Genomic DNA, 52,015 nt, shown 5'->3' with positions numbered 1-52,015 from the left:
CCTGGCAGCCGGCATCTGGCACAACTGGACCACCAACGCCAAGACCAAACGATCCCTGATCGCCTACGACCACTGAGAACATCGGACTCACTCATCTAATCGCCCGAACCGGCCGTCCCCGACCGCCCACCGGCGTACCGGGGGCCGGGCGCCGGTCAGCGGCGCCGTGTTCGCGCCGGGCCGCTGACCGCCTCGACCAGGAACCAGCCCACGACGGCCGCGAGGACCGCTGCCGGCGCGGAGACGCGCACGGCGACGAGCAGGGCGGTGTGCCCCTCCAGGAGTCCGCCGAAGCCGACCATGGACAGGCCCAGGACGCCGAACAGGCACAGCGTGACGCCGAGGGCCGCCACCGGGCCGGACGCGGTGCGGGGCTCGGCCGGGCCGCGGGCGGCGGCGGGCCGCTCGAAGCGCCGGAAGGCCGCGACGAGCAGCGCGGTGACGGCGGTCGCCGCCGCGATCCGCAGCGGGACCTGCGCCCACCACCCTCCGGTGGCGGGCTCCGGCAGCGGTACGCGCAGGGCGAGCAGCGCCCCGTACACGCCGAGCATCGCGGTGAGGTGCCACAGGAACGCCGTCATCGCGACGCCGTTCGCGGCGACCACGCCGCGCCATACACGGGGGCGGGCCAGCAGCCGTCCGGCCGGGCCGCGCAGCAGCTCGACCGCGCCGACGAGCCACAGCCCGTGGCAGAGCAGCGCCGCCGTCGGCGGGGACATGTTGCTGATCTTCTCGCCGGGCATCCCGACCATGGACAGGGGGTACGGGCCCGCGGCGACGAGCGCGACGGCGCCCGCGAGGCCGGTGAGGGCCAGCGCCGCCGGTACGCGCAGACCGCGGGCGGCGAGGCGGCCGTCGGCGCGCAGGAACCCGAGCTGGTGGACGGCGAGCCAGACGAAGGCGAAGTTGAGGAACTCCACGTACGGGACGCCGAGGGCGAAGCGCAGCACGTCCACGGCGGCCGCCGCCGCGACGAGCGCGCCGAACGCGCCCCACCCGTAGCGTTCGTGGAGCCGCAGCAGCGGCGGGGTGAAGGCGACCATCGCCAGGTAGATGCCGATGAACCAGAGCGGCTGCGCGACGAGCCGGGCGGCCACGCCGGTCAGCGAGCCGTCCGCGCCGAGGAGTTGGACGCTCAGCGCGCCCGCTCCCCAGACGCCGATGAAGACCATGGTGGGGCGCAGCAGCCGCTGGAGCCGGGCCCGCAGGAAGGCGGCGTAGAGGGAGGCGCCGGGTTCGCCGCGGCGGGCCAGGGACCGGTAGGACAGGGCGTGCGAGAAGCCGCCGACGAAGAAGAAGACCGGCATGATCTGGAGGAGCCAGGTGAGCGGCTGAAGGGCCGGTTCGACGGCGAGGAGGTTGCCCACGCTCGCCTCGCCGTGTCCGTCGACGGTCACGGCGGCCATCAGCCAGTGGCCGAGCACGACCGTGCCGAGCGAGGCGACGCGGAGCAGGTCGATGTAGCGGTCGCGGCCGCTGGGCGTGGCCTCGGCGAGTGCGCGTACGCCCGTACGCTCCGCGGCCGGTCGTCGGGGGCTCTTACCGGGTCTCATACGGGCACGATCGCCCGGCGGGCGGCCCTTACGGCACGGTGCCGGTACTCAAATCCCCCGGCGGGGTGTGAGTACCGGTACTCATCTCGCGCCGCGCGTCAGCCGGTGGGCAGTACGGTCGCGCCCGGCGCCGGGCCGGTGGCGACGCGCGCCGTGCGGCAGGTGCCGGAGGCGAGGAGGGCGTCGGCGACGGTACGGGCGGAGGCCGCGTCCTTCGCCAGGAACGCGGTGGTCGGTCCGGAGCCGGAGATCAGCGCGGCCAGCGCGCCGGCGGCCGTGCCCGCCGCGAGGGTGGCGGCGAGGGAGGGGCGCAGGGAGACGGCGGCGGGCTGGAGGTCGTTGCTCACCGCCGCCGCCAGGGCGGCCGGGTCGCCGCTGCCGAGGGCCGCGAGGAGCGCGGGCGACGGGTCGGGGTCGGCGGGGAGGTCCGCCGTGGTCGCGCCCGTGCCGGCCGCCTCGCGGAGCCGGTCGCACTCGCCGTAGACGGCCGGGGTGGACAGGCCGCCGTCGGCGACCGCGAACACCCAGTGGAAGACGCCGCCGACGTCGAGGGGGGTGAGGAGCTCGCCCCTGCCCCGGCCCAGCGCCGCGCCGCCGAGCAGGCTGAACGGCACGTCGCTGCCCAACTCGGCGCAGATGTCGAGGAGTTCGGCCTGGCCGGCTCGGGTGCCCCACAGCGCGTCGCAGGCCGCGAGGGCGCCCGCGCCGTCCGCGCTGCCGCCGGCCATGCCGCCGGCGACGGGGATGTCCTTCGCGATGTGGATGTGCACGTCGGGCTCGCGCCCGTACCGTCGCGCGAGGGCGATCGCGGCGCGCGCCGCCAGGTTGGTGGCGTCGAGGGGGACGTGGTGGGTGTCGGGCCCGGAGCAGGTGACGCGCAGGGCGTCGGCGGGCGTCACGGTGATCTCGTCGTAGAGCCCGACGGCCAGGAAGACGTTGGCCAGCCCGTGGAACCCGTCGTCCCGGCGCCCGCCCACGGCGAGCTGCACGTTGACCTTGGCGGGGACGCGCACGGTGACGCCGGGGCCGGGGGCGGGGCGGGCGGGGACGCTCATCGGCCGCCCTCCGCGTCGGCGCCGGCCGGGCCGCGGCCGTCGGCGGGCGGTCCGTACGTGCGGTGGCCCGCCGCCCGTCCCGTGCTGTCGCCGGCGGCGGCCGGCTTCTGTTCGGCGATGGCGATGAACTCCTCGACGGTGAGGGATTCGCCGCGGGCCTGCGGGGAGACGCCCGCGGCGGTCAGCGCGGCCTCGGCGGCGGCGGCGGAGCCGGCCCAGCCGGACAGGGCGGCGCGCAGGGTCTTGCGGCGCTGGGCGAAGGCGGCGTCGACGACGGCGAAGACGTCGCGCTTGGCGGCGGTGGTGCTGATCGGCTCGGCGCGGCGGACCAGGGAGACGAGGCCGGAGTCGACGTTGGGGGCGGGCCAGAAGACGTTGCGGCCGATGGAGCCGGCGCGCTTGACGTCGGCGTACCAGGCGGCCTTCACGGACGGCACGCCGTACACCTTGGAGCCGGGCTGCGCGGCGAGCCGGTCGGCGACCTCGGCCTGGACCATGACGAGGCTGCGCTCGATGGTCGGGAACGCCGCGAGCATGTGCAGCAGCACCGGCACGGCGACGTTGTACGGGAGGTTGGCGACGAGCGCGGTCGGCGGGGGGCCGGGCAGTTCGGCGACGCGCATCGCGTCGGAGTGGACCAGTTCGAAGCGGTCGGCGCGCTCGGGGAGCCGGGCGGCGACCGTCGTGGGGAGCGCCGCGGCCAGCACGTCGTCGATCTCGACGGCGGTGACCCGGTCGGCGGCCTCCAGCAGCGCCAGGGTCAGGGACCCGAGCCCGGGGCCGACCTCGACGACGACGTCGTCGGGCCGGACGCCGGCGGTCCGGACGATCCGGCGGACGGTGTTGGCGTCGATGACGAAGTTCTGGCCGCGCTGCTTCGTCGGGCGCACGCCGAGCGCGGCGGCCAGGTCGCGGATGTCGGCGGGGCCCAGGAGGGGGCCGGGATCGTCTGTGGTGGGGCTGGAGCTCACCCCTGGAGTTTACGGCCGCAGACGGGCCACGGACTCGCCCCCCGGCTGACGTACAGCTTCTTGGCCCGGAAGGTCTGCTCCGCGGCCGGTGCGTCCTGCGGCCGTCCGCTGCCGCCGAGCGCGTGCCAAGTGCGGGTGTCGAACTGGTAGAGCCCGCCGTAGGTGCCGGAGGGGTCCACGGCGTTCGGCCGCCCGCCGGCCTCGCACTGGGCGAGCCCGTCCCAGTTCAGGCCGTCGGCCCCGGTGGGCCGGGGCCTGACGCCCACCCGCACGATCTGGGCGCGGGGCTCGCTGACGGTCTCCGTGCGGATCCTCCGCGGCTTCTGCTTGACGCCGTTGACGGTCCGCAGTTCGTAGGTGACGCGCCGTACGCCCTGCCGCCCGGCCGTCTCGACGGCCTCGGTGCCCTTGAAGAGCGTCGGGTCGTCGCGGCGCTCCGTGCGGAAGGGGATGGCTTCCTCGCGCGCCTCCTCGCCGGCGGTGATGCGCATGACGGAGATGGTCTGGCCGTCGCGGGGGAAGCTGTCGGGGGCCACGGAGGTGGAGTCCTGGCCGTGCAGGGCGATGCCGGCCGCGGCGACGGCCTCGCGGACGGTCGCCGCGTTGGTGGCGACGGTGTGCTCGCGGCCGTCGGCCATGAAGGTGACGGTGCGTTCGGTGCGTACGGCCAGGTCGAGGCCGCCGCGGGCGATGGTCCGCGAGGCGGCGACGGAGAGGTGGGCGCCCTCGGCGCGCACGCCGAGTTGGCGCAGCGCCCCGGCGACGGTGCGGGCGGTGGTCCACACGCGGTGGTGCTCGCCGTCGAGGTCGAGGGTCAGCGGCCGGCCGTAGCGGACGGTGATCTCGTCGCCGGCGGTGAGCTCGTGGTGGCGGCCGGGCGCGACGACGTCGTGGGCGCCGAGGGGCACGCCCTCCTCGGCGAGGAGTTCGTCGACGTCGTCGGCGAAGGTGTGCAGGGTGCGGGGGGCGCCGTCGACGTCGAGCCGTACGGCCTTGTCGCTGGCGACGAAGGCGGAGGTGCCGCCCGCGAGGAAGGCGACGACGAGGGCGCGGGGCACGAGGCGGAGCAGCCCTTCGGGGCGTCCGGAGGGGCGTTTGCGGCGGGCGACGCGGCGCGCGGCGGCCCGCCCGCCGCCCGGCTCGGGGAGCGCCGGGTCGGCGGCGGCCGGCTCGCAGGGCCCCGCGTACGGGTTCTCGTGCGGGTTCTCGTACGGGCCCGGGTGCGGGCTCTCGCACGGCTCGTGAGGCCCGTACGCGGCCGGGCGCGCCGACTGCCGGGGCAGTTGCGGCTCGGCCCGGCGGGCGGGGGCTTCGGCGCCGCGGTACGCGGCTCGGTGGCTGCCCTGTGCTTGACTCACGCGACGCTCCACGGGGTCCGACCGCTGGTCCGGCTCCAGGCCCGGCCCGGCGGCCCGGCTCTGGCCGGGAATCTAGCGGAGCGTCGCGTCACTCTCCAAAGTCGGCCGGTCACACAGTGTGGCGCGGCTCCGGGTAGCCGAAGGCGCGGGCGGTGTTGCGGGCCACGGCGGCGGCGAGTTCGTCCTCGTGCAGGCCCTTGACGTCCGCCATGGCGCGGAGCGTGACGGGGATGAGGTACGGCGCGTTCGGGCGGCCCCGGTACGGCATGGGGGTCAGGAACGGCGCGTCCGTCTCGACGAGGATCAGCTCCCGCGGGGCGACGGCGAGGGCGTCGCGCAGCGGCTGGGCGTTCTTGAAGGTGACGTTGCCGGCGAAGGACATGTAGTACCCGGCGTCCGCGCAGACCTTGGCCATCTCGGCGTCGCCGGAGTAGCAGTGGAAGACGACGGTCGCGGGGGCGCCTTCCTCTTCGAGGACGCGCAGCACGTCGGCGTGCGCCTCGCGGTCGTGGATGACGAGGGCCTTGCCGTGCCGCTTGGCGATGTCGATGTGGCGCCGGAAGGAACGCTCCTGGGCGGCCATGCCCTCGGGTCCGGTGCGGAAGTGATCGAGGCCGGTCTCGCCGACGCCGCGGACGTGCGGGAGGGCGGCGAGCCGGTCGATCTCGGCGAGGGCGGCGTCCAGGGCCGCGTCCCCGCCCGCCGGGCGGGCGCCCTGGCGGGACCGGCCGTCGGGGTCGCCGAGGACGATGCGGGGCGCCTCGTTGGGGTGCAGCGCCACGGTCGCGTGGACGTTCTCGTGGGCGGCGGCCGTCTCGGCGGCCCAGCGGGATCCGGCCAGGTCGCACCCGACCTGGACGACGGTGTGCACGCCGACGGACGCGGCCTTGGCGAGGGCCTCCTCGACGGTGCCCCGCTGCATGTCCAGATGGGTGTGCGAGTCGGCGACGGGCACGTTCAGGGGGGTCGGGAGCGGCGGTGGGACGTCCTGGTCCTTGGGGTCGCCGCTCTGCTTGCCGCTCTTCGGTGCTGTTGCCGCCATGCTCGCGATTCTATGAGCCCTCACGGGCCGGCCGGGGCGGGGCTCACTTCCGGTGGTGGAAGGGCTTCAGCAGGTCGGCGAGGTGCCAGTGGTGGTGCCCGGCGCGGAGCGCGGGCTCGGCGGGCGCCTCGCTCCCGTCGCGTCCGCCGTGTCCGCCGCGGATCAGCGGTTCGGGGCTCGGGGCGCTCGCGACGGAGGCGCCCGGTGCGGCGTGCGGAGGGCTGTGCAGGGCCTCGGTGACCATGGAGACCCGGCCGGAGCGCATGATGCGCACGACGTGCGCGCCGCAGTTCGCGCAGGTCGGGGTGGTCAGCGGGGACGGGACCCGGGCGCCGTCCGCGTAATAGACGACGAAGGCCCGCCCGTGGGTGTCCACGTGGTGCTCTATCTCGTAGCTCTGCTCCCAGCCGTGCCCGCATTTCATGCACGCGAAGGCGTACGCCTCGTGGGCGTTCTGATCCGATGCGCGCCTCGGGTGGGCGATGGGGTGGACACCACTTGAGGTTCCTGCGATCTCGCTCATGGCAGCTCCTCTTGTCCGTAGACAAGTCTCTCCGGGAACGGACGTCCCACCTCCAGAGAACGCCTTTCCCGGCGGCGGCGCGAGCGCCCTTCCGCGTATTGGGAAAAATTTGGCGACTTGATATCGCAAACGCGCGGCTGCCATGCCTGAGCTTTAGGTTTTCACGATCGTCCTTTGCCCTCCGCGGTTCCCTGCCGGGCGGCGTTCTTCGCCGCGACGACCGCGTCGAACACCTCCCGCTTCGGCAGCCCGGCCTCGGCCGCGACGGCGGCGATGGCCTCCTTGCGCCGCTCCCCCGCCTCTTCCCGTACGAGCACCCGCCGGACCAGTTCGGCGGGGTCCAGGTCCTGCGGCCCGGCGGCCGGGGCGCCCTCCACGACGACGGTGATCTCGCCGCGCACGCCCTCGGCGGCCCACTCGGCCAGCTCCTTCAGCGGGCCGCGCCGGACCTCCTCGTATGTCTTGGTCAGCTCGCGGCAGACGGCGGCGCGGCGGTCCTCGCCGAAGACCTCGGCCATGGCGGCGAGGGTGGCGTCGAGCCGGTGCGGGGCCTCGAAGAAGACGAGGGTGCGGCGCTCGTCGGCGGACTCGCGGAGCCGGCCGAGGCGCTCGCCCGCCTTGCGGGGCAGGAAGCCCTCGAAGCAGAACCGGTCGACGGGCAGCCCGGAGACGGCGAGGGCGGTCAGCACGGCGGACGGGCCGGGGACGGCGGTGACCTTGACGCCGCGCTCGACGGCGGCGGCGACGAGGCGGTAGCCGGGGTCCGAGACGGACGGCATCCCCGCGTCGGTGACCAGCAGCACCCGCGCGCCGCCGGTCAGCGCGTCGACGAGTTCGGGCGTGCGGGCCGACTCGTTGCCCTCGAAGTAGGAGACGACGCGGCCGGTGGTGTGCACGCCGAGCGCCTGGGTGAGGCGGCGCAGCCGCCGGGTGTCCTCGGCGGCGATCACGTCGGCGGCGGCCAGTTCGGCGGCGAGCCGGGGCGGGGCGTCGGCGACGTCGCCGATGGGGGTGCCGGCGAGGACGAGCACGGCGGGGGCGCTGGCGGGGGTCTCAGTGGATGCGGCGTTCACCGTTCCATCCTCGCAGGGGCGGGCTCCCCGCCCGGCCGTACGGGCCTCCGTGCGCGGTGCGCCCGCGCCGCCCCACGCCGAGCCGTGCGCCGCCCCGCGACTCGCACAGATGAGTTCCCTACGATGGCGCGGTGACCAGTGACACCGCGACGCAAGCCCAGCGGGGCCGGGCCGCCGACGATCAGCAGCGGAACTGGCGGCGGGGGCTGCGCCGGTTCGGCTACGCGGGCCGGCCGCGTACGGACCTGCGGGAACGGCTCGTGCCGCCGTTCCCCGAGCCCGGCGTGCGGCTGTGGGCCGCGCTCGGCGTCGGTCCCGGCGCCGCGCGGCGGCTGGCGCGCTGGACGGGGTGGGGCGGGCCGCTGCTCGTCACGCTCCTCGCGGGGCTGCTGCGCTTCTGGCGGCTGGGGTCGCCGCGCTCGGTGATATTCGACGAGACGTACTACGCGAAGGACGCCTGGTCGCTGTGGAAGTACGGGTTCGAGGCGTCCTGGCCGAAGGACGCCAATGACCAGATCCTCCAGACGCCGCAGCACATCCCGGTCAGCGACGCCGCGTCGTACGTGGTGCATCCGCCGGTCGGCAAGTGGGTCATCGGCCTGGGCGAGCAGGTCTTCGGGCTGACGCCGTTCGGCTGGCGGTGCGTGGTGGCGCTGCTGGGGACGGCGTGCGTGCTGATGCTGTGCCGGATCGGGCGGCGGCTGCTGCGCTCCACGTTCCTGGGGTGCCTGGCGGGCACGCTGATGGCGGTGGACGGGCTGGCGTTCGTGATGAGCCGCACCTCGCTGCTCGACTCGGTGCTGGTCTTCTTCGTGCTGGCGGCCTTCGGCTGCGTGCTGGTCGACCGGGACCGGACCCGCGCGCGGATCGCGGCGGCCCTGCCGGTCGGCCCGGACGGGCTGGCCCGCCCGGACGCGGACGTCGGCGACCGGCTGAAGCTGGGGTGGCGGCCGTGGCGGCTGGCGGCGGGCGTCTGCCTGGGCCTGGCGTGCGCGACGAAGTGGAACGGCGCGATCTATCTGGCGGCGTTCGGCCTGCTGGCGGTCCTGTGGGACGTCGGCTCGCGGCGCCTGGCGGGGGCCTACCACCCGTACCGCTCGGTGCTGCGGCGCGATGTGCCGTGGGCGTTCCTGTCGACGGCGGTCGTCTCCGTCTGCGTCTATCTGGCGTCGTGGACCGGCTGGTTCGCCAAGAGCGGTACGTACAGCAAGTCGGCGGGCTGGCAGCACAGCGGCTACTTCCGGCACTGGGCGGAGACGGAGGGCGGCTACAGCGCGGACGGCTTCCTGGCCGGGGTGCTCAATCCGCTGCGCAGCCTGTGGCACTACGAGACGGAGGTCTGGAAGTTCAACACCGGCCTCACGTCGCCCCACACGTACCAGTCCAATCCGTGGAGCTGGCTGATCCAGGGCCGTCCGGTCTCGTACTTCTACGAGTCCCCCAAGCCCGGCCAGGACGGCTGTCCCAAGGACGCGGTGGGCAAGTGCGCCCGCGAGGTGCTGGCCCTGGGCACCCCGCTGCTGTGGTGGGCGGCGTGCTTCGCGCTGCTGTATCTGCTCTACCGCTGGGCGTTCAAGCGGGACTGGCGGGCCGGCGCGATCCTGTGCGGGGTCGCGGCCGGCTATCTGCCGTGGTTCAACTACCAGGAACGGACCATCTTCCTGTTCTACGCGGTGGTGTTCCTGCCGTTCCTGTGTCTGGCCCTGGCGATGATGATCGGCGCGCTGCTGGGGCCCGCGGGCTCCTCGGAGCGGCGGCGGGTGGTGGGCGCGGTGGGCGCGGGCGCGCTGGTCCTGCTGATCGTGTGGAATTTCATCTACTTCTTCCCGATCTATACGGGGCAGGCGATTCCGCTGGACGCGTGGCGGAACCGGATGTGGTTCGACAGCTGGATCTGAGGCCGTTCCGGGGGCCCGTAGGCGTGCACCCCGGCTCACACCACGCGCCTCTCACGTCGCGTAGAGTGCGCGCTGTCAAGTTTTAATCAGATGATTAAAACCCGGTGGGGCCTGAGGGGGGCTGGGACATGCGCACTGGTGTGAAGATCGCGGTCGGCGGGACGATCGCCGTGGTCGTCGGGGTTGCCGGGTACGGCGCCTACAACATGATCGACGGCATCTCGGACAGCAGCACGGCGGCGCACAGCGAACCGGCCGCCGACCGCACCGGGCCGCCCAGCGCGGACGAGATCCACGAGACGGCCAAGGGCTTCCTCGACGCGTGGGCGGACGGCGACCCGGAGAAGGCGGCGGACTTCACGGACAACGCGGGGGCGGCCGTGACCGCGCTCACCGGGTACCGCGAGGACGCCCATGTGAAGAAGGTGTCCTTCAAGCCGGGCGCGGCCGTCGGCTCGAAGGTGCCGTTCGCGGTGACCGCCGAGGTCTCCTCCGGGGAGCACCACGCCACATGGACGTACGACTCCGCCCTCACCGTGCACCGCGGGAAGAACAGCGGGCGGGCGCTCGTCGACTGGAAGCCCGCCGTGCTCCACCCGAAGCTGCAGCGCGGCCAGCACCTGACGACCGGCGGCTCCCACCCGCAGATCACCGCCGTCGACCGGCACGGCAAGGAGCTGAACGACAAGGACTATCCGTCGCTCGTCGCCGTGCTGCCCCAGCTGCGCGAGAAGTTCGGGGACAAGGCGGGCGGCGAGGCCGGACTGGAGGTGTCGATCGAGCCGGACGGCCAGCACACCCCCGGCCCGGTCCTCTTCACGGTCTCCAAGGGGAAGCCCGGCAAGCTCCGGACCACCCTGGACGCCGCGGCTCAGCGGGCCGCCGAGAAGGCGGTGAAGGCGCAGAAGGAGGCGTCGGTGGTCGCGGTGCAGCCGAGCACCGGCGAGATCCTGGCGATCGCCAACTCCAAGAAGACCGCGTTCAACCCGGCGCTGATGGGGCAGACCGCGCCGGGCTCGACGATGAAGGTCATCACGGCGGCGACCCTGCTGGAGCGGGGCAAGGCGTCGCCGGGCAAGGCACTGCCCTGCCCGAAGTACGAGACGTACGGGATGAAGTTCCACAACGTGGAGGGCGCCGCGAACCCCGGCGCGACCTTCGCCCAGGACTTCGCCGCCTCCTGCAACACGGCCTTCATCTCGCTCGCCAAGGACATCCCGGACGACGCGGTGTCCGGCGTCGCGAAGGACGTCTTCGGCATCGGGCTGGACTGGAAGACCGGGCTGTCGACCTTCGACGGCAGCGTGCCGAGCGACACCGGCGCGGGCAAGGCCGCCGCGATGATCGGCCAGGGCCGGGTGCAGATGAACCCGCTCACCATGGCCTCCGTCGCGGCCACCGCCCGTACCGGCTCCTTCCACCAGCCGTACGTCGTCGCGCCCTCGGTCGACGACCGCGAGCTGGCCAAGGCGGCCCGCTCGCTGCCCGGCCCGGTCGCCAAGGACCTGCGGTCGATGATGAAGCTGACCGCGACCCAGGGCACGGGCCAGGGCGCGATGGCCGGGCTCGGCTCGGACGTCGGGGCCAAGACCGGCTCCGCCGAGGTCGACAACCAGGCCCGCTCCAACGGCTGGTTCACCGCCTACCGGGGCGACGTCGCGGCCGCCGCGGTCGTCCCGCAGGGCGGGCACGGCGGGGACTCGGCCGGGCCGATCGTCGCGGCGGTGCTGCGCGCCAAGTGACGGGGCGAGCGGCGCGGGAAGGGTGGGCGGCCGGCGGCCTCCGGGTGACGGAAACGACCTCGCGTGGCCCGTACACCGAGCGCTAGCGTCGGGGCATGAGCACACCTGACACCGCCCACCCCCGCTTCACCGAGGCCCTGCGCGAGCTGAGCCCCGACGTGGCGGTCCGCCGCTTCCCCGACGCCACCCGCACCGCCGTCGAGGCCGCCGCCGCGGTCGGCTGCGAGCTCGGCCGGATCGTCGAGTCCCTCGTCTTCGAGGCGGCCGGGGAGCCGGTGCTGGTGCTCATGGACGGCTCCTCGCGGGTCGAGCACGCGGGCGGGGTCCTCGTGCGCGAGCGCGCCGCGTGACGCCGCTGATCGCAACGGCGGTGCTCATCGCCGCCATCACGCACGCCAGTTGGAACGCCATCGCCCACGGCATCAAGGACCAGCTGATCGCCTTCACGCTGGTGGGCGGCGGCGGGGCGGTCATCGGCGTCGCGCTGGCCTTCTTCACGCCGCTGCCCGCGTCGGGGGCGTGGCCGTATCTGCTCGGCTCGGCGGTGCTGCACGTCGTCTACCAGGCGCTGCTGATGCGGTCCTTCTCGCTCGGCGACTTCGGCCAGATGTATCCGATAGCGCGCGGCACCGCGCCGCTGGTGGTCACCGTGCTCGCGGCGGTCTTCGTCGGGGAGCTGCCGGACGGCTGGCAGACGACGGGGGTCGTGGTGGCCTCGGCGGGCCTGGTGGGCGTCGCGCTGTGGGGCATCCGCGGCGCGCGCCCGCACTGGGCGGCGATCGTCGCCGCCGTCGCCACGGGCCTGGCCATCGCCTCGTACACGGTCGTCGACGGCGTCGGCGTACGGGCCTCGGGCACCCCGCTCGGCTATATCGCCTGGCTGATGATCCTGGAGGGGGTCGCCATCCCCGCGTACGCGCTCGCCTCCCGGCGCGGCGAACTGGGGGCGCAGCTGCGCCCGTACGCGGCGCGCGGGCTGGCCGGCGGACTGCTGTCGGTCTTCGCGTACGGGCTGGTGCTGTGGGCCCAGACGCGGGCCGAACTCGCCCCGATCGCGGCGCTGCGGGAGTCCTCGATCATCGTGGGCGCGGCCATCGGGGCGGTGTTCTTCAAGGAGCGGTTCGGCGCGCCCCGGATCGCGGCGGCGGGGCTGATGGTGGTGGGCATCGGGTTGATGCTGCACGCGAGTTGAGGCCCGCGCCCGTATCAGCCCGGTCGGCCCGCGCGCCCGCCCGCATGCGCCCCCTTTCCCGAAAATGTGACGCGTATCACCAAGCCCTTCGAAGCGACTCGCCACCCCGTGGGCGAATTGCCGGGGTTGCAGTAGTTCACTTCAAGACATGCCGTGTGCATGATCCCGGTGAAGGTTTCGGGCCAGGGGGTGCGATGGAATTCCGTCAGCTGATCACGTTTCAAAGAGTGGCGTCGTTAATGAGCTTCACGCGCGCCGCCGAGGAGTTGAGCTACGCCCAGTCGAGCGTGACGAGTCAGATCCGCGCGCTGGAGACGTCGTTGGACGTCGAGCTGTTCGACCGGCTGGGCGGCCGGATCAGGCTGACGGAGGCGGGTGAGCGGCTGCTGGAGTACGCGGAGCAGATCCTCGCCCTCGCCGACGAGGCCCGCTCGGACGTCGCGGGCCGCGACGGGCCGGCGGGCACGCTGGTCATCGGCACGATGGAGAGCATCACCTCCTACCGCATGCCGCCGCTGCTGGAACTCTTCCACCACCGCTACCCCCGGCTCCAGCTCTCGCTGCGGCCCAGCCTCTGCGCGGAGACCTGCCACGCGCTGCGGCAGGGCACCTTCGACGTCGGCTTCCTCATGGAGGAGCAGACCGACCGGCCGGGCCTGGAGACGATGATGCTGGCGGAGGAGCCCCTGGTGCTGGTGTCCGCGCCCGGCCACCCGATGACCGCGATGGGCGAGCTGACGCTGGACGACCTGCGGGGCGCCTCGGTGGTGGCGACGGAGGCCGGCTGCGCCTACCGCGATCTGTTCGAGGAGGAGCTGAAGGGCGCCGAGACGGCGTCGTTCCTGGAGTTCGGGACCATCGAGGCGATCAAGCGCGGCGTGATGGCCGGGCTCGGGGTCTCGCTGCTCCCGAAGATCACGGTGGCCGCCGAGCTGGCGCGCGGGGAGATGACGGTGCTGCCGTGGCAGCCGCCGTTCAAGGTGTTCACCCAACTGGCCTGGCGGCGCGGCAAGCGGCTGTCGCGCGAGATGAAGCTGTTCATCGACCAGACGGCCCGGCTCATCAAGGAAGAGCCGTCGGCGACGGCCTGCTGAGCGCCGCCTGCCGCGGGCGCGCGCGGACGCCCGTACGGCCGAGGGGCCCTGACGCGGTCGGCTGCGACCGTGCCGGGGCCCCTCGGCCGAGGGCTGTCCGTTCTGGCAGTGCTGTCGGGGCTGGTCGTGCTGTTGGGGCTGGTCGTGCTGTTGGGGCTGTGAACAAAATCAGTAAGAGACTCAGTAGTGGACGCGACGGTTCTCCGGGGTCTGGCGGTAGCGGATGCTCCACTGGTTGCGGCGGACGTAGGTGCGCTGGAGCCAGCGGTCCGCGCCGTCGTAGCGGGCGGTGAACTGGGTACGGGCGTGCAGCCCCTTCCGGTTGTTGATCAGCAGCGCCTCGCCGGGCCGCAGGAAGACCTCGTGGGCGACCTCGCGGCAGGCCGACTGCACCCGGTCGAGCGCCGCCTGCGCCGCACTGGTCATGGCGCGCACCCCGTTGGCCGACGAGGAGATCTCCGGGGAGTCCTCGGGGCCGCTGATGATCGCCACGGGATCGGAGAGCACCTCGGTGTCGCCGGCCACGTCGCGTACGTAACTGCCCGGCGCGTTCAGCCGGAACAGCGGGCTCCGCAGCAGTTCCAGGGTGCGGTCGTCGAGGACCCGCACGATGTCGCGGGCGTCCGCGTAATGGGTGGCGGCGATCCCCTCATGGTCGGCGCGCAGGCAGCTCAGGACGAGGAAATCGGGGTTGCTGACGTCATAGCGGCCGATGAGGTCGTGAACGATGTCGTTGTGGAAGTTGAGGAAGACGGTGGAGCCCTGGTTGGTCTGGGTCATGGCGCCGCCGGGCACGGGGATCACGTCGTGGACGAGCTGCCCGTTCTTCTCCGTGCGGAAGCCGACCGGCTCGCCCAGCAGCCCCGACAGCGCCAGCAGCACGCCCTCGGCCACGAAGGTGGGCTTGTCGCGGGCGGGCCCGCCGTCGCCGGGCGTCTTCGGCAGGTGCTCGTCCACGGGCAGGTTCTGGAGGTAGCCGACGCCCGGGGTGTCGGTGTGCCGACCGAAGTCGAGGATCTGCTGGAGCAGGTCGACCGGCAGGGTGGCGAAGATCTGGTGGTAGCGGGCCATCGCGTGGTCGATGCGGTCGTTCGGATCGGGCTCGGCCGCCAGTTGCCGGCCGATGGCGTCGCGCACCGCGTCCGGCAGCACCATGTGCCCGAGGGTCTGGGCGGGCCGCCGCGCGGCGGGGGCCGTCCGGCCGCTCGAAGTGGTCTCGGTGGTCGGGCGGTTGTCGACGACGGGCGTGCTCATGGCGGTACTCCTTCGGGGTAGGTGCTCGGTGGTGGTACGTGCTCGGTGAGGTGCCGTGCTCGGTGATGTGCCGTGTTCAGTGATGGGCCGTGTTCAGCGGCGGTACGTGCCCGGCGGCGGGCCGTGTGCCCGGCGTCCTCAGAGGGGCCGGATGCCTTCGCGCGGTACGGGCAGGGAGTCGTGCAGCTTCTGGGCGAGCTCCTGGGCCTCGGTGTCGTCGGCCGCGATATGGGTGGTCACGCGGCTGCCGGTGATCTCGGCCACGGGGATGCCCACGAGCCGCGACTCGGGCAGTCCGTGCTGCCGCTGGAAGTGGTCGAGGTCGAGATAGCCGCCGATCAGGGCCAGGTGCGGGCCGTCCTCCAGCCGCACGGTGTCCACCCCCTGGGCGTGGAAGAGGCTGTGGGCCCGGTCGGCGTAGGCCGCGTCGGCGTAGGCAAGTACGCGCGAGTGCCGGTTGAGGATCACCGCGGCGGCGGGGGCGCCGTCCGCGCCGATGACGGTGCCCTCCTCGAAGGGGGCCCGGTTGCGCCGGCAGACGAGGGTGATGCCGTGCTTCTTGGCGGTCCGCACGGCCCGGCGGTGCAGCACCTTGGCGCCGTGCAGCGACATCAGCGAGGCGGCGTCGTAGGCCATCTGCCGCAGCAGCCGGACGCCGGTGACCAGGTTGGGGTCGGCGCTGTAGACGCCGTCCACGTCCGAGTGGATCTCGCACCGGTCGGCACCGACGGCCGCGGCGACGAGGACCGCCGAGAGGTCCGAGCTGTTCTTGCCGAGCCAGGTGGGCCGGCCCTCGGCGTCGGCGGCCTGTCCGCCGGGCACGACCACGATGTCGTGGTCCTCCAGCGCCTGCCGCAGCGGCCGCGGGTCGAGGTCGCGGACCTTCGCCCACATGTAGGTGCTGTCGGTGGTCAGGCCCAGCTGGTGGCCCGCGAGCACGGTGGCCGTGAGGCCCTGCTGGTGGAGGGCGGTGGTCAGGAGGTGGGCGCTGACGGTGTCGGCGAGGGTCAGCAGTCCGGCGACGCTCGCGTCCTGGGGGTGCTCGTGGACCTGGTGGAGGCGTTCGCGCAGCCGTTCCGTCTCGCCCGGCATGGCGCTGACGACGACGGCCAGCGGCCGCTGCTCGCTCGCCTTGCGCGCGGCCAGCGCCTGGGCGAGTTCCGGGTACGAGCGGTGGGTGGCGAAGGTGGAGCCGCCGAACTTGAGGGCGATGGGCGTGGTGTTCACAGTGGTCCTGTCGTTCGCGGCGGTACGGGCGGGTTCGGCGGTCACAGCACACCTCGCTCGACGAGCGCCTCGGCGATCTGGAGGGCGTTGAGGGCCGCCCCGATGCGCACGTTGTCCGCCACCGCCCAGAGCCAGAAGGCGCGGGGGTTGTTGCGGGTGACGCGGACGCGTCCGACGTGCACGTGGTTGGGGTCGCCCGCGGTGCGCGGGGTCGGGAAGGCGCCGAGCTCCTCCCGGTCGTGGACGGTGACCTCGTCGAGCGCGGCCAGGGCCCGTATCAGCTCGTCGCGGTCGACCGGGGCGTCGCACTCGATCCAGGCGGCCTCCGAGTGGCTGTTGACGACGGGGACGCGGACGCAGGTGGCGGTGATGTCGAGGTGCGGCAGGCCGAGTATCTTGCGGGACTCCTGGAGCATCTTCTGCTCCTCGAAGGTGAATCCGTCGTCGAGTCTCCGGTCGATGCTGGGGATGACGTCGAAGGCCAGCGAGGGGCTGAAGGTCTTCGAGACGCCGGGGCTGTCGGCGTCGGCGAGGACGGCGCGGGCGCCGTCGCGGAGTTCGTCGATGCCGGAGTAGCCGGCGCCGGAGGCCGCCTGGTACGTGGAGACGACGGCCTGCCGGATGCCCCAGCGGTCCTCCACCGCGCGGAGCAGCCGGACCAGCGGGATGGTGGAGCAGTTGGGGTTGGCGATGACGCCGCTGACCGGGCGTTTCTCCAGTACGTGGGCGTTGACCTGGGGGACGACCAGGGGGGTGTCCGGGTCCATCCGGAAGGCGCTGGTGTTGTCGATGACCAGCGCCCCCTGGGCGACGGCCTTGGGCACCCAGGTGGTGGAGACGGAGCCGCCGGCGGAGAAGAAGGCCACGTCGACGGCGGAGAAGTCGAAGCCGTCCAGGTCGTGCACCCGGTGGGCGCGGCCCTCCACAGTCACTTCGCGGCCGGCGGAGCGGGCGGAGGCGACGAGGTCGATGGAGCGGTAGCGGAAGCCGCGTTCCTCGATGAGCTGGATCAGGGTGGTGCCGACGACGCCGGTGGCGCCGACGAGCGCGATGCGGGGGGCTGTGGGGTCGGTGACGAGCGGCATGGTGTCCTCCTCGGGTCGCGGTGCGTTGAGGTGCGTCTGCTGTATGCGGTGCCTTTTCGGACGGTGGTGCGGTGCGGTGGTTCGGGGGTGTCAGGGGTGCCGGGAGTGCTGGGGGGCCGGGGCCCGCGGTCCGCGGGCCCGGTGACCGGGCTCAGACGCCGGTGCGCTCGGTGGTGCTGGGGGCGGGGGCCTGGAGGGCCTTGGAGGCGGCGGGGACGTAGCCGGCCGGGGTGCGGCGCAGCCGGGGGTGCCAGCCGAGGTTGATGCCGAGCGAGGCGCCGACGATGAGCGGGATGCCCAGGGCCTGCACCCAGCTGATGTGGTGTCCGTAGACGGCCCAGTCGGCGACCATGGCGGCGGCCGGGTAGATGAAGGCGAGGACGGCGATCTTCGAGGTGGGCAGCTTCTGGTAGGCGGAGTACATCAGGACGTACATGACGCCGGTGTGGATGAGGCCGAGGCCCACCAGCCAGGCCCAGCCGCTGCCGAAGTGCGCGCTCTCGCTCAGGGTGGCGAAGGGGAGCAGCAGCGGGATGCCGAGGACGACCTGGACGAGGGCGATCAGGTGCGGCTTGACTCCGGTGACGCGCTTGGTGATGACGGTGGACAGGCCGTAGAAGAGGGCCGCCAGGAGCGCGTAGCCGAGGCCGATCATGTACGTGCTGCCGCCCTTGAGGTCGGACGAGGAGACGCCGGCGACCAGGACGAGCCCGATGAACGCGACGGCCAGCCAGCCGGCCTTGTGTGCCGTGATCTTGTCGCGGAACAGGATGGCGCCCAGGAGCACCACGAAGAACGGCTGTGTGTGGTAGACGACGGTGGCCACCGAGATGGATGTGGCCTGGTAGGACTCGAACAGGAACGCCCAGTTGAAGACGATGAACACGCCGCCGAGCGCGGCGAGTCCGAGCTTCTTGGGGGTGAAGCCGTGGTTCTTGAAGAGGCCGCGGATCAGGCAGTAGAGGCCGAGGAAGACGGCGCCGAAGACGCAGCGGAAGAAGACCACGTTGAACGGGGAGGCGCCGGACTGTACGACGAAGACGCCGAGGGTGCCGGAGAGGAGCATCGCGGCGGTCAGCTCGATGGCTCCGCGCGACTCCTTGTTCGCCGGCGCGGCGGCGGGCGCGGCGGCCGGAGCCGATGCCGCCGATGCCGCTGCGGGTGCCGGTGCCGGTGCCGCCGAGGGCGTCGCTGCCGACGCCACGGAGGGCGTTGTTGACGTGCTCATGCCATGCTCCTTCTCTGGGGGTGATGCGGGGTGGGGAACAGCGGGTTTCAGGGGTGGTGCGACCCGGACCCGGCGGGCGTCGCGCGCCCGATCTGACGGCCCGTCATGCTCATTGCCCGCGCGGTCAGTACGCGGGGACGGCGTAGTGCAGGCCGCCGTCGAGCCACAGCGCGTTCAGCCCGCGCGGCACGGCCAGACCGGAGGCCGGCCCGAGGTTGCGTTCGTAGATGTCGCCGTACGTGCCCACGGCCCGCAGCACGCGGTGGGCCCAGCCGTCGTCGAGCCCGAGCGCGGGGCCCAGCGCGTCCGCCGTACGGGCCGCCTCCCGCGCCGCGCTCGCGGCGGCCTCCGCGTCCTCGGCGCCGCGCGCCGCGTATTCGGCGGTCAGGAGGAACTGGAACACCCAGCGGCAGATCCGGAACCACCCCGCGTCGTCGTCCCGCACGGCCAGCGCCATCGGCTCCCGCGAGATCGTCGTCTCCAGCAGCGAGTGCGCCGAGGGGTCGGCGAGTTCGGCGCGGGCCCCGGCCAGGGCGATGCGGTCCAGGACGTAGGCCGCGCAGTCGCCCGCCGCGTAGGCGGCCAGCGCCTCCCCCGGCGTCGGGTGGGCCACAGGCTCGACGCTCAGGCCGCGCGCTCCGTACCAGCCGGCGAGGTTGGCCGCGCTGGTGGTGCCGGCCTGCACCGCGAGCCGCTTGCCGGCCAGGTCGGCCGGGTCCGTGAACCCGTCGGCCGTACGGACCAGGAAGCCCTCGCCGTCGTAGCAGGTGACCCCGGCGAACAGCACCGGGCCGCCCGTCTCCCGGCCGAGCGTCCAGGACAGGTTGCAGGTCACCAGGTCCGCCTCGCCCGCCGCCAGCCGCTCCAGCCGCTCGGCCGGATCGGTCGGCAGCCAGGTCACGGCCTCCGCGTCGCCCAGCACCGCGGCGGCCACCGCCCGGCTGACGTCGACGTCCAGGCCGCGCCAGCGCCCGTCGGCGCCCCGCGCGGAGAGCCCGCGGATGCCCCGGCTGACGACGGCCCGCAGCCGCCCCTCGCGCCGGACGCGCTCCGCCGTGGCGACGGCGAAGGCCGCCGACCGCCCGCTCGCGGCTTCTCCGGCCGCTTCCGTGCTCATCAACGTCGCGTTCACAGCAGGCTCCTCACAGAAGGCCCGACCAACTGCTCGCGGTCGAAGCGGCGTTCGTTGTAGCCGAGCATGTCGATCAGGCCGCGGGCGCTCACCGGCCGGCGGTCGCCGCCGGTGTCCGCGACCGGCATGGCCCCGGGGTTCGACCAGCGCAGGTCGCCGCCCGGCTCGATGCCGGCCCGCGAGCGGTTGGCGTTGTCGCGGTGCAGGCAGTACGGCACGTCGAGGTGGCCGCGGGCGAAGGCGTTCACCAGCGCCGCGCCGACGTCGTCGCCGAACTGGAGCGTCGAGGCGATCAGCATCCGCGCCTCCTCGTAGACGCCGGTCCGGGTCGCCGCGGCGGCCGGCCGGGGGTTGCGCGCCTCGTCCTCGGCGACCGCCGCCGCGAACTCCAGCGCGTCCACGTTCTCCTCGATCGTCGGGATGCGGTGCGCCTCCACCGCCGTCTTCACGATCAGCCGCTCGGCGCCGCTGCTCACCGCGAGCCGCGCGCTGTCCTCCAGCATCCGGAAGGCCCCGATCACGGTGCGCGGGAAGACGCCCATGTACGTGTAGAGGACCACGTGCCAGTCCACCGGCCCCAGCCACTCCCCGGCGAGCCTGCGCAGCGCGGCGAGCGCCTCCAGGTCCTGGTCCGGGTGGGTCTGCTGGGCGTAGCTGACGGAGATGCTGCGCACCCCGTGCTGCCGGAAGAACATGGCCTCCAGGACGCTGAGCGCGACCAGCAGGCTGGGCGGGCAGAGCTGGCCGAGCATGCAGCCGCCGAAGGTCTCCAGGTGGATCGGTTCCGGCTGGTCGGCCAGGATGCGGCAGCACTCCTCCCACGCGGCCGTCGCCTCGGGCAGCGGCACCCGGCTGTAGGGCAGGCAGTACGAGACCGGTCCGCCCTCCGTGGCGTCCGCCCCGGCCTCGACCAGCGCGCGGAACAGCTCCTGCGGCAGCGCCGAACCGTGCCGGAACTGCACGGGGAAGTCCTCGCCCGCCACGCCGTCCAGCAGCTCCCGCGTGGTGTCCCTGCCGTGCGCCACGACGGGGAAGCCGTTGAGGTCGTCGCCGTCGCGCAGCGCCCGCCGGGCCGCATCGTGGTCGTTGACGCGGGTGTAGCTGTCGACGGTGACCGTGCCGATGGTGGCGCCGCGGGCGGCCTTCGCCGCTTCCAGCCCCGCCCGCATCGCCGCCGTGTCCGCGAACCCCATGCGGGGCTGCACGACCAGCCGGCCCTGCTCGCTGTTGCGCCGCACGAAGCGGGAGAAGCGGCCCTGCGGGCTGCCCTGCTCTACGGGCTCCGCGCCGGGAATCGTCGCCGTGACGCCATTCATTTCACACCTCCATTCGCGGCAGCGGCCAGCTCGCGCCGGTGAGAGTTGTTTTCCAGGGCACCGAGAAAAGAATCAAATTCAGCGAGTCCGGCCTCGGACTCGAAGGCGGCGTCGTAACCGGCGTCCACCAGTTCGGCGCTGAACTGCGCATTGGCCGCCCCTCGCACGCCGAGCTTTCCGCCGATGACGACGCGGAGACCGGCGAGTTCGGCATCGGACCGGATCTTCCGGATAAGACGGAGCCCGTCCAGGTGGCCGTGGCCATTGACGGTGCTCACCACCAAGGCATCAGGTCTGGCGAGCCGGCATTCGGCGAGGATCACCTCGTCCGGAACGCAGGCGCCGAGATTGATCACCTCCCCTCCCCGCTCTTCCAGCAAAAGCTGGAGAAAGACCAGGTTCCACATATGGGCATCTGATGACACGCTGGTGACGACGAATCGTCCGCTGCGTGCCAGGGATATCGTTTCCATTTTGAATCCCTGCCTCGGTAACTCCGACGCACATGAAGTTACGGGCCGCGGCGCCCCCGGGTCCACGCTCGCCTGGGGGACAGAAACGATGCCCCCATCGGTTCAGCCGATTGCGCAGGTCAGGGGCGGTGCGAGGGGGGCTGCGGCGGGGCGGGGAAAGGGCGTTTCCGAGGGGCCTGGCCCCTCGTCCGCCTCACTCGCCCTTGAGGACTCCTCGGAGGCCGCCGTTGCCGCTGAGGATGCCGCCGTCCACGGGGAGGGTGACACCGGTGATCCAGGATGCGTCCCGCGAGGCGAGAAAGGCAACCGCCGCCGCGATGTCCTCCGGCTCGCCGACCCGGCCGAGCGGATAGAGCAGGGCCGCCCGCTCCAACACGTCCTCGCGCCCACGCCAGTTGGGGGTGCGGACCGTGCCCGGCGCCACGAGGTTGACCCGCACCCCGCGCGCCGCCGACCGGCCCGCCAGGGTGCGCGTCAGGCTCGCCAGGCCCGCCTTGGCGGCGCTGTAGGCGTGGTTGCCGAAGTCCTGCTCGCCGTTGACGGAGCCGACGTTGACGATCGCGCCGCGGCCGTCCGCGGCGGCCAGGTGCGGCATGGCGGCGCGGGCGCAGCGGAACGCGCCGGTCAGGGTGGTGTCCAGGTCCCGCTGCCAGTGCTCCTCGTCCTCGTCCTCGATGAGCGGGGCGTCCGGGTGGCAGGACATGGCGTTGTTGACGAGGACGTCGAGCCGCCCGAACCGCTCCGCGGCGTGCGCGACCGCCGCGTCCACGGCCGCCTGGTCGCCCACGTCGCAGGCCAGCGCCTCGGCCTCGGCGCCCCTCGCGCGGAGCGCGGCGGCCGCGTCCTCGGCCCGCGCGCCGTCGAGGTCGGTGAGCAGGACGCGGGCGCCCTCGGCCGCGAAGCGGGCGGCGGTGGCGGCGCCGATGCCGCGGCCGGCGCCGGTGACGATGACTGCGTATCCCTCGAACCTCTGCACCGCGGGCTCCTCTGACTGGAGTGTCCTCAACCGCCGGACGGGCTGGAAAGTACGGGTGTCATCTATAGCAGCGGCGCGGAGGCGCTACGGCTGGGCCGCCGAAGCCGCAGAAGACGCCGAAGCCGCTGAGGCCGCAGAAGACGCCGAAGACTCCGAAGCCCCCAAAGACGCGGCCACCGCTCGTACCAGTGCCTGCGCCCGCGGGTCCGCCGTGACGTTCCGCTGCATCCCCGCCGTGACGTAGCCGAAGGCTATGGAGGATTCGGGGTCGGCGAAGGCGAGGGAGCCGCCGCGGCCGGGGTGGCCGAAGGAGCCGGGGGACAGCAGGGGGCAGGCCGGGCCGTGCAGCATGTGGCCGAGGCCGAAGCGGGTGTTCACGACCAGGACGCGGTCCGGTCCCGCGGACTCCTCCGTACGGGCCAGGGTGAGCGTCGCGGGCGCGAACAGCCTGGGGCGGCCGTCCACTTGGCCGATGAGCGCCGCGTAGAAGCGGGCCAGCGCCTCGGCGGTGGCGACGCCCGCGGAGGCGGGCAGTTCGGCGGCGGAGTAGGCGGGGTCGTTCTCGTCCGGCGCCGGGTCGATCGCGCCGAAGGCCCGGCGGGTGAGCGAGTCCGGGTCGCCGTACGCGTCGGCGACCGACTTCTTGGGCCGCACCCGCAGCCCCTGCGAGGCCGGCGGCGCCGGCGCCTCGACGGGGGCCAGCCGGCCGACCCGGCCCCGCTCCCGCTCCGGCAGCCCGACCCACAGGTCGAGGCCGAGCGGCCCGGCTATCTCGTCGGCGATCCAGCCGCCGATGGTCCGGCCGGTGACGCGCCGTACGAGCTCGCCGATCAGCCAGCTGTACGTCTGGGCGTGGTAGCCGTGCGCCGTGCCGGGCTCCCAGGCCGGGGCCTGGGCGGCGACGGCGCGCGGGCCGCTGACGCCGTCGACGGCCTCGGCGAGGGTCAGCGGGCGGTCGAGCACGGGCACCCCGGCGCGGTGCGCGAGCAGGTGGCGTACGAGCACCCGCTCCTTGCCGTTCTCCTTGAACTCGGGCCAGTACCGGCCCACCGGCGCGTCCAGGTCGACGAGGCCGCGCTGGTGCAACAGGAGCGGCACGGCGGCGGCCACGCCCTTGGTGGCGGACCGCACGACCTGCGCGGTGCCCCGCTCCCACGGCGCGCCGTCCGGCCCGGCGGCGGCGTCCCGCACCCCGCCCCACAGCTCCACGACCTTGCGGCCGTCCCGGTAGACGGTCACCGCCGCGCCGCGTTCGCCGCGCCGCGCGAAGTTCGCCGCGAAGGCGTCCCGGACCGGTTCGAAACCGTCCGCCACCGTGCCCTGGACGTCCACCACTGAACCGCACTCCCACTTGTGCCCGTGCCGGCAGCCGTACCCGCCGCGCGGGTACCGCGTGTACCGATTGCTTCTGATTGCCTTGATTGCACCTCCATGGTGCAACGCGCCCGCCGCTCCTCGCGGACCGGGGTCAGCGCATCGGCACGGTAACCGAACGCGGGTCGAATCCGAAGGGCAGTTCCAAGCGGTGGGCGCGCATCAGGGCGTCGTCGCAGAGCAGCTCCTGGGTGCCGCCGTCGGCCGCGATGACGCCGCCGCTGAGCACGACCGCGCGGGGGCACAGCTCCAGCGCGTACGGCAGGTCGTGCGTGACCATCAGCACGGTGACGTCCAACGACCGCAGGATGTCCGCCAGTTCGCGCCGGGAGGCCGGGTCGAGGTTGGAGGACGGCTCGTCGAGCACGAGGATCTCCGGCTCCATGGCGAGCACGGTGGCGACCGCCACGCGCCGCCGCTGCCCGTACGAGAGGTGGTGCGGCGGCCGGGCGGCGAAGGCGGCCATGCCGACGCGCTCCAGCGCCCGTACGACCCTGGCCTCCAGCTCCGGGCCGCGCAGCCCGGCCGCGGCGGGGCCGAACGCGACGTCCTCGCGGACGGTCGGCATGAAGAGCTGGTCGTCGGGGTCCTGGAAGACGATGCCGACCCGGCGGCGGATCTCGGCGAGATTCCGCTTCTCGACGGGCAGGCCCGCGACGCGCACGGTCCCGGCGCCGCCGTCGAGGATGCCGTTCAGGTGCAGCACGAGGGTGGTCTTGCCCGCGCCGTTCGGCCCGAGCAGCGCCAGCCGCTCGCCGCGGGCGACGGTCAGATCGACGCCGAACAGGGCCTGGTGGCCGTCCGGGTAGGCGAAGGCGAGCCCGGAGACCTCCAGTGAGGGCGGGGCCGTCAGGTCAGAGGCCATGTCCATCCAATGTCCATCCGATCAGGCAGACCGCGAGCGCGGCGAGGGGCAGTACGGCGGCGCGGGCCCATTGCGCCCGGGTCGCGGCGATCTCGTCGATCACCGGCATGGCCCCCGCGTAGCCGCGGCTGACCATGGCCAGATGCACGCGTTCGCCGCGTTCGTACGAGCGGATGAAGAGCGCCCCGGCGGTCTTGCCCAGCACCCCCCAGTGGCGCACGCCGCGCGCCGTCCAGCCGCGCGATTCGCGGGCGACGCGCATCCGGCGCAGCTCGTCCGTGATGACGTCGCCGTAGCGGATCATGAAGGACGCGATCTGTACGAGCAGCGGCGGCAGCCGCAGCCGCTGGAGCCCGAGCAGCAGGGCGCGCAGCTCGGTGGTGGCGGCGAGGAGCACGGACGCGGCGACGCCGAGCGTCCCTTTGGCGAGGACGTTCCACGCGCCCCACAGCCCGGACTCGCTGAGCGACAGCCCGAGTACGTCCACCCGCGCGCCCTGGGCCACGAACGGCATCAGCACCGCGAACCCCACGAACGGCGCCTCGATCAGCAGCCGCTTGAGGAGGAAGCCGGGCGGCACGCGGGCCGCCGCGGCGACGGCCGCGAGCAGCAGCGCGTACAGGGCGAACGCCCAGAGCGCCGTGCGCGGCGTCGAGACGACAACGAGCACGAAGCAGAAACCGGCCGCGATCTTGCAGTGCGGCGGGAGGAGGTGCACGGGCGAGTGGCCGTGCCGGTAGAGCCGGTGCGCGTGGCCCGCGCCCATGTCAGGCGGTCCCCCGCTCGCGGACGTCGGCGGCGGGGGCGGCCGGAGCGGCGGCGCTTCGGGTGCGGCGGCGGTGGACGGTCCAGGCGACCCCGGTTCCGACGACGAGGGTCGCCCCGACCCCGATAACCCCCGCGAGCCCCCCGGCCAGGCGGACGTCGGAGACGTCCTTGACCTGGTAGTCGGCGAGCGGGGAGCCCTTGGCCGCGTGGTCCTCGGCCTTCCGGTCGATCCCCTTGTCATGGGCCACCTTCTCCAGCCCGTCGGGGCTGGCGGAGGCGTAGTAGCTCCCGAACCCGGCGAGGGCCAGCGCGGCGACGAGCCCGACGAGCTTGATACGGCGGGTGGACCGGGCGGGGGCGGGGGGCGCGGCCGTCGCGTCGGCGGGCGCGGCGGCGGGCGCGGCGGCGGACGCGGCGGCGGACGCGGCGGGCGACGTGCTCGTACGGGCGGCAGCACCGGCGAGGGGGGCGGGTTCCGTACCGTCGGCGCCCGCGACCGTACCGGCGACGGGAGCCGGACCGGCGACGCCCGAGACCGTACCGGCGACGGGTTCCGTACCGGCGACGCCCGAGACCGTGCCGGCGGCGGGTTCCGTATCGGCGACGGGAGCCGGACCGTCAGCGCCCGCGACGGTACCGGCGGCGCCCGCGACCGTACCGGCAGGTGCGCCCCCGCCCGCCCCCGACGGCCGGATTTCCAGCCGGGCCGCGAGGCCCTTGGCCCCGTGGACCAGGTCGGGGCGGACCGCGACGACCGCGCCGACCGTCAGGGCCGTGATCGCCGCCTCGCCGATGCCGATCAGCACATGGACGCCGACCATGGCCGTGAAGACCTTGCCGATGGCGATGTCCGTGGTCCCGCCGAGCGCGTAGAGCGCGGTGAAGACGACGGCCGCGGCGGGCACGGAGACCAGGGCCGCCACGAAGGACGCGGCGGTGACGCCGGACCGGCGGCGCGGCAGCACGGCGAGCAGCAGCCGGAAGAGGGCATAGGCGACGACCGTCGTGGTCAGCGCCATGTCGGTGATGTTGACGCCGAGGGCGGTGAGCCCGCCGTCGGCGAAGAGCACCCCCTGCATCAGCAGCACCACGGATATGCAGAGCACGCCCGTGTACGGGCCGACGAGTATCGCGGCCAGCGCGCCGCCCAGCAGATGGCCGCTGGTACCGGCCGCGACGGGGAAGTTGAGCATCTGGACGGCGAAGATGAACGCCGCGACGAGCCCGGCCAGCGGCGCGGTGCGTTCGTCGAGTTCGCGCCGGGCGCCGCGCAGGCTGACCGCGACGGCCGCGGCGGCGACGGCGCCGGTCGCCAGGGATACGGGGGCGTCGATGAATCCGTCGGGCACATGCATGGCGGGACTCCGCTTCCGCCGGGCCGCGGCCCGGCTCTGCTCAGTCGTGCGCTGCTCGGAGTGCGCTGTTCCCTCGGTCGGCACCGGCCCATGCCCTCCCCACCCGGAGTGCGGCGCATTCCGCATGAGTCCGTGTGAGGGATCGCCCGATGATAGGGCCGGTCTGCGAAGGGCTCGCAAGAGCGTGCGGAACGCTGCTGCGCGCCCTCTGCTCACTCTGCCCACCGCCAGGGGTGGCGGACACCGGGATCACCCCAAATGCTGGGCGCGGGAGGTGTCTCCATGACCACGGCCACCGCGCGGGCCACCGCTGCCCCACCCGAGCTGAGCCGGCGCCGCACCAATCTCGTGTTCGTGACGATCGTGCTCGGCATGCTGCTGGCCGCGCTCGACCAGACCATCGTCTCGACGGCGCTGCCGACGATCGTCGCCGACCTGGGCGGCGGCGGGCACATGGCCTGGGTGGTGACGGCGTATCTGCTGGCCGAGACCGTCTCGACGGTGCTGGTCGGCAAGTTCGGCGACCTGTTCGGCCGGAAGCTGGTCTTCCAGCTCAGCGCGGTCGTCTTCGTCGGCGGCTCGATCCTGGCGGGCGCGGCCAACAGCATGCTGATGCTGGTGGCCGCCCGCGCGATCCAGGGCATCGGCGGCGGCGGGCTGATGGTCACCGCGATGGCGCTGATCGCGGACGTCATCCCGCTGCGCGAGCGCGGCAAGTACCAGGGCGCGCTCGGCGCGGTCTTCGGCGTCACGACGGTCGTCGGGCCGACCCTGGGCGGGCTCTTCACCGACCACGCCACCTGGCGCTGGTGCTTCTACGTCAACATCCCGGTGGCCATCGTGATGGTCGCGATGGCGGCCCGTACGATCCCGGCCGTACGCTCCGCCGTCCGCCCCCTCATCGACTACCTGGGCATCGTCCTGGTCGCGCTCGGCGCGTCGGGGCTGGTGCTGGGGCTGGAGTGGGGCGGCAACGAGTACCCGTGGGGCTCGGGCGTCGTCATCGGGCTGTTCGCCGGTTCGGTCGTGCTGCTCACCGCGTTCGTCCTGGTGGAGCTGCGGGCGGCGGAGCCCATGCTCCCCATGCACCTCTTCCGCAACCCCGTCTTCACCGTCTGCTCCGTGCTCAGCTTCATCGTGGGCTTCGCGATGCTCGGCGCGATGACCTACCTGCCGACGTACCTCCAGTACGTGGACGGCGTGTCGGCCACCATGTCGGGCGTGCGGACGCTGCCGATGGTCGTCGGGCTGCTCGGCACGTCCATGCTCTCCGGCCTCGTCGTCAGCCGTACGGGCAGATACCGGATCTTCCCGATCATCGGCACCGCCGTGATGGCGCTCGGCCTGTACTTGATGTCCACGATGGGGCGGACGACCGGCCCGTGGCTGGAGTCGCTGTACATGTTCGTGCTGGGCCTCGGCATCGGCCTGGCCATGCAGGTGCTGACGATCGCGGTGCAGAACACGGTCGCGTACCACGAACTGGGCTCGGCGACCTCCGGCGTCACGTTCTTCCGTACGCTCGGCAGCTCCTTCGGCACCGCCATCTTCGGCACCCTGTACAGCAACCGGCTGGGCCCCAACATCGAGTCGGCGCTCGCCCAGGTCCCGGGCGTACCGGCCTCCGCCGCGCAGAGCCCCCAGGGGCTGGCGAAACTGCCCGCCGCGCAGGCCCGGCCGATCGTCGACGCCTACGCCGACACCGTGAACTACGTGTTCCAGTGGGTCGTGCCGGTCGCGCTCGTCGGCTTCGTCGTCGCGTGGTTCCTCAAGGAAGTGCCGCTGCGCGACAGCGCGCGGGCCGGGGCGTCCGACATGGGCGAGGGGTTCGCCGCCCCGTCGTCGGCGGAGGCGGACCGGCAGCTGGAGTGGGCGGTGGCCGGGGTCATGCGCAAGGCCAAGGGCGGCCCGGTGAGCCGCCAGATCCTCGCCGAGTCCGGGTCCCGGCTCACCGCCGCCGAGGCGTGGACGCTCGGTCAGGTCCACTGGCGCGAACGGGTCGGCGGCGGCGCCACGCTCAGCGCCATCGCCACGGCGCACCGGATGCCGCCGGAGGTCCTGGAACCGGCCTTCGCCCGCACGGCGCAGGGCGGCTACCTGCGGCTGTCCGCCGACCGCCTCTCACTGACGGCGGCGGGCGAGGAGGAGATCGCCCGTCTCGGCGCGGCCTGGCGCTCCTGGCTCGACGCCCACCTGGAGGACTGGGACATCACCGACCCCCAAGACCGCGCCCGCCTGGACCGCGCCCTCGACAACATGGCCGCCAAACTCCTGGAAGAGGGCTCCCACGAACGAGAACGCACAGCCATCTGACAACGGGGCCCCAACCCAGCCCCCACACCGGCCACATCCAGCCCGTCCGGCGCTTGAGGACACCAACCCAGCCCGTCCGGCGCTTGAGGACACCAACCCAGCCCGTCCGGCGCTTGAGGACACCAACCCAGCCCGTCCGGCGCTTGAGGACACCGATCAAGCCCGTCCGGCGTTTGAGGACAAATCCTTAAAACCCGTCAGCGAGCCGCACGGCTACCGGTGTCCACGGACTCCGACGTCCCCGCCCCCTCCTCGGCCGCCGAAGCCACCTGCTTCGCCGTCAGCACGTACCCCGTCTCCGCGTCGGCCGTGGACCGCGCGAACACCACCCCGTACACCTTCCCGTCGGTCGTCAGCAGCGGCCCGCCCGAGTTTCCGGGCCGGACCGTGGACCGTACGGGGTACACCTCACGCGTGGTGACGCCGTCGCCGTAGATGTCCTGCCCGGTGGCGCGCACCTGCCCGGCGACGGTGGCGGCGCGCAGGTCGAGCCCGCCGTTCTCCGGGAAGCCCGCGACGACCGCGGGCTTCCCCCGGCTCGCGCTCTCGTCGAAGCGCAGGGCGGGCGCGTGCATGCCCGGCACGTCGAGCACGGCGACGTCCGTCTTCGGGTCGAACACCACCACCTTGGCGTGGTACGTGCGGCCGACGCCCCCGATCCGTACGGTCGGGTCGCTCACCCCGGCCACCACGTGCGCGTTGGTCATCACATGGCCCTCGGCGTAGACGAAGCCGCTGCCTTCCTGGCCGCGCTGCCCGCCGTCCACGTTGGCGATGCCCTCGACCTTGACCACGCTCCGCCGCGCGGCATTGCTCGCGGCCGGGGTGACGGCGTCGCCGGACGGCTTGGCGACGCCGGTGGCGGGCTCGTTCTCGAAGGGGTTGAAGACCTGCGGGAACCCGGCCCCGGACAGCGCGTCCGTGGTCCGGCTGAACCACGTCGGCGCCTCCTGCGGCATGGCCTTCTGCACGGAGCCGAGCAGCCGGGAGTCGCGGATCTGGGAGGAGAGGACGGAGGAGTTGGCCGAGACGAGGACGCTGGCGGCGACCCAGGCGACCAGCAGCACGGCGAGCGTGTTGATCACGGCGCCGCCGGCGCCGTCCACGCCGCGTACGGGCGCCCAGGTCAGTTTCTGCCGGAGTTTCCAGGCCAGCCGCCCGGCGAGGGCGTGGCCGGCGGCGGCCGGGAGGATCACGACGACGACGGCCGCGATGGCGGCGGTCGTGGTCCCGGCCTCGAAGGGGCGCAGCGCGTACGGCAGGGCCCAGACGCCGAGCACGGCGCCGCCGAGGAATCCGGCGAGCAGCACGACGCTCGCGACCAGGCCGCGCCGGTAGCCGGAGACGGCGTAGCCGAGGACGACGAGGATCAGCAGCCAATCGAGCAGGTTCACGCAGGAGCCCTTTCCGTCGTACGCCCCCCGACGCGCCCACTGGTGTGTGGACTAGGGAAAACGCGCTGAGCGTGACCGCTGGTTCCCTGCCATGGCATACGCCACAGTTCGCCACCCGCTGCAACCTGTCGGAGGGAGCCTCTCGGGCAGGACGATCCGGAAAAGGGCGGAGCCCGCCGGAAAGGGGCGGAGCCCGGCGGCGGTCCCGTCGCCGGGGGCCCGCCGCCGGGCTCGCCGTCCGCGCCCGCCCCGTCCCCACGGGTGGGCGCGGGCCCGGGGCCGCCTCTCCGCTCAAGCGGCGGCCCCGGACGTATCAGACGCGGCTGGGCTGCCGCCGCGCGTCGGGATCGGGGTCGGGGTCGGTGCCCGTGCCCGTACCGCCCTCGGCCGCCAGTTCCTTCTTGAGCTGCTCACCCTCGACGTCGACGTTGGGCAGCACCCGCTGGAGCCACTGCGGCAGCCACCACGCGGCCTTGCCGAGCAGCGCGAGGACGGCCGGGACGATGGCCATGCGCACGACGAACGCGTCGAAGAAGACGGCGATGGCCAGCCCGAAGCCGATCATCTTGATCATGGCCTCGGTGGAGCTGATGAACCCGGCGAAGACGCTGATCATGATGACGGCGGCGGCCGTGACGACCCGCGCCCCGTGCCGGAAGCCGGTCACCACCGCGTCCGCGGGCCGCTCCCCGTGCACGTACGCCTCGCGCATCCGCGTGACGAGGAAGACCTCGTAGTCCATGGCGAGGCCGAAGACGACGCCCACCATGAAGATCGGCATCATGCTCATGACCGGGCCGGTCTCCTCGACGCCGAAGATCCCCGACAGCCAGCCCCACTGGAAGACCGCGACGACCGCGCCGAGGGCGGCGACGACGGACAGCAGGAAGCCGAGGGCCGCCTTGAGCGGCACGAGGATCGAGCGGAAGACGACCATCAGGAGCAGGAAGGCGAGGCCGACGACGAGCGCGAGGTAGGGCAGCAGCGCGTCGTCGAGCTTCTGCGAGACGTCGATGTTCATCGCGGTGGCGCCGGTGACCAGGATCTTCGCGCCGGTGTCGGACTTGAGGTCCGCCGACGCGCCGCGGATGGCGTGCACCAGGTCCTCGGTGTCGGTGCTGCTCGGCTTCGACTTCGGGACGACGGTGAGCTGCGCGGTGTCGCCCTGCTTGTTGAAGGCGGCGGGGGTGACGGCGGCGACGTTGCCGAGGCCCTTGACGCGCTCCTCGACGCGCTGCGTCGCGGTCTTCGGGTCGGCGGACTTCGCGGCGTCGACGACGACCATCAGCGGGCCGTTGAAGCCGGGGCCGAAGCCGTCGGAGAGCAGGTCGTACGCCTTGCGCTGGGTGGTGCTCGTCGGCTGCGAGCCGTCGTCGGGCAGGCCCAGCTCCAGCGAGGACGCGGGCAGGGCGACCAGGCCGAGCCCGACCACGCCCGTCAGCAGCACGGCGACCGGCCGGCGCAGCACGAACCGCGCCCAGCGGGTGCCGCCGTTGGCCTTCTCCGTGCCGCCGCGGCTCGCCTCGCGCTGCTTGCGGGACTGGATGCGGCGGCCCGCGAAGCCGAGCAGCGCCGGTACGAGCGTGAGCGCGACGAGCACGGCGACGACGACGGTGCCGGCCGCGGCCAGGCCCATCTTGGTGAGGATCGGGATGTTGACGACGGCGAGGCCGACGAGGGCGATGACGACGGTGAGGCCGGCGAAGACGACGGCGGAGCCCGCCGTTCCGGCGGCGCGTCCGGCGGCTTCCTCGCGTTCGCGGCCCTCGGCCAGTTCGGCGCGGTAGCGGGAGACGATGAACAGCGCGTAGTCGATGCCGACCGCGAGGCCGATCATCATGGCGAGGATGGACGTGGTGCCCGACAGGTCGAGGGCCGAGGCGAGCGCCGCGATGGCGGAGACGCCGATGCCGACGCCGATGAGCGCGGTCAGCAGCGGCAGCCCGGCGGCGATCAGCGAGCCGAAGGTGATGACGAGCACGACGGCGGAGACGGCGATGCCGATGATCTCGGTGGAGCCGGTCTCCACCTCGGCCCGGAGGGCGTCGCCGCCGGTCTCCACGGCCAGCCCCGCGGCGCGCCCGTCCTTGGCTGCGTCCTTGAGGGTGTCGCGCGTGGCGTCGGTCAGCTCGGTGGCCTTCACCTTGTAGGTGACCTGGGTGTACGCGGTCGTGCCGGACGCGCTCACGGTCTTCGCCGCGAACGGGTCGGCGGCCGAGGCCGTCTGCGGGCCGGCCACCTCACCGATGACCTTGCGGACGGCCTTCTGGTTCGCCGGGTCGGTGATCTTCTGGCCGTCCGGGGCCTTGAAGACGAGGCGCGCGGTGGCGCCGTCGGCGCTCGCGCCCGGATAGCGCTGCTCCAGCAGGTCGAAGGCGCGCTGCGCCTCGGTGCCCGGTATGGAGAAGTTGTCGTTGGAGGCCGCGGGCGCGGTGGCGGCGCCGATGCCGACGACGGCGAGCAGCGCCACCCATATCAGGGCGACGAGCTTGCGCCGCCGGAAGGCGGTGCGTCCCAGTCTGTAGAGGAAGGTGGCCACGAGAAGGTGTGCTCCCGTCGGTGGGATGAGCGAAACAGGGCGTGGGGAACCACCCCGACGACGAGAGCGGCGCGTCAGGTGGGATCTGTGGGGAGTACGAAGGGGGGAAGGGGCCGAAGGGGGGAAGGGGTCGAAGGGGGCTCAGACGCCGAGGGCGGGGAGGACCACGGCGTCGAGATAGCGTCTGAGGTACTCGGTGGTCACGCACCGCGCCTCGACCAGCGGGCGGGTGACATAGCCGCCGACGAGCATGTGCGGCAGGAATTCCAGGGCGGGTGAGTCCGCCGAGATCTCCCCCCGGTCGACCGCGCGCCGGAGCACCACGTTGAGCTCCTCGATGCCCGGATCGATCATCAGCTCGCGCAGCGCCTCGTACAGGTCGGGGTGGTCGCGGATCGCGTGGACGAGCCCGCCGATGAGGTCGGCGCTCTTCTCCTTCTCGCAGTCGTCGGTGCTGGCCGCGATGGCGTGCAGGTCGCCGCGGAGCGAACCGGTGTCGACCCACACGGCCGCGTGCGGCTTCACATGGCGCAGCGCCCGGACGACCAGCTCCGGCTTGCCCTTCCACTGGCGGTAGAGGGTGGCCTTGCTGGAGCGGGTACGGGCGGCGACGGCGTCCATCGTCAGGGCGTCGTAGCCGACCTCGCCGAGCAGGTCGATCACGGCCTGGTACAGCTCGCTCTCGCGCTCGGGGGTCAGTCTGCTGCGCCCCATGGAACACCTCTCCGCCGATCGGCCAACTGAACGAAACGGTTTCGTACAGCATCAGCGTAGACGGCCGATGATCGAAACGACTCCGTTTCGATGGTGTTCTGCGTCACGGCGTCGGCGCCCGCCCCCGCGGCGGGGTCGTGGCGTCGGCGCCCGCCCCCGCGGCGGGACCGCGGAGCGGTCACGGCGCGCCCCCGCCGCATAATCCGGTCGCATAAACGCGAGAAAGTCCGGCCATTCAAGTTGCCGCGGGCGGTGCGCGCGGAAAGCATGAAGAGGTGAGCGACGGACGCGAGGCCGGCCGGCCGGACCACCAGACGACACCCGCACTCGGGACGGACGGCGGCTACCTCCGCTATCCGCATCTCAGCGGCGACCTCCTCTGTTTCGCCGCCGAGGACGATCTGTGGGTGGCCCCCCTGGTGGCGGCGGGCGGGCGCGCCGAGCGGGCCTGGCGGCTGACCGTCGACCGCACCCGGATCGGCCACCCCCGCTTCTCCCCCGACGGGCGGCAGATCGCCTACACCACGTGGCGCAGCCTCGATCCGGAGATCATGCTCGCCCCGGTCGGCGGCGGCCCCGCCCGCCGGCTGACCTACTGGGGCTCCACGGACACCCGCGTCTGCGGCTGGTCGCCGGACGGGGACATCCTCGCCGTCTCCTCGCACGGGCAGCCGTTCTCGTACTTCTCCTGGGCCTACAGCCTGCCCACCGACGGCAGCCCCGGCGGCCGGCTGCCGTGGGGCCCGGTCGCCGACATCGCGGTCGCCGACACGGGCGGCGAGCGGCAGACGCTGCTGCTCGCCGGGAAACCCCCGCACGAACCGGCCGCCTGGAAGCGCTACCGCGGCGGCGCGATGGGGCGGATGTGGCTGCACGGCACGCGGCTGGTCCCCGAGGTGTACGGGCATCTGGACTCGGTGATGTTCGTGGGCGGCCGGATCGCGTTCCTCTCCGACCACGAGGGCGTCGGCAACCTCTACTCCTGCCTGCCCGACAGCTCCGACCTGCGCCGCCACACCGACCACGCCGACTTCTACGCCCGGCACGCCGCGACGGACGGCTCCCGCGTCGTCTACCAGTGCGCGGGCGAGCTGTGGCTGGTCGACGACCTGTCCCCGGCCGGTGCGCCCCGCCGGCTCGACGTGCGGCTCGGCGGGCCGCGCGCGGGCCGCCGCTCGTACCAGATCCCGGCCGCCTCGCACGTCAGCTCGGTCTCGGTGGACACCACGGGCCGGGCGAGCGCGGTGTGCGTGCGCGGCAGCCTGTACTGGCTGACGCACCGGGACGGCCCGGCCCGCACGATCGCCGACACCCCGGGCGTACGGGTCCGGCTGCCCGAGATCCTGGGCTCGACCGGCCAGGTCGCCTACGTCACGGACGCCGAGGGCGAGGACGCGATCGAGATCGCGCATCTGCCGCGGGCGAGCGGGGTGGGCGAGCCGCGCCGGCTGGCCGCGGGCCGGCTCGGGCGGGTGCGCGAACTGACCGCCGCGCCGGACGGGGAGCGGCTGGCCGTCGCCTCGCACGACGGCCGGCTGCTGCTGGTGGACGCGTCGCCCGAAGGGGACGGCGAGGTCGGCGAGTTGATCGCGTCGGCCAACGGCCCGGTGCGCGATCTGGCCTTCTCCCCCGACTCGGCGTGGCTGACCTGGTCACACCCCGGCATCGGCCGCTCGCTGCGGCAGATCAAGATCGCCAAGCTGGCGGACCGGACGATCGTGGACGTCACCAACGGCCGGTTCGAGGACGAGCAGCCGGTCTTCACCCGCGACGGCCGCTACCTCGCGTTCCTGTCCTGGCGCGGCTTCGACCCGGTCTACGACGTGCACACCGGCGACCTGTCCTTCCCCCTGGGCTGCCGCCCGTATCTGGTGCCGCTGTCCTCGGCGACGCCCTCGCCGTTCGCGCTGTCGGCGGAGGGCCGCCCGGCGGCGGGCGGCCTGGACCCGGCGGACGACGGGCCGCCGGCCGACGGGGCGGTGCTGGTGGAGGCGGAGGGGCTGGCGAGCCGGGTGACGCCGTTCCCGGTGGCCGCGTCCAAGTACTCCGAGCTGTGCCCCGTCAGCGGCGGCGGGCTGGTGTGGCTGCGCTGGCCGATCTCCGGCGCGCTCGGCGAGACCTTCGCCAACCCGGCCGACACGTCCGGCCGCCCCACCCTCGAACACTTCGACCTGGCCAAGGCGAAGCGCACCGAACTCACCAGCGGCCTGGACTGGTTCGCGCCCAGCGGCGACGGCACCCGCATGGTCATCCACGACGAGGGCGAGCTGCGGGCCGTCCCCGCCAACGAGATCGCCGACAACGACTCCACCGTCTACATCGACATGCGCCGCATCCTGCACGACGTGGACCCGGCGGCCGAGTGGCGGCAGGCGTACGACGAGGCGGGCCGCATCATCCGCGCGTACTTCTGGGAGCCGGGGATGTGCTCCGTCGACTGGGACGGGGTACTCGCCGAGTACCGGCCGCTGGTCGAACGGATCGCCTCCCCCGACGACTTCGCGGACCTGCTCCGCGAGGTCCTGGGCGAGCTGGGCACCTCCCACGCGTACGTGTCCGGGGCCCGCCGCAACGAGGGCCCGCCGCACTACCAGCGCGCCATCGGCCTGCTCGGCGCCAACCTGGCCCGCACGAAGGACGGCGTATGGACGGTGCAGCGCATCCTGCCGGGCGACTCCTCCGACTCCAAGGCCCGTTCCCCGCTGGCGGGTTCGGGCATCCGGGAGGGCGCGGCCCTCACCCATGTCGACGGCCGCCCGGTGGACCCGGTGGCCGGCCCGTACCCGCTGCTGTCGGCGGCGGGCGGCACCACCGTGGAGCTGACCTTCCGCTCCGCGGACGGCGAGGGCCCCAGCCGCCGCGTCGCCATCGTCCCCCTCGTCGACGAACGCCCGCTGCGCTACCAGGACTGGGTCGCCAAACGCCGCGCCGTCGTGCGGGAGCTGAGCGGCGGCAAGTGCGGCTATCTGCACATCCCCGACATGGGCGGCTCCGGCTGGGCCCAGTTCAACCGCGACCTGCGGATGGAGATGTCCCGCTCCGCGCTGATCGTGGACGTGCGCGGCAACGCCGGCGGCAACATCAGCGAACTGGTCGTCGAGAAGCTCACCCGCACCATCGTCGGCTGGGACCTCACGCGCGGCGCGCAGCCGGTGAGTTACGCGAGCAACGCCCCGCGCGGCCCGGTCGTCGCCGTCGCCGACGAGATGACCTCCTCCGACGGCGACATGATCACCGCCGCCTTCAAGCTCCAGGGCATCGGCCCCGTCGTCGGCCTGCGCACCTGGGGCGGCGTCGTCGGCATGACCGGCCGCCACCGCCTCGGCGACGGCACCGCGATCACGGTCCCGATGAACGCCGCCTGGTTCGACGCGTACGGCTGGGGCGTCGAGAACCACGGCGTGGACCCCGACATCGAAGTCGACCGCACCCCCCTCGACTGGGCCGAAGGCCGCCACAAGCAACTCGACGACGCCGTCCGCCTCGCCCTGGACCTCCTCGACCGCCACGGCGCCGCCACCCCGCCGGACTACTCCGACGTCCCGGACCTGCGCCGGCCGAAGCTGCCGCCGCGGGGGTGAGGGCGCGGGGCAGCACCTCCGCGGTGCCGCCCCGCGCAGCGGCCCGTCACCGCCCCGCGCGGGCCTTCTCGTCCGCTTCGCCGCCCGCGCCCAGGAGGCTGGGGCGGAACCCCTCCAGCCGGGGGCCGAAGCGGCGCATCTCGCGTTGGCCGACGACGCCGATGAGGGTGGGGAGGTAGCCGCGTACGGACTGCATGCCGCGCAGCCACCACTGGGCGTACACGTGCGCGGAGCGGCGTTCGATGCCCGCGACCAGGCGGTCGACGGCGGGGCCGAGGGGGTAGGTGCGGTTGGTGGGCCAGGGGAGGCGGCTGCGGAGTTCGCGCATGAGGTCGTCCTGGTCCGCGCCGCGCACCATGTCGGTGTCGGTCCAGCTCAGATAGCCGACCCCGACCTTGACGCCCCGGTAGCCGACCTCGGCGCGCAGGCTGTGCGCGTACGCCTCCACGCCCGACTTGGACGCGCAGTAGGCCGTCATCATCGGCGCCGGGGTGACGGCGGCGAGCGAGGCGACCTGGAGGAGGTAGCCGCGGCTCTCCATCAGTACGGGCAGGAAGGCGCGGCCGGTGACGGCGCCGCCGATGAGGTTGACCTCGATGACGCGCCGCCACGCGTCGGGGTCGGAGTCGACGAACGGGCCGCCCGTCGCGACCCCCGCGTTGGCCACGACGATGTCCACCTTGCCGAACCGCGCCTTGACCTCCCGCGCGACCTGCTCCATCGCCTCGTGGTCGGTGACGTCGGCGTGCCAGTGCGCGGCCTCGCCGTGCAGCGACTCGGCGACCCGCCGCAGCTCCTCGGGCTCCAGCCCGACCAGCGCGACCTTCGCGCCGCGCGCCGACAGTTTGCGCGCGAGCAGTTCGCCCACGCCGCGGGCCGCGCCCGTGACCACCGCGACCTGGCCCTCCAGACTCCTGCGCCGGCTCAGCTGACTCATGCGGTCTGCTCCTCGGATGTGGTGGGGGACTCCTGCGTGGCCTGCGGTGCTGCGAGATGGGCGGCGACCAGTTCCCGTACGGCGTCGGCGACCGCCCCCGGGTCCTCGACCGGGGTCATGTGGCCGAGTCCGGGGAGTTCGGTCAGGCCCGCGCAGTCGGGCAGCCGCGCCGCCAGCCGGCGGGCGTGCACGGCTGGGGTCAGCCGGTCCGCGGCGCCCACGAGGACGGCGGTGGGCGCGGTCAACTCCCTGATGTTCACGTCGAGATCGAGCTCCGCGAGCACCGCTCCCCACGCGGCCCGGACCCTGCGGTCGCAGGCGTGCACGATACGGGCGCAGGCGTCCACGGCGGCGGGCGGCGCGTCCGGGCCCAGCGTCGCGTACCTCAGCACCCGCTTGCCGAGCGGCGTGACGGGGCCGAGCGGCGCGCTCGTGCCGAGGACGGAGCGCGTCAGCCGGCTGCGGACCCGGCCGGCGGCCAGCGGCAGCACCAGCGCCTCCGCGAGCAGCCGCGAGACGCCGGTGCTGCACAGCAGCGCGGCGGCCGTGCGCTCCCGCACGGATGGGCGGTCGGCGGCGGCGACCACGGTCATGCCTCCCATGGAGTGCCCGGCCAGAACGGCCCGTTCGCCCTCGGCGAGCGTGGCGTCCAGCACCGCCGCGAGATCGTCGGCGAGGGCGCGGGTGCTGTACCCGCCGGGGCCGGGGGCCGGGCTGCGGCCGTGTCCGCGCAGGTCGTACGCGATCACCCGGCAGCCGTCGGGACCGTCCGCCAGCGCCCGTACGACCGGGGCCCAGAAGGCGGTGGAGCAGGTCCAGCCGTGCACGAGGACGACGGCGGGCGCGTCGTCGGGGCCGTGCGTCTCGACGTGCAGGGCGGTGCCGTCGGCGGAGGTCGCGGTGAGCGTGCGCCGCGGGGCGGGCGGCGCGTACGCCCCTCGGGGGCCCAGGGCTCGGGGGCGCGCGGGGCTCACGCGCGCGCCCCGGCGGTCTCGGCGGCCGCCTCCGTACGGGCGGCCGGGGCGCGCAGCACCTCGTACTCGCTGAGGTTCACGCGCCGCGTGGCCTTGCGGAACTCGGCGGTGGTGCCGGGCCACACCGTGGTGTTGCGCCCATTGGCGTCCAGGTACCAGCTGTCGCACCCGCCGCTGTTCCACACCGTGCGCTCCATGCGCGACTGCACCTTGTGGTTCCAGCCCGCGACGGCCGCGGGCCTGGCGTCGAGGGCGGCCCTGCCGCCGAGGGTGTCCAACTGGCGCATGAAGTCGGCCAGATAGTTCAGCTGGGACTCGATCATCAGGATCATCGAGCTGTTGCCGAGCCCGGTGTTGGGCCCGATGATCGTCATGAAGTTGGGGAACCCGGCCGCGCTGGCGCCGCGCAGCGCCGCCATCCCGTCCTTCCACTCCTCCGCGAGCGTCGTGCCGTCGGCGCCCGTGACGCGCTGGGCTATCGGCATGTCGGTGACGTGGAAGCCGGTGCCGAAGACGACCGCGTCCACCTCGGTCTCGGTGCCGTCGGCGGCGACGAGCGTGGAGCCGCGCACCTCCTTGAGGCCGGAGGCGACGACGTCGACGTTGGGCGCGGCGAGCGCCGGATAGTAGGTGCTGGAGAGCAGTATCCGCTTGCACCCGATGCGGTAGTCGGGCGTCAGCTTGGCGCGCATGGCCGGGTCCTTGATGGACCGGGCCATGTTGCGCTTGGCGAGGGTCTCGACCAGGCCGAGTTCATTGGGGCGCTTGACGAAGGCGCTGACCTGCAACTCCCTTATGCCCCACAGGAGTCCGCGCCGCGCGCTGCCGGTCGCCGGGAACGTGCTGTGCAGCCAGCGCTCGGCGCGCGTGATGGCCCGGTCGACGCGCGGCAGGACCCAGGGCGGCGTCCGCTGGAAGAGGGTGAGGGCGCTGACCTCGGGCTGGATGGAGGGCACGATCTGGATGGCCGAGGCGCCGGTCCCGATCATGGCGACGCGCTTGCCGCGCAGGTCGTAGCCGTGGTCCCAGCGGGCCGAGTGGAAGACCTTGCCGGGGAAGTCCGCGAGGCCGGGGATGTCGGGGATCTTCGGGTCGGAGAGCGGGCCGGTCGCGGAGACGACGACGTCGGCGGTGAGGTCGCCGCGCGCGGTGCTGATCTCCCAGTGCAGCGCGTCGGCGTTCCACCGCATGGACCGCACCTCGTGGTCCAGCCTGATGTGCGGCCGCAGCCCGAAGGTGTCGGCGACGCTCTCCAGGTAGGCGCGGATGTGCCGCTGGCCGGAGAAGGTGCGCGGCCACTCGGGGTTGGGGGCGAAGGAGAAGGAGTACAGGTGCGAGGGGACGTCGCAGGCGCACCCCGGATAGCTGTTGTCCCGCCAGGTGCCGCCGACGGAGCCGGCCCGCTCCAGGACGACGAAGTCGGTGATGCCTTCGCGGCGCAGCCGGACCGCCGCGCCCAGGCCGCCGAACCCCGATCCGATCACCGCCACCCGTACGTGCTCGTGCTGGCGCTCACGCTCGCGCTCGGCCATGCCGCCGCCTCCCGAGATCGTTGCATCGCTTGTCCCGTACGTAACCGTGCCAGCAATCACTGGCGCAATTGGAGGGTAAGGCAGCTCGCTACTGAGCGGTAGGGGGCGCGGGCAAGGAAGTTACCGGCGGTCGCACCTGTCGGGCGGCGCCGACCGCCGACATAGGCTGCTGGTGTGGTGAAGAACGTGGTGGAGAACGCGGCCGAGAACGACGCGGCAGGGCGCGAGTACCGGATGGCGGAGCTGGCCGAGGCGGCCGGCATCACCGTCCGTACGCTGCGCTTCTACCGCGAGCGCAAACTGATCCCGCCGCCCCGCCGCGAGGGCCGCATCGCCTGGTACGACGAGCACCACCTCGCCCGGCTCCGTACGATCGCGGCCCTGCTGGAGCGCGGCCACACCCTCGGCGGCATCGCCGAACTCCTCACCGCCTTCGAGCACGGCCGGGGCGTCGGCGAACTCCTCGGCCTGCGGAGCGCCATCGCCGCCCCCTGGTCCGAGGAGACCCCGGTCCGCCTCAGCCCCGAGAATCTCGCCGACCACTTCGCGGGCGAGGTCACCCCGGAAAACCTCGCGGGCGCCCTAGACATCGGCTACCTCGCGGTCGACGGCGACGAGATCGTGCACGTCAGCCGCCGCTTGCTGGACGCGTCCAGCGCCCTGGTCGACAAGGGCGTACCGCTGGCCGCCGTACTCGCCGCCGGCCGCGACGTCCGCACACACGCCGAGGCCCTGGCGCAGACCTTCACCACCCTGATCTGCGATCACGTCCTGAGCGGCCTGCTGAACCGCCCGCCCGACGGCGCACCACTGGCCCCCGAAGAGATCACCCGCATCACCCAGACCCTCGCCACGCTCCGCCCGATCGCGAAGGACGTCATCGACGCGGAACTGTCCATGGCGATGGACCGCCGCATCCGAGCCGAACTGGAGGCGTGGCTGCCGGCGGACGACACGCCGCCGGAGTGAGGCCCGCCGGCCGTACCCCCTGATCAGCCCAGGTACGGCCGCGCCCGATGCTCGAAGAAATGCCGCAGCCGCAGCCGCTGCGTGTGGTGCATGGGCAACGCGTCGAGCTCCCCCGCCGCCACGAAGCGCAGCTCCGTGCTCTCGTCCGAGACGGCGAGCGCCCCGCCGACCGCACACGCGGTGAAGCACACGTTGAACTGGCGGCGAACCTCACCGTCGCCGTACGCGATGACGTGCCGGGGGTCGGTGTACGTGCCGACGAGCCCCGTGATCTCGACGTCGAGCCCGGTCTCCTCCCGCACCTCCCGGACGGCCGCCCCCGGCAGCGACTCCCCCATCTCCATGCCGCCGCCGGGCAGCGCCCACAGCCCGTTGTCCCGCCGCCGCTGAAGCAGCACCCGCCCCTGCCCGTCGGCGACGACCGCCGACGCCGCCACCACCAAGCTGTTGGGCTCCGGCGCGGCCGGGTCGTCGTAGTACTCGGTCCGTGCCATCGGCTCACCCTCCTACGGGCCGGGACGCGTCCCACACAGCGGCGAAACTCTCCGCGTACGAGTCGAACAGGTTCCCCGATCCGCTGCGTCGCAGGTGCCACACCGGCGCCTTGTAAGCGTTGACTCCCCAGATATGGGCGTTGATCAGCACCTGGTCGTCCGCGCGGTACACGCTGTTGTAGAGCGTCGTGCCGTGCGTCCGAAGCTCGATCCCCGGTACGTCGGCCAACGGCCGGTAATGCATGAGGGCCAGACGGCAGCGCGACTCGATGCCGTGGCCGAACCGCTCCTCCCGTCCTCGCTGCTGAACATTGACGCTGTCCGCGTCTCCTACGGCGATCCGTACCGCGCAGCCTTCCTCGGCCCGTTCGCACAGGAGGTCGTTGAGGCGTGGGTACGCCTCGTGCAGGAAGACCGCCGCGTATACGAGCACGTCGATCTGTTGGCGGGCCTGGCCGAGGAGATCCACCAGGACCGACACGGGCAGGTCGGCCCGCTGTTCGTACAGGCCGACGAGTTCGGGGCTGACGGCCCGTGCGGCTCTCGCCTGCCGGAGCCGCGGCCACAGTGCGTGCACGTCTTCCCCTAACGTCTCGGCGGCCTTGAGCGCCGTCACCCGTCGGGGCAACCGACCGAGGTTGACCCACCGTTCGACGGACTTGGGGTCGACGCCCACCGCGGCGGCCAGCTCTGCGTGCGTCCACCCTCCAGACGCCATGACGGCCCGTAGGCGCTCGTTTCGCACGACAGTGTCTCCCGTACTCCAGGACGTTGCCAGGGACGTTCTACTCGCTACGGGACGTCCCGAAGTGGGAAACGTACGAAGTTCCCGCGTCCTGGTGACGCACGAGACGATCGCCGCTCAGGACGAGAGAACGGCGGTGGACGATGGCGAACGAGGCCGGAACGGCAACGGAGGCGTGGGAGTACCTGACGTACGCACCGGCCGGCAGCCGCTGCTCGACGTGCGGGGAGCTGATCAAGACCCTCGAACCGGTGCGCAGGGGCGCCATGGAAGTACAGTCGGGGCCGCCCGTGGTGATCTACCGGCACGCCGCCAAGTGCCCGGAGGCGACACGGTGAGCGCCCGAAAAGCCGCTGAGCGACCGTTGATGACGATTCGGATCTCTCGGGACAGCGGGCGCACCTTCGGCCCTGAACTGATCGTCCGCAACTGGAGCGGTTCTCCCCCACCTCTCTCCATTGCATGGCCCCCTTGCCGGTGCGGCATCTGCACCGGCATCCGCCGCCCCTGAAGCCCCGGCGCACCGTGAGGGCAAACGAGCAGCCGGACGACCGGTCCGCTGCCTGCCGCCAGGTGGTCAACTCACCTTCCCTGACGGCGGATTGGGCCACGGCGTGTGCCGCCGTGCCACGGGCCGGGTTCCTGCCGGACCGCATGTGGCCCTTCGACATGGGAACCGGCCGCAGCGTGTACGCGAGCCGCACGGAGGACCCCGCCGCCTGGCAGAGGCATGCGGACGCCGACGTCCCCATCGTCACGCAGTGGGATGACGGGAAGCACGAAGGCACGGAGCCGGGGCGGGTAGGGACCAGCTCTGTCTCCATGCCCTCCGTCGTCTTCCGGATGCTCCGGGACCTGGAGCTCCAGGACGGTAGCCGCGTGCTGGAGATCGGTACCGGCTCGGGGTGGACGGCGGCGCTCATGGCCCACCGCGCCGGAGAGCGGAACGTGACCTCCGTAGAGGTGGACGAGGCCGTGGCGGACGGGGCCCGGCGGGCCCTGGCCCGGCACGGCTGCGCGGTCGAGGTAGTCACCGGCGACGGTTTCGCGGGGCGCCCGCGGGGAGCGCCCTACGATCGGATCATCGCCACGGTGGGTGTGCGCGCGCTGCCGTGGGCGTGGGTGGAGCAGGCCCGGCCCGGCGGCGTCATCGTGGCACCCTGGGGGACGCACTACAGCAACCAGGACGCCGTGGTCCGGCTGTCCGTCTCACGGGACGGCCGGCAGGCCGCGGGGCCGTTCACGGGCCCGGTCGAGTTCATGAAGATGCGGGACCAGCGCCTCCCGTTCGAGGGGCATACGCCGTACGCAGCGGGCATGGCGGACGGCTCCACGTCCTCCAGCTCCGTCACGGAGACGGAGTTCTGCCGGGGGAGGTTCAGCGCGCCGGAGTTCGCCGTCGGGCTCCGTGTGCCGGACATCGTGCGGCGTGCGGCCGAGAAGCGGAACGGCGCGCTTCCCGTGTGGTTCTACGGCCTGTCGGACCGGTCGGTGGCGTGCGTCGTGTTCCGTGACGGCCAGGAGGCGAAGGTCTGGCAGGCGGGCCCTCGCCGGCTGTGGGACGAGGTGGAGGCGGCCTACCGGTGGTGGGCCGGCCGTGGCGAACCGGATCACACCCGGTTCGGGCTCACGGTCACCGCCGACTCGACACGCGCGTGGCTGGACGACCCGTCGGCGTCCTGGCTCCTGTGAAGCCGGCCCCCGCCCACGCACCCGTCGCCTCTCGGGTGCGTGGGCCGTGCTCCCTGCCGCGCCGCTACCCCTCGAAGACGACCGTCACCGGCGCGTGGTCGCTCCACCGCAGATCGTAACTGGCGGCGCGCTCCACCTCGGCCTTGACCGCGCGGCCGGCGAGGCCGGGCGTGGCGACGGCGTAGTCGATGCGCCAGCCGGCGTCGTTGTCGAACGCCTTGCCGCGGTAGGACCACCAGGAGTACGGGCCCTCGACGCCCGGGTGCAGCGCGCGGACCACGTCCACGTACGACGCCTCATCGAAGACGCGGGTGAGCCAGGCGCGCTCCTCCGGGAGGAAGCCCGCCTTCTTCTTGTTGGCCTTCCAGTTCTTGAGGTCGGCCTCCTGGTGGGCGATGTTCCAGTCGCCGCAGACCAGCACCTCGCGCCCGTCCGCCGCGGCCCGCTCGCGCAGTTCGCCGAGGTAGGGCAGGAACTCGGCCATGAACCGTTCCTTCTCGTCCTGCCGCTCCGTGCCGACCTCGCCGGAGGGCAGGTAGAGGCTGGCGACGGTGACGCCCGGCAGGTCGATCTCCGCGTAGCGGCCGGACGCGTCGAACTCCGACGAGCCGAACCCGATCCGCGCCGCCTCCGGCTCGCGCCGCGAGTAGAGGGAGACGCCGGCGCGGCCCTTGGCGGCGGCCGGGGCGTGCACGGTGTGCCAGCCGTCCGCCTCACGCACCTCCTCGGGGAGCTGCTCGGGCTCGGCCCGTACTTCCTGGAGGCAGATGACGTCGGCCCCGGTCTCCGCCAGCCAGGGCACGAAGCCCTTCTTGGCGGCGGCGCGCAGGCCATTCACATTGACGGTCGTAACAGTGAGCATTCCGGCACGATACCGACCCTTGACACACCGTGGCCTCGTACACCCATTCGACCGTACGATATCCCGATGCAGATCGTGCCCTCGGCGTACGACCACCCCGACGCCGTCAAACTCAACGACCAGGTGCAGCTGGAATACGCGGAACGCTACGGCGAGGAGGACCTGACGCCGCTGGACCCGGCGCAGTTCGACCCGCCGCGCGGCCTGTACCTCATCGCCTACGACGACGACGGCGCGCCCGTCGCCACCGGCGGCTGGCGCGTACAGGACGCCAATGACGAGGGGTACGAGGACGGCGACGCCGAGCTGAAGCGGATGTACGTCATACCCGAGGCCCGCGGGCGCGGGCTGGCACGGGCGATACTCGCGGCCCTGGAGGACAGCGCGCGCGAGGCGGGGCGTACGCGCATGGTCCTGGAGACGGGCATCAAGCAGCCCGAGGCCATAGCGCTCTACACCTCCTGCGGCTACACACCCGCGCCGAAGGTCGGCCTCTACCGCTTCCACGAGGAGAGCCGCTGCTACGCCAGGGCGCTGCGCTGACTTCTCGCCCCGCCCCGCGGGGCGTCGGTGTCAGCCGTTCGCGTTCGCGGCCTCTTCGATGAGGTCGGTGACCTGGCCGGGCCGGGAGGCCAGTGAGGCGTGACCGGCGTCCAGTTCGATGATCTTGCGCGGGTTCATGCGCCGGGCCATGCGGTGCTCGTTGTCCGGGTGGATCATGCGGTCGTCGGTGGAGACCTGGTACCAGGTCGGCTTCGTGCGCCAAGCCGGGGCGGTGACGGTGTCGCCGAAGGTCGAGGCCAGCGGCGCCTTCTGCGTCACGGCCATCACCAGCGCCTCGTCCTCCGGCAGGTCCTGGGCGAAGCTCTCGCGGAACTTGTCCTGCTTGACCCATAGATAGCCGTCGGAGTCCGGTGCGAGGTTCTCGAACGCCGCCGGGGGCTTCTCCTGGCTGATCTGCCCCGGGCTCTCGCCGGCGTCCGGCGCGAACGCGGCGATGTAGACCAGCCCCGTGACGTTGGGGAGATCGCCGGCCTCGGTGATCACCGCGCCCCCGTACGAGTGGCCCACCAGCAGCACCGGCCCGTCGATCTGCCGGACCATCTTGCGGGTGCGTTCGGCGTCGTCGGCCAGCGAGGTCAGGGGGTTCTCCACCGCGTGCAGCGAGCCGAAGTCCCGACGGTGCAGTTCGGTGATGACCTTGGCCCAGTGCGCGGCGCCGCCCCAGAAGCCGTGGACCAGAACGATTGCGGGCTTCGCAGCCATGGGGCCGCCCTTTCAGCCGAGTCGAGGAGCCGTCCCGCCCAGCAGACTCCAACCCCGCGGCCGCCGCGCGCCGGGGCCCGCCACACAGGTGACGCGCCGACCTGCCGGCCCTGCGGCGGAGCCCCCGTCAGCGCCCCTCCGCGATCGCCTCCTCCACCCCCTTGCGGACCTCCTCCGCCGGGTAGCGGACGGCTGCCGGGCCGAAGGGGGCGAGGGCCTCGTCGACGACTTCGGGGAAGTCCTCGGCGATCTCCGCGATGAGGACGGTCGAGCCGGGCGGCACCTCGGCGGCGAGCATTTCCAGGGCGGCGCTGGAGGCGCTGGCTTGGCGGGCGTCGCGGGCGCCGCCGAGCAGGCCGCCCGCGCCGAAGCCGATCATGATGCCGAGCGGGCCGCCCAGGATGCCGATGAGCCCGCCGATCAGGCCGCCCATGGCGAAGCCCTTGGTGTCGCTGCTGTTGTCGACGGTGTCGGGAAAGTCGAGCGCGCCCTCCGCGTCCCGCGTGATCACGGTCGCCTCGCGCAGTTTCACGCCGCCCTCGGCGTGCGCCTGCCGCAGCGCGTCCAGTGCCAGGCGGCCCGTTTCGGGCCGGTCGAGATCCATGAACAGGACGTTCTCGGTCATCGCCGCCGCTCCAGAGGTGAGATGGGGAACCCTCGCTTCCACTGTTGCGGCTGCCCGGCGAGTACGCACCTCAGACATGCCCGTACGCGCTCCCCTCCCGCCCCGTCACACGCGCCCGTCTCTCACCGGACCTACCGGCTCCGCCTCCTCCTCGGGCACCGAGGCGCGCAGGTCCAGCACCGCCTCCGCGCCCCCGCCCGCCGGGTTCGCGAACCGCAGCCGGGCGCCCAGGACGCGTGCCTGGCCGGCCGCGATGGTCAGGCCGAGGCCCAGGCCCTGCCCCCGGCCCGAGCCGTCGGCGCCCCGGCCGGCGCCGGTGCGGAAGCGGACGGGGCCACGGGCCAGGAGCTCCGGCGGGAAGCCGGGGCCCTGGTCGTAGACGCGGACGACCGCGCCCTCCACCTCGACGCGCACCGGCGCGGCGCCGTGCCGGAAGGCGTTGCTGACCAGGTTGGCGAGGATGCGCTCCACGCGCCGGGCGTCGGTCTCGACCAGCCCGGCCCGTATCACCCGTACCTCCAGACCCTCCTGCCCCGGCGCGGTGACGGAGCGGACCGCGCGCCGCACCAGTTCGTCCAGCGGCCGCACCTCCGGCTCGGCCTGCTCGGTGGGCCCGTCCAGGCGCGCCACCTCCAGGACGTCCTCCACCAGTCCGCTCACCCGCCGCGCCCGCTCCCGCACCAGCTCGGCCGGGCGCCCCGGCGGCAGCAGCCCGGCGGCCGCGACCAGCCCGGCGACCGGGGTGCGCAGCTCGTGCGCGATGTCGGAGGTCACGTCGCGTTCGGCCTGGAGGCGGGCGGCCAGCGCGTCGGCCATGGTGTTCAGGGCGGTGGTCAGCCGGGCGATCTCGTCGTTGCCGCGCGGTGCGATCCGGGCGCTGAGGTCGCCCTCGGCGATCCGCTCGGCCGTACGGGCGGACGCGTCGAGGCGGCGGCCGAGCACCGCGGCGAAAGCCACGCCGATCAGGCAGGCGAGGGCCGTGCCGATCGAGCCCGCGAGCAGCAGGTCGCGGTCGAGGGCTTCGAGCTTGCGGTCCTGGCGCAGGTAGGAGTGGCGGAGCGCGATGACGTCCTTCCCGCTGCGCCGGGCGGCCCACAGCTCCGGCTCCGGGCCGCCGCGGTCCAGGTAGACGCCGGTCTCACCGCGCGCGACGGCCGCGCGCACCGGTGCCGGCAGGACGGCGGGGTTGATCAGGACCCGGCGCCGGTCGACCCCGGCGGCGTGGTCGTCGACGGCGATGGAGAGCCGGGAGCGGATCGTGTCGCGGGCGGTGTCCAGCGCGTTCGCGGCGGTGCGGTGGTGCACGACGAGGCCCATGATGACGGCGACCAGGGCCGCGGTGGCGGTGATCGCCACGCCGGTCTTCGTACGCAGTCCCATGGCTCAGGCTCCTCCACGGCTGACGGGCGGCGGGCCGCTGCGCCCGACGATCGTGCCGGGTCATCGCACAGAGGTCCAGGTGCTGGTCGGAACGGGTGGGGCCATTCGTGCCAAATGTAACCGGCGCGGCCGGATAGCGGCCTGTGCCCTTGACCTGTTCCTGTCGACTGCTCATAGGATCACCGCGCTCAAGTGGTCCAGCCCAGTAGCCGCAGCGCCATGGTGGAGGTCACTCATGCACATCGCCCGACGTACGCTGCTCGGCGCTCTCGCCGGGTCCGCCGCCCTCGGAGTCGCCGCCACGCACCCGGCCGCAGCCGCCCCGAACCCACCAGGCCCGCTCACCACCGGCGGCGCCGCGGCGAGAGCCCTGAGACGGCTCCTGCCGCACCACCACCGCCAGGTCTCCTTCCGCGCCCTGCGCACCCGCCCCGGCCGGGACTCCTACCGGGTCTCGGGCGCCGCCGGGCGCATCGTCGTCGAGGGCACCACCCCGGCCGTGCAGCTCACCGGCTTCCACTGGTACCTGCGCCACGTCGCGCACGCCCACTTCTCGTGGAACGGCGCGCAGACCGACCTCCCCGGCCGCCTCCCCGGCGTCGGCGCCCCCATCGCGAAGGCCGCGAACGTCGCGCACCGCTTCGTCTTCAACGACACCAACGACGGCTACACCGGCCCGTACAACGACTGGGACTACTGGGAGCGCGAGCTCGACATCCTCGCGCTCCACGGCTACAACGAGGTGCTCGTCTACGCGGGCGCGGACGCCGTCTACCACCGCGTCTTCCAGCAGCACGGCTATACGGACGCGGAGCTGCGCCAGTGGGTTCCCGGCCCCGCCCACCAGCCGTGGTGGCTGCTCCAGAACATGTCCGGCTTCGGCGGCCCCGTCTCCCTCGACCTGCTGGAGAGCCGCGCGGCCCTCGCCCGGAAGATCGTCGGGCGGCTGCGGGAACTCGGCATGACGCCCGTGCTCCCCGGCTACTTCGGCACCGTCCCGCCCGATTTCGCGAAGCGCAACCCCGGCGCGCACACCGTCCCGCAGGGCGTGTGGGGCGGCTTCCCGCGCCCCGACTGGCTCGACCCGCGCGACGAGCACTTCGCCCGCGTGGCCCGGACCTTCTACCGGGTGCAGGACGAGCTGTACGGGGCCACCTCGATGTACAAGATGGACCTGCTGCACGAGGGCGGCGACCCCGGAGACGTACCGGTGCCGGACGCCGCGCGCGCCGTGGAGAAGGCGCTGCGCACCGCCCATCCGGGCGCCACCTGGGCCATCCTCGGCTGGCAGAGCAATCCGCGCCGCGACATCATCGACGCCGTCGACAAGTCCAGGATGCTGATCGTCGACGGCATCTCCGACCACTACCCCGAGGTCGTCGACCGCGAGCGGGACTGGGCCTCCACGCCGTACGCCTTCGGCTCCATCTGGAACTTCGGCGGCCACACCGCGATGGGAGCCAACACCCCCGACTGGGCGACCCTCTACGACCAGTGGCGCACCAAGCACGGCAGCGCGCTCAGCGGCATCGCCCTCATGCCCGAGGCCGCCGACAACAACCCGGCCGCCCTCGCCCTCTTCAGCGACCTGCCGTGGACGGACGGGCCGACGCACCTCGCCGACTGGTTCGCCCGGTGGCCCGTGCACCGGTACGGCGCCGCCGACGCGCACGCCGTACGGGCCTGGGACGTGCTGCGCCGCACCGTCTACGGCACCAGCCGCGCCGACGGGTGGAGCGAGGCCGCCGACGGCCTCTTCGGCGCCCGCCCCGACCTGGCCGTCACCCGCGCCGCCTCCTGGTCGCCGCCGAAGCTCCGCTACGACGCGGCCGAGTTCGACAAGGCGCTGCCCGAGCTGCTGGCCGTCGCCCCGGCGCTGCGCGACAGCAGCGCGTACCGCTACGACCTCCTCGACGTCGCCCGGCAGACCGTCTCCAACCGCAGCCGGCTGCTCCTGCCGCAGATCAAGACCGCGTACGAGGCCGGGGACCGGGCCCGGTTCACGGCGCTGACCGGCGAGTGGTTCGCGTGGATGGCGCTGCTGGAGGAGGCCGTCGCCACGGACGAGCGCCATCTGCTGGGCCGCTGGATCGCCGACGCGCGCGCCTGGGGGTCCTCGGCGGCCGAGCGCGACCGGCTCGAATTCGACGCCGTCTCGCTCCTGACCGTATGGGGCAACCGCTCCGGGGCCGACGAGGGCAAGCTGCACGACTACGCCAATCGCGAGTGGTCGGGGCTGGTCGGCGGCCTCTACACGCTGCGCTGGAAGACGTACTTCACGGAGCTGGAGGCGGCCTTGGCGGGCCACCGCCCGCCGAAGGCGATCGACTGGTTCGCCCTGGAGGACGGCTGGACCCGGCGCCACCCGCCGTACTCGGCGAGGCCGAAGGGGGACATCGTGCGGGTGGCGCGGCGGATCGCGAAGCGGATCTGAGGACCGCGGAACAGCAGGGGGTGCGGAGCCTGCCACCGCGTCATCGGGTGGCGGGCTCCGCACCCCCTCGGCCTGCTCCGTGCGTCAGCCGGCCGTCGGCGGGGTCGCGGACAGGCTCGTCACATTCAGCGTGCCGTTGTCGACGATCTTGTCGAAGGCGAGCGTCCGGTGCGTCGTGGCGGCGGGCGGGGTGACCTCCAGGTACTTGGCGTGCACCGCGTTCGCGCCGGTGTGCGTCCACACCAGGTCGGCCCAGGCGGACGCGCCGCTCTTGAGGTAGACCGTCTTCTTGCCCGGGTCCTGGGCGAAGTAGGTCGAGCCCCATTTCACGTCGGTGGCGGCCTTGGCGTGCCCGGCCTTCTCCAGGCCGAGGCCCGGGTAGCCGCGCAGCGCACAGGTGGTGCCGGTGGTGTTCTTGAACCGCAGGTACGTGCCCTCGTGGTTCATGCCGTGCTGTGAACCACCGTCGCCGTTGTCGTCCAGCGTGATCCGCAGACCCGAGACGGCGCAGGTCGGGGTGGCCGTCGCGGTGGGCGCGGCGGCGTTGGCCGTGCCCGCCGCTATGCCCCCGGCGAGCAGGGCCGCGGCGGCGGCAGCGGTGGCGACGGTCGTCATGCGGCGCATGATCCGGCTCCTTCCCAGGCCCCGGCGTCGGTCTACCGGAGCCATCGATTTCGGTTTCGCCACACTACATATTTATGCAGCGTGCATCGAACTCGGATTCTCCTAACGGACGTATCCCGCAAGGCACTTGAGAGATCAACCACCACCTTTCGTCCCGTCTGTCTCCCGCCCGGGTGGCCTTGACGAACCGTCATAAACCAAGGGGACGCGAGGGGCGTTCACGCGGGATTCCTGCCGGAGGCGACAAGGGTGCCGGTGGGGCGGCCGACCGCCCGCCGGGCCGGGCGGACCCCACGGGTACCGTGTATCCCCACCTGTCCATCGATCCCTCCGGAAAGGTTGCGGCACGACCTTGCGATGCGGTAGATCGACCCTCGTAGCGAACC

At 73.2% G+C, this 52,015-nt stretch carries 43 protein-coding genes and 1 pseudogene; 12 read left to right on the top strand and 32 right to left on the bottom strand.

The annotated features are described in order from the left end of the window. Window positions 1-155: 155 nt before the first annotated feature. From AB0I49_RS27485 to rsmI, 7 genes are all read right to left on the bottom strand, one after another. Complete coding sequence (locus tag AB0I49_RS27485) at window positions 156-1,553, bottom strand: acyltransferase family protein (protein ID WP_363229776.1); 1,398 nt, start codon at window positions 1,551-1,553, stop codon at window positions 156-158. A 98-nt stretch (window positions 1,554-1,651) separates the two neighbouring features. Then, on the bottom strand, window positions 1,652-2,608 hold the full coding sequence (locus AB0I49_RS27480) for a 4-(cytidine 5'-diphospho)-2-C-methyl-D-erythritol kinase (protein WP_363229775.1): 957 nt from the start codon (window positions 2,606-2,608) through the stop codon (window positions 1,652-1,654). After that, window positions 2,605-3,579, bottom strand: a complete 975-nt coding sequence (rsmA, locus tag AB0I49_RS27475; RefSeq protein ID WP_363229774.1) for a 16S rRNA (adenine(1518)-N(6)/adenine(1519)-N(6))-dimethyltransferase RsmA — start codon at window positions 3,577-3,579, stop codon at window positions 2,605-2,607. Before rsmA ends, AB0I49_RS27480 begins: the two co-directional genes overlap by 4 nt. Beyond that, complete coding sequence (locus tag AB0I49_RS27470) at window positions 3,576-4,937, bottom strand: ubiquitin-like domain-containing protein (RefSeq protein WP_363229773.1); 1,362 nt, start codon at window positions 4,935-4,937, stop codon at window positions 3,576-3,578. The genes rsmA and AB0I49_RS27470 overlap by 4 nt, the downstream gene beginning before the upstream one ends. 109 nt (window positions 4,938-5,046) lie before the next feature. Continuing rightward, window positions 5,047-5,979 (bottom strand): TatD family hydrolase, encoded by a 933-nt coding sequence (locus AB0I49_RS27465; RefSeq protein WP_363229772.1) that lies wholly within the window; start codon window positions 5,977-5,979, stop codon window positions 5,047-5,049. 43 nt (window positions 5,980-6,022) lie between these two features. Further along, entirely contained in the window at window positions 6,023-6,502 is a 480-nt protein-coding gene (locus tag AB0I49_RS27460; RefSeq protein WP_363229771.1) for a hypothetical protein, read from the bottom strand. Between the two features lie 161 nt (window positions 6,503-6,663). Continuing rightward, the gene (gene rsmI, locus AB0I49_RS27455; protein ID WP_363229770.1) at window positions 6,664-7,575 is read right to left on the bottom strand and encodes a 16S rRNA (cytidine(1402)-2'-O)-methyltransferase; all 912 of its coding nucleotides are present in this window, start codon (window positions 7,573-7,575) and stop codon (window positions 6,664-6,666) included. Window positions 7,576-7,706: 131 nt separating this feature from the next. On the opposite strand from rsmI, the gene AB0I49_RS27450 reads away from it, so the two are divergent. The 5 genes and pseudogenes from AB0I49_RS27450 (at window position 7,707) to AB0I49_RS27430 (ending at window position 13,501) form a co-directional block, all read left to right on the top strand. Next, a complete protein-coding gene (locus AB0I49_RS27450; RefSeq protein WP_363229769.1) occupies window positions 7,707-9,473 on the top strand; it encodes a phospholipid carrier-dependent glycosyltransferase in 1,767 nt (588 codons plus the stop codon). 128 nt (window positions 9,474-9,601) lie between these two features. Beyond that, a complete protein-coding gene (locus tag AB0I49_RS27445; protein WP_363229768.1) occupies window positions 9,602-11,215 on the top strand; it encodes a penicillin-binding transpeptidase domain-containing protein in 1,614 nt (537 codons plus the stop codon). Between the two features lie 95 nt (window positions 11,216-11,310). Next, window positions 11,311-11,526 (top strand): annotated as a pseudogene (locus AB0I49_RS27440) (YbaK/EbsC family protein); the annotation flags it as partial. A gap of 35 nt (window positions 11,527-11,561) precedes the next feature. Then, window positions 11,562-12,407 carry a DMT family transporter gene (locus AB0I49_RS27435; RefSeq protein WP_363229767.1) on the top strand — a complete coding sequence of 282 codons (846 nt, stop codon included), beginning with the start codon at window positions 11,562-11,564 and terminating at the stop codon, window positions 12,405-12,407. 194 nt (window positions 12,408-12,601) lie between these two features. Then, on the top strand, window positions 12,602-13,501 hold the full coding sequence (locus AB0I49_RS27430; protein WP_363229766.1) for a LysR family transcriptional regulator: 900 nt from the start codon (window positions 12,602-12,604) through the stop codon (window positions 13,499-13,501). Window positions 13,502-13,681: 180 nt separating this feature from the next. Here the strand turns inward: AB0I49_RS27430 and AB0I49_RS27425 are convergent, their stop codons facing one another. The 12 genes from AB0I49_RS27425 to AB0I49_RS27370 all read right to left on the bottom strand — a co-directional run bounded on the left by AB0I49_RS27425 (window position 13,682) and on the right by AB0I49_RS27370 (window position 26,554). Continuing rightward, window positions 13,682-14,755, bottom strand: a complete 1,074-nt coding sequence (locus AB0I49_RS27425) for a TauD/TfdA family dioxygenase (protein WP_363229765.1) — start codon at window positions 14,753-14,755, stop codon at window positions 13,682-13,684. Window positions 14,756-14,893: 138 nt separating this feature from the next. Next, window positions 14,894-16,027 (bottom strand): aspartate kinase, encoded by a 1,134-nt coding sequence (locus AB0I49_RS27420; RefSeq protein ID WP_363229764.1) that lies wholly within the window; start codon window positions 16,025-16,027, stop codon window positions 14,894-14,896. Further along, window positions 16,024-17,067, bottom strand: a complete 1,044-nt coding sequence (locus AB0I49_RS27415) for an aspartate-semialdehyde dehydrogenase (RefSeq protein WP_363229763.1) — start codon at window positions 17,065-17,067, stop codon at window positions 16,024-16,026. The genes AB0I49_RS27420 and AB0I49_RS27415 overlap by 4 nt, the downstream gene beginning before the upstream one ends. 151 nt (window positions 17,068-17,218) lie before the next feature. Next, complete coding sequence (locus tag AB0I49_RS27410) at window positions 17,219-18,295, bottom strand: DMT family transporter (RefSeq protein WP_363229762.1); 1,077 nt, start codon at window positions 18,293-18,295, stop codon at window positions 17,219-17,221. 124 nt (window positions 18,296-18,419) lie between these two features. Then, window positions 18,420-19,427, bottom strand: a complete 1,008-nt coding sequence (locus tag AB0I49_RS27405) for a transporter substrate-binding domain-containing protein (protein WP_363229761.1) — start codon at window positions 19,425-19,427, stop codon at window positions 18,420-18,422. After that, window positions 19,424-20,743, bottom strand: coding sequence for a methylaspartate mutase (locus AB0I49_RS27400; protein ID WP_363229760.1), 1,320 nt, complete (start codon window positions 20,741-20,743; stop codon window positions 19,424-19,426). The genes AB0I49_RS27405 and AB0I49_RS27400 overlap by 4 nt, the downstream gene beginning before the upstream one ends. After that, entirely contained in the window at window positions 20,740-21,216 is a 477-nt protein-coding gene (locus tag AB0I49_RS27395; protein WP_363229759.1) for a cobalamin-dependent protein, read from the bottom strand. Before AB0I49_RS27395 ends, AB0I49_RS27400 begins: the two co-directional genes overlap by 4 nt. Window positions 21,217-21,409: 193 nt before the next feature. Next, a complete protein-coding gene (locus tag AB0I49_RS27390; RefSeq protein WP_363229758.1) occupies window positions 21,410-22,192 on the bottom strand; it encodes an SDR family NAD(P)-dependent oxidoreductase in 783 nt (260 codons plus the stop codon). Between the two features lie 84 nt (window positions 22,193-22,276). Further along, a complete protein-coding gene (locus tag AB0I49_RS27385; protein ID WP_363229757.1) occupies window positions 22,277-23,527 on the bottom strand; it encodes a serine hydrolase domain-containing protein in 1,251 nt (416 codons plus the stop codon). Between the two features lie 133 nt (window positions 23,528-23,660). Next, on the bottom strand, window positions 23,661-24,431 hold the full coding sequence (locus tag AB0I49_RS27380) for an ABC transporter ATP-binding protein (RefSeq protein WP_363229756.1): 771 nt from the start codon (window positions 24,429-24,431) through the stop codon (window positions 23,661-23,663). Further along, on the bottom strand, window positions 24,421-25,197 hold the full coding sequence (cbiQ, locus tag AB0I49_RS27375; protein ID WP_363229755.1) for a cobalt ECF transporter T component CbiQ: 777 nt from the start codon (window positions 25,195-25,197) through the stop codon (window positions 24,421-24,423). The genes AB0I49_RS27380 and cbiQ overlap by 11 nt, the downstream gene beginning before the upstream one ends. A 1-nt stretch (window position 25,198) precedes the next feature. Next, window positions 25,199-26,554, bottom strand: coding sequence for an energy-coupling factor ABC transporter permease (locus AB0I49_RS27370; RefSeq protein ID WP_363229754.1), 1,356 nt, complete (start codon window positions 26,552-26,554; stop codon window positions 25,199-25,201). Window positions 26,555-26,836: 282 nt separating this feature from the next. Between AB0I49_RS27370 and AB0I49_RS27365 the strand changes: the two genes are divergently transcribed. Further along, window positions 26,837-28,867, top strand: coding sequence for an MDR family MFS transporter (locus AB0I49_RS27365; RefSeq protein ID WP_363229753.1), 2,031 nt, complete (start codon window positions 26,837-26,839; stop codon window positions 28,865-28,867). A gap of 197 nt (window positions 28,868-29,064) precedes the next feature. On the opposite strand, the gene AB0I49_RS27360 is transcribed toward AB0I49_RS27365, so the two are convergent. From AB0I49_RS27360 to AB0I49_RS27350, 3 genes are all read right to left on the bottom strand, one after another. Further along, window positions 29,065-30,261, bottom strand: coding sequence for a MarP family serine protease (locus AB0I49_RS27360; RefSeq protein ID WP_363229752.1), 1,197 nt, complete (start codon window positions 30,259-30,261; stop codon window positions 29,065-29,067). Between the two features lie 313 nt (window positions 30,262-30,574). After that, window positions 30,575-32,800: an MMPL family transporter gene (locus AB0I49_RS27355; protein ID WP_363229751.1), complete on the bottom strand. Its 2,226-nt coding sequence runs from the start codon at window positions 32,798-32,800 to the stop codon at window positions 30,575-30,577. A 141-nt stretch (window positions 32,801-32,941) separates the two neighbouring features. Continuing rightward, window positions 32,942-33,514: a TetR/AcrR family transcriptional regulator gene (locus AB0I49_RS27350; protein WP_363229750.1), complete on the bottom strand. Its 573-nt coding sequence runs from the start codon at window positions 33,512-33,514 to the stop codon at window positions 32,942-32,944. A gap of 275 nt (window positions 33,515-33,789) precedes the next feature. On the opposite strand from AB0I49_RS27350, the gene AB0I49_RS27345 reads away from it, so the two are divergent. Further along, a complete protein-coding gene (locus AB0I49_RS27345) occupies window positions 33,790-37,095 on the top strand; it encodes a S41 family peptidase (protein WP_363229749.1) in 3,306 nt (1,101 codons plus the stop codon). Window positions 37,096-37,141: 46 nt separating this feature from the next. On the opposite strand, the gene AB0I49_RS27340 is transcribed toward AB0I49_RS27345, so the two are convergent. Genes AB0I49_RS27340 through AB0I49_RS27330 form a run of 3 tightly spaced genes read right to left on the bottom strand, consistent with a single transcriptional unit; the run spans window position 37,142 to window position 40,538 of the window. Further along, window positions 37,142-38,023, bottom strand: a complete 882-nt coding sequence (locus AB0I49_RS27340) for an SDR family oxidoreductase (protein WP_363229785.1) — start codon at window positions 38,021-38,023, stop codon at window positions 37,142-37,144. Window positions 38,024-38,028: 5 nt separating this feature from the next. Then, window positions 38,029-38,982 (bottom strand): alpha/beta hydrolase, encoded by a 954-nt coding sequence (locus AB0I49_RS27335; protein ID WP_363229784.1) that lies wholly within the window; start codon window positions 38,980-38,982, stop codon window positions 38,029-38,031. Between the two features lie 20 nt (window positions 38,983-39,002). Continuing rightward, window positions 39,003-40,538 (bottom strand): NAD(P)/FAD-dependent oxidoreductase, encoded by a 1,536-nt coding sequence (locus AB0I49_RS27330; protein WP_363229748.1) that lies wholly within the window; start codon window positions 40,536-40,538, stop codon window positions 39,003-39,005. A 234-nt stretch (window positions 40,539-40,772) separates the two neighbouring features. On the opposite strand from AB0I49_RS27330, the gene AB0I49_RS27325 reads away from it, so the two are divergent. Then, entirely contained in the window at window positions 40,773-41,507 is a 735-nt protein-coding gene (locus AB0I49_RS27325) for a MerR family transcriptional regulator (protein ID WP_363229783.1), read from the top strand. 23 nt (window positions 41,508-41,530) lie between these two features. On the opposite strand, the gene AB0I49_RS27320 is transcribed toward AB0I49_RS27325, so the two are convergent. Beyond that, window positions 41,531-42,001, bottom strand: coding sequence for an NUDIX domain-containing protein (locus AB0I49_RS27320; protein ID WP_363229747.1), 471 nt, complete (start codon window positions 41,999-42,001; stop codon window positions 41,531-41,533). A 4-nt stretch (window positions 42,002-42,005) separates the two neighbouring features. After that, window positions 42,006-42,746 carry a helix-turn-helix domain-containing protein gene (locus tag AB0I49_RS27315; RefSeq protein ID WP_363229746.1) on the bottom strand — a complete coding sequence of 247 codons (741 nt, stop codon included), beginning with the start codon at window positions 42,744-42,746 and terminating at the stop codon, window positions 42,006-42,008. 143 nt (window positions 42,747-42,889) lie between these two features. Between AB0I49_RS27315 and AB0I49_RS27310 the strand changes: the two genes are divergently transcribed. Next, on the top strand, window positions 42,890-43,084 hold the full coding sequence (locus AB0I49_RS27310) for a hypothetical protein (protein WP_363229745.1): 195 nt from the start codon (window positions 42,890-42,892) through the stop codon (window positions 43,082-43,084). Between the two features lie 286 nt (window positions 43,085-43,370). Then, window positions 43,371-44,438, top strand: coding sequence for a methyltransferase domain-containing protein (locus AB0I49_RS27305; protein WP_363229744.1), 1,068 nt, complete (start codon window positions 43,371-43,373; stop codon window positions 44,436-44,438). Window positions 44,439-44,502: 64 nt separating this feature from the next. Here the strand turns inward: AB0I49_RS27305 and AB0I49_RS27300 are convergent, their stop codons facing one another. Next, the gene (locus AB0I49_RS27300) at window positions 44,503-45,300 is read right to left on the bottom strand and encodes an exodeoxyribonuclease III (protein WP_363229743.1); all 798 of its coding nucleotides are present in this window, start codon (window positions 45,298-45,300) and stop codon (window positions 44,503-44,505) included. A 66-nt stretch (window positions 45,301-45,366) separates the two neighbouring features. Between AB0I49_RS27300 and AB0I49_RS27295 the strand changes: the two genes are divergently transcribed. Continuing rightward, window positions 45,367-45,843: a GNAT family N-acetyltransferase gene (locus AB0I49_RS27295; RefSeq protein WP_363229742.1), complete on the top strand. Its 477-nt coding sequence runs from the start codon at window positions 45,367-45,369 to the stop codon at window positions 45,841-45,843. A gap of 30 nt (window positions 45,844-45,873) precedes the next feature. Here the strand turns inward: AB0I49_RS27295 and AB0I49_RS27290 are convergent, their stop codons facing one another. The 3 genes from AB0I49_RS27290 to AB0I49_RS27280 all read right to left on the bottom strand — a co-directional run bounded on the left by AB0I49_RS27290 (window position 45,874) and on the right by AB0I49_RS27280 (window position 48,571). Beyond that, entirely contained in the window at window positions 45,874-46,566 is a 693-nt protein-coding gene (locus tag AB0I49_RS27290) for an alpha/beta hydrolase (RefSeq protein ID WP_363229741.1), read from the bottom strand. A gap of 127 nt (window positions 46,567-46,693) precedes the next feature. After that, the gene (locus AB0I49_RS27285; RefSeq protein ID WP_363229740.1) at window positions 46,694-47,191 is read right to left on the bottom strand and encodes a DUF1269 domain-containing protein; all 498 of its coding nucleotides are present in this window, start codon (window positions 47,189-47,191) and stop codon (window positions 46,694-46,696) included. Between the two features lie 105 nt (window positions 47,192-47,296). Further along, window positions 47,297-48,571, bottom strand: coding sequence for a HAMP domain-containing sensor histidine kinase (locus AB0I49_RS27280; protein ID WP_363229739.1), 1,275 nt, complete (start codon window positions 48,569-48,571; stop codon window positions 47,297-47,299). Between the two features lie 235 nt (window positions 48,572-48,806). Between AB0I49_RS27280 and AB0I49_RS27275 the strand changes: the two genes are divergently transcribed. Beyond that, window positions 48,807-51,005 carry an alpha-N-acetylglucosaminidase gene (locus tag AB0I49_RS27275; RefSeq protein ID WP_363229738.1) on the top strand — a complete coding sequence of 733 codons (2,199 nt, stop codon included), beginning with the start codon at window positions 48,807-48,809 and terminating at the stop codon, window positions 51,003-51,005. A gap of 84 nt (window positions 51,006-51,089) precedes the next feature. Here the strand turns inward: AB0I49_RS27275 and AB0I49_RS27270 are convergent, their stop codons facing one another. After that, window positions 51,090-51,629: a DUF4232 domain-containing protein gene (locus tag AB0I49_RS27270; RefSeq protein ID WP_363229737.1), complete on the bottom strand. Its 540-nt coding sequence runs from the start codon at window positions 51,627-51,629 to the stop codon at window positions 51,090-51,092. Window positions 51,630-52,015: the final 386 nt, after the last annotated feature.

The organism is Streptomyces sp. NPDC050617, assembly GCF_040654795.1.
Lineage (GTDB): Bacteria > Actinomycetota > Actinomycetes > Streptomycetales > Streptomycetaceae > Streptomyces.
This window is presented reverse-complemented; position numbering and strand designations above follow the sequence as displayed.

What these genes read in the sequence shown, in the direction of transcription:
- AB0I49_RS27485 (WP_363229776.1), bottom strand. Translation starts at nt 1,553, where the DNA reads ATGAGACCCGGTAAGAGCCCCCGACGACCGGCCGCGGAGCGTACGGGC.
- AB0I49_RS27480 (WP_363229775.1), bottom strand. Translation starts at nt 2,608, where the DNA reads ATGAGCGTCCCCGCCCGCCCCGCCCCCGGCCCCGGCGTCACCGTGCGC.
- AB0I49_RS27465 (WP_363229772.1), bottom strand. Translation starts at nt 5,979, where the DNA reads ATGGCGGCAACAGCACCGAAGAGCGGCAAGCAGAGCGGCGACCCCAAG.
- AB0I49_RS27460 (WP_363229771.1), bottom strand. Translation starts at nt 6,502, where the DNA reads ATGAGCGAGATCGCAGGAACCTCAAGTGGTGTCCACCCCATCGCCCAC.
- AB0I49_RS27445 (WP_363229768.1), top strand. Translation starts at nt 9,602, where the DNA reads ATGCGCACTGGTGTGAAGATCGCGGTCGGCGGGACGATCGCCGTGGTC.
- AB0I49_RS27430 (WP_363229766.1), top strand. Translation starts at nt 12,602, where the DNA reads ATGGAATTCCGTCAGCTGATCACGTTTCAAAGAGTGGCGTCGTTAATG.
- AB0I49_RS27425 (WP_363229765.1), bottom strand. Translation starts at nt 14,755, where the DNA reads ATGAGCACGCCCGTCGTCGACAACCGCCCGACCACCGAGACCACTTCG.
- AB0I49_RS27415 (WP_363229763.1), bottom strand. Translation starts at nt 17,067, where the DNA reads ATGCCGCTCGTCACCGACCCCACAGCCCCCCGCATCGCGCTCGTCGGC.
- AB0I49_RS27410 (WP_363229762.1), bottom strand. Translation starts at nt 18,295, where the DNA reads ATGAGCACGTCAACAACGCCCTCCGTGGCGTCGGCAGCGACGCCCTCG.
- AB0I49_RS27400 (WP_363229760.1), bottom strand. Translation starts at nt 20,743, where the DNA reads ATGAATGGCGTCACGGCGACGATTCCCGGCGCGGAGCCCGTAGAGCAG.
- AB0I49_RS27395 (WP_363229759.1), bottom strand. Translation starts at nt 21,216, where the DNA reads ATGGAAACGATATCCCTGGCACGCAGCGGACGATTCGTCGTCACCAGC.
- AB0I49_RS27380 (WP_363229756.1), bottom strand. Translation starts at nt 24,431, where the DNA reads ATGGCCTCTGACCTGACGGCCCCGCCCTCACTGGAGGTCTCCGGGCTC.
- cbiQ (WP_363229755.1), bottom strand. Translation starts at nt 25,197, where the DNA reads ATGGGCGCGGGCCACGCGCACCGGCTCTACCGGCACGGCCACTCGCCC.
- AB0I49_RS27370 (WP_363229754.1), bottom strand. Translation starts at nt 26,554, where the DNA reads ATGCATGTGCCCGACGGATTCATCGACGCCCCCGTATCCCTGGCGACC.
- AB0I49_RS27365 (WP_363229753.1), top strand. Translation starts at nt 26,837, where the DNA reads ATGACCACGGCCACCGCGCGGGCCACCGCTGCCCCACCCGAGCTGAGC.
- AB0I49_RS27350 (WP_363229750.1), bottom strand. Translation starts at nt 33,514, where the DNA reads ATGGGGCGCAGCAGACTGACCCCCGAGCGCGAGAGCGAGCTGTACCAG.
- AB0I49_RS27330 (WP_363229748.1), bottom strand. Translation starts at nt 40,538, where the DNA reads ATGGCCGAGCGCGAGCGTGAGCGCCAGCACGAGCACGTACGGGTGGCG.
- AB0I49_RS27325 (WP_363229783.1), top strand. Translation starts at nt 40,773, where the DNA reads ATGGCGGAGCTGGCCGAGGCGGCCGGCATCACCGTCCGTACGCTGCGC.
- AB0I49_RS27320 (WP_363229747.1), bottom strand. Translation starts at nt 42,001, where the DNA reads ATGGCACGGACCGAGTACTACGACGACCCGGCCGCGCCGGAGCCCAAC.
- AB0I49_RS27310 (WP_363229745.1), top strand. Translation starts at nt 42,890, where the DNA reads ATGGCGAACGAGGCCGGAACGGCAACGGAGGCGTGGGAGTACCTGACG.
- AB0I49_RS27300 (WP_363229743.1), bottom strand. Translation starts at nt 45,300, where the DNA reads ATGCTCACTGTTACGACCGTCAATGTGAATGGCCTGCGCGCCGCCGCC.
- AB0I49_RS27295 (WP_363229742.1), top strand. Translation starts at nt 45,367, where the DNA reads ATGCAGATCGTGCCCTCGGCGTACGACCACCCCGACGCCGTCAAACTC.
- AB0I49_RS27290 (WP_363229741.1), bottom strand. Translation starts at nt 46,566, where the DNA reads ATGGCTGCGAAGCCCGCAATCGTTCTGGTCCACGGCTTCTGGGGCGGC.
- AB0I49_RS27285 (WP_363229740.1), bottom strand. Translation starts at nt 47,191, where the DNA reads ATGACCGAGAACGTCCTGTTCATGGATCTCGACCGGCCCGAAACGGGC.
- AB0I49_RS27280 (WP_363229739.1), bottom strand. Translation starts at nt 48,571, where the DNA reads ATGGGACTGCGTACGAAGACCGGCGTGGCGATCACCGCCACCGCGGCC.
- AB0I49_RS27275 (WP_363229738.1), top strand. Translation starts at nt 48,807, where the DNA reads ATGCACATCGCCCGACGTACGCTGCTCGGCGCTCTCGCCGGGTCCGCC.
- AB0I49_RS27270 (WP_363229737.1), bottom strand. Translation starts at nt 51,629, where the DNA reads ATGCGCCGCATGACGACCGTCGCCACCGCTGCCGCCGCCGCGGCCCTG.